The sequence below is a fragment of the Sandaracinobacteroides hominis genome (assembly GCF_016464365.1).
Lineage (GTDB): Bacteria > Pseudomonadota > Alphaproteobacteria > Sphingomonadales > Sphingomonadaceae > Sandaracinobacteroides > Sandaracinobacteroides hominis.
Genome location: NZ_JADCUC010000006.1, coordinates 168,535 through 223,388, shown reverse-complemented (window position 1 = coordinate 223,388; position 54,854 = coordinate 168,535). Strand labels below are relative to the sequence as shown.

General features: G+C 65.7%; 57 protein-coding genes and 1 tRNA gene (2 of these 58 only partly in view). 34 read left to right on the top strand and 24 right to left on the bottom strand.

Features of this window, described 5'->3' with window-relative positions:
• The 3 genes in view from IM784_RS13795 to IM784_RS17475 are tightly spaced (at most 2 nt apart) and all read left to right on the top strand, a layout consistent with a single transcriptional unit that may run on beyond the window.
• Window positions 1-486, top strand: the 3' portion of a protein-coding gene (locus IM784_RS13795; RefSeq protein WP_199555916.1) for a RidA family protein. Its footprint begins 21 nt before the window's first position; 486 of the gene's 507 nt are visible here — the last part of the coding sequence; its start codon lies beyond the left edge, outside the window; it ends in the stop codon at window positions 484-486.
• 2 nt (window positions 487-488) lie between these two features.
• Window positions 489-1,322 (top strand): MBL fold metallo-hydrolase, encoded by an 834-nt coding sequence (locus tag IM784_RS17480; protein WP_268920858.1) that lies wholly within the window; start codon window positions 489-491, stop codon window positions 1,320-1,322.
• Complete coding sequence (locus tag IM784_RS17475; RefSeq protein ID WP_268920857.1) at window positions 1,282-1,551, top strand: MBL fold metallo-hydrolase; 270 nt, start codon at window positions 1,282-1,284, stop codon at window positions 1,549-1,551. The genes IM784_RS17480 and IM784_RS17475 overlap by 41 nt, the downstream gene beginning before the upstream one ends.
• 172 nt (window positions 1,552-1,723) lie before the next feature.
• On the opposite strand, the gene IM784_RS13785 is transcribed toward IM784_RS17475, so the two are convergent.
• Window positions 1,724-3,061 carry a serine hydrolase domain-containing protein gene (locus IM784_RS13785; RefSeq protein ID WP_199555915.1) on the bottom strand — a complete coding sequence of 446 codons (1,338 nt, stop codon included), beginning with the start codon at window positions 3,059-3,061 and terminating at the stop codon, window positions 1,724-1,726.
• Between the two features lie 67 nt (window positions 3,062-3,128).
• Window positions 3,129-3,350, bottom strand: a complete 222-nt coding sequence (locus IM784_RS13780) for a hypothetical protein (protein WP_199555914.1) — start codon at window positions 3,348-3,350, stop codon at window positions 3,129-3,131.
• Between the two features lie 131 nt (window positions 3,351-3,481).
• On the opposite strand from IM784_RS13780, the gene IM784_RS13775 reads away from it, so the two are divergent.
• The gene (locus tag IM784_RS13775; protein ID WP_199555913.1) at window positions 3,482-4,114 is read left to right on the top strand and encodes a glutathione S-transferase family protein; all 633 of its coding nucleotides are present in this window, start codon (window positions 3,482-3,484) and stop codon (window positions 4,112-4,114) included.
• Between the two features lie 135 nt (window positions 4,115-4,249).
• Here the strand turns inward: IM784_RS13775 and IM784_RS13770 are convergent, their stop codons facing one another.
• From IM784_RS13770 to IM784_RS13755, 4 genes are all read right to left on the bottom strand, one after another.
• Entirely contained in the window at window positions 4,250-4,495 is a 246-nt protein-coding gene (locus IM784_RS13770; protein ID WP_199555912.1) for a hypothetical protein, read from the bottom strand.
• A 9-nt stretch (window positions 4,496-4,504) separates the two neighbouring features.
• The gene (locus IM784_RS13765; protein WP_199555911.1) at window positions 4,505-4,699 is read right to left on the bottom strand and encodes a toxin-antitoxin system HicB family antitoxin; all 195 of its coding nucleotides are present in this window, start codon (window positions 4,697-4,699) and stop codon (window positions 4,505-4,507) included.
• 11 nt (window positions 4,700-4,710) lie between these two features.
• Window positions 4,711-5,595, bottom strand: coding sequence for an SPFH domain-containing protein (locus IM784_RS13760; RefSeq protein ID WP_199555910.1), 885 nt, complete (start codon window positions 5,593-5,595; stop codon window positions 4,711-4,713).
• An 85-nt stretch (window positions 5,596-5,680) separates the two neighbouring features.
• A complete protein-coding gene (locus tag IM784_RS13755; RefSeq protein WP_199555909.1) occupies window positions 5,681-6,943 on the bottom strand; it encodes an amino acid permease in 1,263 nt (420 codons plus the stop codon).
• Window positions 6,944-7,058: 115 nt separating this feature from the next.
• On the opposite strand from IM784_RS13755, the gene IM784_RS13750 reads away from it, so the two are divergent.
• Genes IM784_RS13750 through IM784_RS13740 form a run of 3 tightly spaced genes read left to right on the top strand, consistent with a single transcriptional unit; the run spans window position 7,059 to window position 9,786 of the window.
• On the top strand, window positions 7,059-7,673 hold the full coding sequence (locus IM784_RS13750) for an OB-fold-containig protein (RefSeq protein WP_199555908.1): 615 nt from the start codon (window positions 7,059-7,061) through the stop codon (window positions 7,671-7,673).
• Window positions 7,670-9,325 carry a flotillin family protein gene (locus IM784_RS13745; protein WP_199555907.1) on the top strand — a complete coding sequence of 552 codons (1,656 nt, stop codon included), beginning with the start codon at window positions 7,670-7,672 and terminating at the stop codon, window positions 9,323-9,325. Before IM784_RS13750 ends, IM784_RS13745 begins: the two co-directional genes overlap by 4 nt.
• Before the next feature lie 59 nt (window positions 9,326-9,384).
• Window positions 9,385-9,786 carry a disulfide bond formation protein B gene (locus tag IM784_RS13740; protein ID WP_199555906.1) on the top strand — a complete coding sequence of 134 codons (402 nt, stop codon included), beginning with the start codon at window positions 9,385-9,387 and terminating at the stop codon, window positions 9,784-9,786.
• On the opposite strand, the gene IM784_RS13735 is transcribed toward IM784_RS13740, so the two are convergent.
• Together IM784_RS13735 and fsa are read right to left on the bottom strand one after the other, a co-directional pair.
• The gene (locus IM784_RS13735) at window positions 9,783-10,688 is read right to left on the bottom strand and encodes a tyrosine recombinase XerC (protein ID WP_199555905.1); all 906 of its coding nucleotides are present in this window, start codon (window positions 10,686-10,688) and stop codon (window positions 9,783-9,785) included. The genes IM784_RS13740 and IM784_RS13735 overlap by 4 nt on opposite strands.
• 138 nt (window positions 10,689-10,826) lie before the next feature.
• Entirely contained in the window at window positions 10,827-11,480 is a 654-nt protein-coding gene (gene fsa / locus IM784_RS13730; protein WP_199555904.1) for a fructose-6-phosphate aldolase, read from the bottom strand.
• A gap of 65 nt (window positions 11,481-11,545) precedes the next feature.
• Here fsa and IM784_RS13725 point away from each other — a divergent pair, with 65 nt between their 5' ends.
• The gene (locus tag IM784_RS13725; RefSeq protein WP_199555903.1) at window positions 11,546-13,705 is read left to right on the top strand and encodes a primosomal protein N'; all 2,160 of its coding nucleotides are present in this window, start codon (window positions 11,546-11,548) and stop codon (window positions 13,703-13,705) included.
• Here the strand turns inward: IM784_RS13725 and thpR are convergent.
• Together thpR and IM784_RS13715 are read right to left on the bottom strand one after the other, a co-directional pair.
• Window positions 13,702-14,256 (bottom strand): RNA 2',3'-cyclic phosphodiesterase, encoded by a 555-nt coding sequence (thpR, locus tag IM784_RS13720; RefSeq protein WP_199555902.1) that lies wholly within the window; start codon window positions 14,254-14,256, stop codon window positions 13,702-13,704. The genes IM784_RS13725 and thpR overlap by 4 nt on opposite strands.
• Window positions 14,253-14,864 (bottom strand): arylesterase, encoded by a 612-nt coding sequence (locus IM784_RS13715; RefSeq protein ID WP_235977277.1) that lies wholly within the window; start codon window positions 14,862-14,864, stop codon window positions 14,253-14,255. The genes thpR and IM784_RS13715 overlap by 4 nt, the downstream gene beginning before the upstream one ends.
• A gap of 88 nt (window positions 14,865-14,952) precedes the next feature.
• On the opposite strand from IM784_RS13715, the gene IM784_RS13710 reads away from it, so the two are divergent.
• From IM784_RS13710 to IM784_RS13675, 8 genes are all read left to right on the top strand, one after another.
• Window positions 14,953-15,648: an ABC transporter ATP-binding protein gene (locus IM784_RS13710; protein ID WP_199555963.1), complete on the top strand. Its 696-nt coding sequence runs from the start codon at window positions 14,953-14,955 to the stop codon at window positions 15,646-15,648.
• Window positions 15,645-18,209 (top strand): ABC transporter permease, encoded by a 2,565-nt coding sequence (locus IM784_RS17470; RefSeq protein ID WP_328799539.1) that lies wholly within the window; start codon window positions 15,645-15,647, stop codon window positions 18,207-18,209. Before IM784_RS13710 ends, IM784_RS17470 begins: the two co-directional genes overlap by 4 nt.
• A gap of 230 nt (window positions 18,210-18,439) precedes the next feature.
• Entirely contained in the window at window positions 18,440-19,192 is a 753-nt protein-coding gene (locus IM784_RS13700) for a Bax inhibitor-1/YccA family protein (RefSeq protein WP_199555900.1), read from the top strand.
• Window positions 19,193-19,562: 370 nt separating this feature from the next.
• Window positions 19,563-20,048, top strand: a complete 486-nt coding sequence (locus IM784_RS13695; RefSeq protein WP_199555899.1) for a glutathione peroxidase — start codon at window positions 19,563-19,565, stop codon at window positions 20,046-20,048.
• 127 nt (window positions 20,049-20,175) lie between these two features.
• The gene (cmk, locus tag IM784_RS13690) at window positions 20,176-20,811 is read left to right on the top strand and encodes a (d)CMP kinase (RefSeq protein WP_199555898.1); all 636 of its coding nucleotides are present in this window, start codon (window positions 20,176-20,178) and stop codon (window positions 20,809-20,811) included.
• Window positions 20,812-20,974: 163 nt separating this feature from the next.
• A complete protein-coding gene (gene rpsA, locus IM784_RS13685; RefSeq protein ID WP_199555897.1) occupies window positions 20,975-22,702 on the top strand; it encodes a 30S ribosomal protein S1 in 1,728 nt (575 codons plus the stop codon).
• A gap of 137 nt (window positions 22,703-22,839) precedes the next feature.
• Window positions 22,840-23,121 (top strand): integration host factor subunit beta, encoded by a 282-nt coding sequence (locus tag IM784_RS13680; RefSeq protein ID WP_199555896.1) that lies wholly within the window; start codon window positions 22,840-22,842, stop codon window positions 23,119-23,121.
• Window positions 23,122-23,204: 83 nt separating this feature from the next.
• Window positions 23,205-23,293 (top strand) — tRNA-Leu (locus IM784_RS13675).
• On the opposite strand, the gene IM784_RS13670 is transcribed toward IM784_RS13675, so the two are convergent.
• Window positions 23,250-23,540, bottom strand: coding sequence for a hypothetical protein (locus IM784_RS13670; RefSeq protein WP_199555895.1), 291 nt, complete (start codon window positions 23,538-23,540; stop codon window positions 23,250-23,252). The two genes, IM784_RS13675 and IM784_RS13670, sit on opposite strands and share 44 nt — an antisense overlap.
• A gap of 55 nt (window positions 23,541-23,595) precedes the next feature.
• On the opposite strand from IM784_RS13670, the gene IM784_RS13665 reads away from it, so the two are divergent.
• Both IM784_RS13665 and IM784_RS13660 read left to right on the top strand, forming a co-directional pair.
• Window positions 23,596-24,270, top strand: coding sequence for an OmpW/AlkL family protein (locus IM784_RS13665; RefSeq protein WP_199555894.1), 675 nt, complete (start codon window positions 23,596-23,598; stop codon window positions 24,268-24,270).
• Window positions 24,271-24,348: 78 nt separating this feature from the next.
• Window positions 24,349-25,011, top strand: coding sequence for a TerC family protein (locus IM784_RS13660; RefSeq protein ID WP_199555893.1), 663 nt, complete (start codon window positions 24,349-24,351; stop codon window positions 25,009-25,011).
• Window positions 25,012-25,261: 250 nt separating this feature from the next.
• Here the strand turns inward: IM784_RS13660 and IM784_RS13655 are convergent, their stop codons facing one another.
• Both IM784_RS13655 and IM784_RS13650 read right to left on the bottom strand, forming a co-directional pair.
• Entirely contained in the window at window positions 25,262-26,242 is a 981-nt protein-coding gene (locus IM784_RS13655; RefSeq protein WP_199555892.1) for a quinone oxidoreductase family protein, read from the bottom strand.
• A complete protein-coding gene (locus tag IM784_RS13650; RefSeq protein WP_199555891.1) occupies window positions 26,239-27,177 on the bottom strand; it encodes a glycerophosphodiester phosphodiesterase family protein in 939 nt (312 codons plus the stop codon). The genes IM784_RS13655 and IM784_RS13650 overlap by 4 nt, the downstream gene beginning before the upstream one ends.
• 157 nt (window positions 27,178-27,334) lie before the next feature.
• On the opposite strand from IM784_RS13650, the gene IM784_RS13645 reads away from it, so the two are divergent.
• The 5 genes from IM784_RS13645 (at window position 27,335) to IM784_RS13625 (ending at window position 33,543) form a co-directional block, all read left to right on the top strand.
• The gene (locus IM784_RS13645; RefSeq protein ID WP_328799538.1) at window positions 27,335-28,948 is read left to right on the top strand and encodes a GMC family oxidoreductase; all 1,614 of its coding nucleotides are present in this window, start codon (window positions 27,335-27,337) and stop codon (window positions 28,946-28,948) included.
• Complete coding sequence (locus IM784_RS13640; RefSeq protein ID WP_199555889.1) at window positions 28,945-30,078, top strand: epoxide hydrolase family protein; 1,134 nt, start codon at window positions 28,945-28,947, stop codon at window positions 30,076-30,078. The genes IM784_RS13645 and IM784_RS13640 overlap by 4 nt, the downstream gene beginning before the upstream one ends.
• A 28-nt stretch (window positions 30,079-30,106) precedes the next feature.
• Window positions 30,107-30,979 carry a DMT family transporter gene (locus tag IM784_RS13635; RefSeq protein ID WP_199555888.1) on the top strand — a complete coding sequence of 291 codons (873 nt, stop codon included), beginning with the start codon at window positions 30,107-30,109 and terminating at the stop codon, window positions 30,977-30,979.
• A gap of 123 nt (window positions 30,980-31,102) precedes the next feature.
• Window positions 31,103-33,151: a S9 family peptidase gene (locus IM784_RS13630; protein ID WP_199555887.1), complete on the top strand. Its 2,049-nt coding sequence runs from the start codon at window positions 31,103-31,105 to the stop codon at window positions 33,149-33,151.
• Window positions 33,148-33,543, top strand: a complete 396-nt coding sequence (locus tag IM784_RS13625; protein WP_199555886.1) for an acyl-CoA thioesterase — start codon at window positions 33,148-33,150, stop codon at window positions 33,541-33,543. Before IM784_RS13630 ends, IM784_RS13625 begins: the two co-directional genes overlap by 4 nt.
• Here the strand turns inward: IM784_RS13625 and IM784_RS13620 are convergent.
• From IM784_RS13620 to IM784_RS13610, 3 genes are read right to left on the bottom strand one after another with little or no spacing between them, the layout of a single operon-like run.
• Window positions 33,540-33,995 carry a hypothetical protein gene (locus IM784_RS13620; protein ID WP_199555885.1) on the bottom strand — a complete coding sequence of 152 codons (456 nt, stop codon included), beginning with the start codon at window positions 33,993-33,995 and terminating at the stop codon, window positions 33,540-33,542. The two genes, IM784_RS13625 and IM784_RS13620, sit on opposite strands and share 4 nt — an antisense overlap.
• On the bottom strand, window positions 33,992-34,756 hold the full coding sequence (locus IM784_RS13615) for a tetratricopeptide repeat protein (protein ID WP_199555884.1): 765 nt from the start codon (window positions 34,754-34,756) through the stop codon (window positions 33,992-33,994). Before IM784_RS13615 ends, IM784_RS13620 begins: the two co-directional genes overlap by 4 nt.
• Window positions 34,753-35,493, bottom strand: coding sequence for an alpha/beta fold hydrolase (locus IM784_RS13610; RefSeq protein WP_199555883.1), 741 nt, complete (start codon window positions 35,491-35,493; stop codon window positions 34,753-34,755). Before IM784_RS13610 ends, IM784_RS13615 begins: the two co-directional genes overlap by 4 nt.
• 63 nt (window positions 35,494-35,556) lie before the next feature.
• Between IM784_RS13610 and IM784_RS13605 the strand changes: the two genes are divergently transcribed.
• From IM784_RS13605 to IM784_RS13575, 7 genes are all read left to right on the top strand, one after another.
• On the top strand, window positions 35,557-35,979 hold the full coding sequence (locus tag IM784_RS13605; protein WP_199555882.1) for a hypothetical protein: 423 nt from the start codon (window positions 35,557-35,559) through the stop codon (window positions 35,977-35,979).
• 50 nt (window positions 35,980-36,029) lie between these two features.
• Entirely contained in the window at window positions 36,030-36,656 is a 627-nt protein-coding gene (locus IM784_RS13600) for a hypothetical protein (protein WP_199555881.1), read from the top strand.
• A 14-nt stretch (window positions 36,657-36,670) separates the two neighbouring features.
• Complete coding sequence (locus tag IM784_RS13595; protein ID WP_199555880.1) at window positions 36,671-36,994, top strand: heavy-metal-associated domain-containing protein; 324 nt, start codon at window positions 36,671-36,673, stop codon at window positions 36,992-36,994.
• A gap of 11 nt (window positions 36,995-37,005) precedes the next feature.
• Window positions 37,006-37,374: a hypothetical protein gene (locus IM784_RS13590; RefSeq protein WP_199555879.1), complete on the top strand. Its 369-nt coding sequence runs from the start codon at window positions 37,006-37,008 to the stop codon at window positions 37,372-37,374.
• Window positions 37,375-37,381: 7 nt separating this feature from the next.
• Window positions 37,382-39,184: a DNA helicase RecQ gene (recQ, locus tag IM784_RS13585; protein WP_199555878.1), complete on the top strand. Its 1,803-nt coding sequence runs from the start codon at window positions 37,382-37,384 to the stop codon at window positions 39,182-39,184.
• 51 nt (window positions 39,185-39,235) lie between these two features.
• Complete coding sequence (locus IM784_RS13580; protein WP_199555877.1) at window positions 39,236-39,532, top strand: hypothetical protein; 297 nt, start codon at window positions 39,236-39,238, stop codon at window positions 39,530-39,532.
• Between the two features lie 234 nt (window positions 39,533-39,766).
• Entirely contained in the window at window positions 39,767-40,825 is a 1,059-nt protein-coding gene (locus tag IM784_RS13575; protein ID WP_199555876.1) for an alpha/beta fold hydrolase, read from the top strand.
• Here IM784_RS13575 and cobT read toward each other — a convergent pair.
• From cobT to IM784_RS13560, 3 genes are read right to left on the bottom strand one after another with little or no spacing between them, the layout of a single operon-like run.
• Window positions 40,822-42,666, bottom strand: coding sequence for a cobaltochelatase subunit CobT (gene cobT, locus IM784_RS13570; protein ID WP_199555875.1), 1,845 nt, complete (start codon window positions 42,664-42,666; stop codon window positions 40,822-40,824). The two genes, IM784_RS13575 and cobT, sit on opposite strands and share 4 nt — an antisense overlap.
• Before the next feature lie 58 nt (window positions 42,667-42,724).
• Window positions 42,725-42,925: a hypothetical protein gene (locus IM784_RS13565; RefSeq protein ID WP_199555874.1), complete on the bottom strand. Its 201-nt coding sequence runs from the start codon at window positions 42,923-42,925 to the stop codon at window positions 42,725-42,727.
• A gap of 34 nt (window positions 42,926-42,959) precedes the next feature.
• A complete protein-coding gene (locus tag IM784_RS13560; RefSeq protein ID WP_199555873.1) occupies window positions 42,960-43,220 on the bottom strand; it encodes a BolA family protein in 261 nt (86 codons plus the stop codon).
• A gap of 149 nt (window positions 43,221-43,369) precedes the next feature.
• On the opposite strand from IM784_RS13560, the gene IM784_RS13555 reads away from it, so the two are divergent.
• Complete coding sequence (locus IM784_RS13555; protein ID WP_235977275.1) at window positions 43,370-43,843, top strand: J domain-containing protein; 474 nt, start codon at window positions 43,370-43,372, stop codon at window positions 43,841-43,843.
• A gap of 59 nt (window positions 43,844-43,902) precedes the next feature.
• On the opposite strand, the gene IM784_RS13550 is transcribed toward IM784_RS13555, so the two are convergent.
• Genes IM784_RS13550 through IM784_RS13535 form a run of 4 tightly spaced genes read right to left on the bottom strand, consistent with a single transcriptional unit; the run spans window position 43,903 to window position 46,983 of the window.
• Window positions 43,903-45,069, bottom strand: a complete 1,167-nt coding sequence (locus IM784_RS13550) for a dipeptidase (protein ID WP_199555871.1) — start codon at window positions 45,067-45,069, stop codon at window positions 43,903-43,905.
• A gap of 53 nt (window positions 45,070-45,122) precedes the next feature.
• Window positions 45,123-45,338 (bottom strand): helix-turn-helix transcriptional regulator, encoded by a 216-nt coding sequence (locus IM784_RS13545; RefSeq protein WP_199555870.1) that lies wholly within the window; start codon window positions 45,336-45,338, stop codon window positions 45,123-45,125.
• Entirely contained in the window at window positions 45,335-45,790 is a 456-nt protein-coding gene (locus tag IM784_RS13540) for a hypothetical protein (RefSeq protein WP_235977266.1), read from the bottom strand. The genes IM784_RS13545 and IM784_RS13540 overlap by 4 nt, the downstream gene beginning before the upstream one ends.
• A 41-nt stretch (window positions 45,791-45,831) precedes the next feature.
• Complete coding sequence (locus tag IM784_RS13535; RefSeq protein ID WP_199555869.1) at window positions 45,832-46,983, bottom strand: alpha-hydroxy acid oxidase; 1,152 nt, start codon at window positions 46,981-46,983, stop codon at window positions 45,832-45,834.
• Between the two features lie 101 nt (window positions 46,984-47,084).
• Between IM784_RS13535 and IM784_RS13530 the strand changes: the two genes are divergently transcribed.
• Complete coding sequence (locus IM784_RS13530) at window positions 47,085-49,109, top strand: energy transducer TonB (RefSeq protein WP_199555868.1); 2,025 nt, start codon at window positions 47,085-47,087, stop codon at window positions 49,107-49,109.
• A 55-nt stretch (window positions 49,110-49,164) separates the two neighbouring features.
• Here IM784_RS13530 and IM784_RS13525 read toward each other — a convergent pair whose 3' ends face one another.
• The gene (locus IM784_RS13525) at window positions 49,165-52,590 is read right to left on the bottom strand and encodes an autotransporter domain-containing protein (protein ID WP_199555867.1); all 3,426 of its coding nucleotides are present in this window, start codon (window positions 52,588-52,590) and stop codon (window positions 49,165-49,167) included.
• A gap of 358 nt (window positions 52,591-52,948) precedes the next feature.
• Here IM784_RS13525 and cobS point away from each other — a divergent pair, with 358 nt between their 5' ends.
• A complete protein-coding gene (cobS, locus tag IM784_RS13520) occupies window positions 52,949-53,950 on the top strand; it encodes a cobaltochelatase subunit CobS (RefSeq protein WP_235977264.1) in 1,002 nt (333 codons plus the stop codon).
• Window positions 53,951-53,987: 37 nt separating this feature from the next.
• On the top strand, window positions 53,988-54,854 hold the 5' portion of the coding sequence (locus IM784_RS13515; protein WP_199555866.1) for a replication-associated recombination protein A. The gene runs 420 nt beyond the window's last position; only the first 867 of its 1,287 coding nucleotides appear in the window; it begins with the start codon at window positions 53,988-53,990; its stop codon lies off the right edge, out of view.

The window sequence follows — 54,854 nt, the reverse complement described above, 5'->3', positions numbered from 1 at the left end:
CTGGCGGCAGTTCTGGCTTCGCCGGTTATGGCGGAGACGCCGGAGCAGCGGCTGGCGGCGAAGGGCTATGTGCTGCCGGAGCCGGTGAAGCCGGTGGCGACCTATGTGACGTCGGCGCAGAGCGGCAATCTGCTGTTTCTGTCGGGGCATGGCCAGTGCGGGACGCAGGCGAACGGCAAGGTGGGGCGGGACCTGACCGTGGAGCAAGGAAGGGCCTCTGCCGAAAAGGTGGGGCTGTGCATGCTGTCCACCATCAAGGCGAGCGTCGGCGAGCTTTCGAAGGTGAGGCGGTTCGTTCGGATTCTGGGGTTCGTGAACTCCACAGACAGTTTCACCCAGCATCCGCAGGTGGTGAACGGCTTTTCCGACCTGATGGTGGTGGCCTTTGGCGAGGGTGGCAAGGCGCCGCGCAGTGCAGTGGGAGCGCCCAGCCTGCCGATGAACATTCCGGTGGAAGTGGAAGCCGTGGTGGAGCTGGCTGACTGAGGATGGCCTGGCCCTGGTGGATCCTGATCGGCTTCGGCTCGCTTGCGGGCGTGGTGCTGCTGCTGGTGTGGCTGGCGGACCCGGGGCCGATGAAATATCCGGTTTCCGACCATTTTGACGGCGAGCGCTTTTTCATGCCGGAAGGTCGGCCGGTGGGGAACACGTCCCTGGGCGCGGTGCTGAAATGGCAATGGGAGCGCGAGCCGGCGAAATGGCCGGAGACGGTGCACGTGCACCCTGCCCTGCCCGAAGCGCGGGTGGCGGGCCGGCGGATCGTTGCGACGATGGTGGGCCATGCCTCTGTGCTGGTGCAGACCGAGGGGCTGAACATCCTGACCGATCCGCTGTGGAGCGAGCGCGCGGGCCCCTTCAGCTTTGCCGGGCCGAAGCGGGTGACGGAGCCGGGAATCCGGTTCGAGGATCTGCCGAAGATCGACATCGTGCTGGTGAGCCATGGCCATTGGGACCATCTGGATGTGCCGACCCTGAAGCGGCTGCGGGAGCGGGATCGGCCGAATATTTTCGTGCCGCTGGGGCATGGCGAACTGCTGGCGAAGAACGGAATCGAGGCGACGGAGCTGGACTGGGGACAGCCGGTTGACGCCGGGCCGGCGAAGCTGGAGGCGGTGCCGGTGCGGCACTGGACGTCGCGCTGGGGGGCCGATCGCAACCGGGCGCTGTGGGCGGGCTGGCAGGTGACGCTGCCGGATGGGATCGTCTATTTTGCCGGCGACACCGGCTATGGCGACGGCGGTTTTTTTCCGGAAGGTGGGGGAACGGGCGCGGGCGGCTGGCTTGCCGATCCGTTTGGCGCTGCTGCCAGTCGGGGCCTATGAGCCGCGCTGGTTCATGGCCGAGCAGCATATGAACCCTGAGGAAGCCGTGAAGGCCTTTGCCGACCTGGGCGCCGAGCAGGCGGTGGGCATCCATTGGGGCACGTTTCAGCTGACCGACGAGGGACGCGATGCGCCGGTGGTGGCCCTGGGGCAGGCACTGGATGCGGCGGGCATCGCGCATCATCGCTTTCCGGCACTGGAGCCGGGCGAGCGGGTGGAACTGCATTAGACGACCGGCGCTGCAGCCGGTTGGAGCCAAGTCCGTAGCGGCTTTCGCAAAACAGCTGGGCTTGAATTTTGTGCTGCGTCGGCGGCAGTGCCAGCCTTCCCCAAGAGCAAGTTCAATCCCATGCCAGGCCTTTTCATCCTCCGCCCCGGTCGGTGCGCTTGCCCGTTGGCAATCAGCGGGACGTCGTCAGATGCTGTGCGACGGCGTCGTAGGCGGGAAGGGTTGTTGCATTGATGGCGCGGTTGCTGGCGACCGGGTGGCTGGCAAAGCGGGCGATGACCAGATCGTGTTTGGGATCGATGTAGATGCCCTGCCCGTGCACGCCGACCGCCATCGTCTGCCCGCCGGCGCGGTGCCACCACTGGCTGCGGTAGCTGCCGCCATCGAGGCCGGGATATTTGGTGGCAGCGAAGGCAGCTGCGTCTCCGGGGGTGAGGATCGCCTTCGCGACGGCAGCCGGCAGGATCTGCCTGCCGTTCCAGCGGCCACCCAGCCGGATCATTTCACCGAAGCGGGCCATGTCGCGGAGCGCGACGTTCATGCCGCCGCCGCCGAAGGCCGTGCCGATACGATCGATGTTGAGCGTTGCGTCCTGCTCCATGCCCATAGGTTGCCAGAAGCGGCTGGAGATCTGCATGGCGAGCGGGGCGCCGCCAACGCGCTCCACCACCCATTGCAGGGCCATGGTGTTGGGCGTGCGATAGACGAAGTTGCCGCCGTGCCGGCCGTTGGCGCCGAGGCTGGCCGCGAAGGCAAAATTGCCGTCCGGACCAGAGAAGCCGGGCGGATTGGGGGCCATCCCGACGGCGAACGCCATGCGGTTGACATCGGATAGGCCGCCGCCGGCATAGTCTTCGTTGAAGGCGATGGCTGTGCGCATATCCAGCAGCTGGCGCAGCGTGGCGCTCCCGAAGCCGGATTGGGCGAGCTCGGGGACGTAGCTGGCAACGGTGCGGCTGTCGTCGAGCTTGCCTTCGTGGATCAGCAGCTCGGCCAGGGTTCCGACGAAGCTCTTGGTGACGGACATGGCGATGTGGCGGCCTTCGGGCCGGAGGGCGCCGGCATAGCGTTCGTAGACGACGCGGCCCTTGTGCAGCACGATGATGCCGTCGGTGTAGTTGGTGTCGAAGGCCTGGCCCCAGGTCATGGGTTTGCCCTCGAACGTGGTGAAGGCGACGGTATCGAGCGGCTTTTCCGCGCGCGGAAGTGCGGAGGGCACGCCGGCGCGGTGGATGGTGGCGGTGGGGACGAGCGCCTGCTGGTTGGAGAAGGCCCAGCGGGTGTTGGGGAAGGCCCACATCGAGCCATTGTCCCAGCGGACCTGCTTGTCGGCGGGGACCGGGCTTCCCTGCATCAGGCCGGCTTTCACAGGGTCGGACAATTTCGCCGGATCGGACGATTTCACCGGATCTGACGATTTCGCCGGATCGGGCTGGGCGGCGGCAAGCGGTGGCGTCTGGGCGGCGGCGGTTGTGGCCAGCAGTGCGGCGGCTGCGACGATCCTGAGCATGGTTTCCCCCCGTTTTTCGGTTTGTTGCGGGGGAGGCTAGGAGCCTGTCAGGAGGGGTTCAACCCCTTCAATCGTCCTGGATTGCGCGGCGGGCCACTTCGGTGGCGCGGGTCTGTTCGGCGCCGAACGCACCGGTCTGGGCGGTGGGCGGCGTGTAGTTTATCATCCGCGCGGAGCCTTCCTCGATCACCGCTTCGTTGGGGGCTGCGCCGGCAAAGGCGACGCCGGCGACGACTACACCCAGGAGGATGAATCCGAATATCGGGCGGCCTTGCCTTTCGCTGATCATCTCGTCCTCCTTTCGTCTGCATGAACGGGTTCATCCCGGAAACGAGGCAGGGGCGCAGCTGTTCCCGAGGTGGTTTGCGAATCGCGATTGTTCTTGTTATGTTCTGAAACTTGGCGGCAGGGAGCAGCGGCATGGGCGAGATAATCTTCTATACGAATCCGCAGTCGCGCGGGCAGACGATGCGCTGGATGCTGGAGGAGCTGGGGCAGCCCTATGAGACGGTGATCCTGCAATATGGGACGACGATGAAGTCGGCCGATTATCTGGCGATCAATCCGATGGGCAAGGTGCCTGCGATCCGGCATGGCGGGCAGGTGGTGACGGAGTGCGGGGCGATCTGCGCCTATCTGGCGGATGCCTTTCCGCAAGCCGGGCTGGCGCCGCCGGCCGGTGCGCGCGGGGCCTATTATCGCTGGATGTTCTTTGGCGCGGGGCCGGTGGAGAGCGCCATCATGGACCGCTATCGGAAGATCGAGATCCCGGACGAGCAGAAGGTGATGGTCGGCTATGGAAGCTGGCAGGATGTGGTTGGCGCGCTGGAAAAGGCGGTAAGCGCAAGCGAGTGGATTGCCGGCGACAGCTTTTCGGCGGCGGATGTCTATGCCGGGGCGCAGATCGACTGGCCGTTGCAGTTCGGGATGATCGAGCCGACGCCGGCACTGACGGCCTATGTCGAACGGCTGCGGGCGCGGGACGCCTACAAGCGGGCCAAGGCAATCGACGCGGCGCTGGTGGAGGAAGCCAAGGCTGCTGCCGGGGACTGAATCCGTTTCATTTTCGTTTGAAAGCGCCTGCCCGCCTTTGGGTCAGGCGCGTGCCGAGGGTGGGCGGGAATCCCCTCTCCTCCTGCCTCCCTCGGCGCGTTTCCATTGGAGGTTCACGCCTCAGTCTGGCTTGCCCTAGTCTGGCTTGCCGTTGCGGCGGAAGCGCCAGCCGCCCCTGGTGGTGCGGGCTGCCATGAGCAGGAAGCTGGCGGTGGCGGCGATGAAGAGCAGGATGGCGCCCTCCGGGGTTTGGCGGGCGATCCACGGCGCGGTGGCGATGGCGGCAATGTAGGCGATGGTGAGCGCCCAGCCCTGCCAGCTGATGGGCGGGCCGCTGCCATAGCCGTTGCGCTTGGCTTTGAACCAGCCGTCTTCTGACATCGATGCTCCTCAGCCTTTGATTGGGCGGCCGCGTCTTGGCGGTTCGGCGGGGGTCAGTTTTACGCCGCGACGGGCGAGGGCTTCGCGCAGGAGCGTTTCGATCTGGGCGTTGGTGCTGCGGAGATCGGCCGCGGCGCTGCGCTCGATCGCGGCATGGAGAGCCGGATCGAGGCGCAGCGGATAGGCCTTTCTGGAATCCGGCACCTGTCCCCGCCCTACTGGTAGAGGGTGCCGGCGTTGAGGATCGGCTGGGCGTTCTGTTCGCCGCAGAGCACGACCATCAGGTTGGTGACCATGGCCGCGCGGCGTTCGTCGTCGAGATTGACCACGTCCTTTTCGCTGAGCTGGGCAAGCGCCATTTCGACCATGCCGACTGCCCCTTCGACGAGCGTCTTGCGGGCGGCCACGACAGCTTCGGCCTGCTGGCGGCGGAGCATGGCGCCGGCGATTTCCGGGGCATAGGCGAGATGGGTGAAGCCGCATTCGTCCACCGTGATTCCGGCGACCGAGAGCCGCGACTGCAGCGCCTGCTTCAGCTCGTGGCCGACTTCCTCGTGGTGGCCGCGCAGGGTGATGTCGTGATGTTCGAAATCGTCGTAGGGATAGCGGGCGCCGATGGCGCGGATCGCCGCCTCTATCTGGGCGAGGACGAACTCGCGATAATCATCGACATCGAACAGGGCCTGCGCCGTGTCGCGGACGCGCCAGACCACCTGGGCTGCCATCTCGATCGGGTTGCCGCGCAGGTCGTTCACCTTGATCTGCTGGGAGATCAGGTTGTTGGCACGGACGCTGATCTTCTTGCGGGTCATCCACGGCCAGGTCCAGCGCAGACCCTCGGTGCGGTCGGTGCCGCTGTAGGCGCCGAAGAGCAGGATGGCGACGGCCTGGTTGGGCTGCACCATGTAGAAACCGGGGAGGATGAAGAAGGCGGCGAGCAGCAGCGGAATGGCAAGCGGCATGGCGCCGGTGCGGAACGTGAGGATGCCGGCGACGATGGCGCCGAGCAGGACGGCCAGCAGCAGCAGGCCGTTCATGGTGGTGGCCGGACGCTCGCGGCTGGCGGACAGGCTGGGTATGGCGGGCAGATTGTCTGGCATGTCGCTCCCCTGAAATTTGATATTAAAATGATATCATATTTTCTGATTGCGACAAGCGGATTCGGGAGGCCTCGGCTTGAACTCCTCAGCTGAAGGCGTGGGCGCGCAGGCGGGCGACGGCAAAGGCGGAGAATGCGAAGGTGGAGAGCAGCGCCACCGCGGACAGCAGCAGTGTGTCGACAGGCTGGCCCGCAAGCAGGATCGCGAACAGGGCGGCCGTGGCGAGGCCGGCGGCGCGGCGGAGGCCTCTGGTCGCCCGCGCGAGAGCCAGGCCGGCGAGCAGGAAGACGAAGATACAGAGCACGGTGGCCGCGGTGGCGATGATGCCGAACTGCTGGGCGACGGTGGGAGATTCCGTGAGCAGCAGGATGATCGTGCTGATGATGGCGATGCCGAAGTTTATGATGGCGCGGGGCGGGATGCGGACGCCGGCCTGCCGCATGGTGGCGATGTAGCTTTCGATGGTGCCGAGCTGCAGGCTGCCAAGCGTGCCGGCGGCCTTGGTCGCGGCGGCGACGGCGATCAGCATGCCGGCGATCGGCCCGATGATGAGGGCGGTGGCGGCGGCGAAGGGGGCGGTGGATTTCGCCAGCTGGGCGGCCGGGATCATGCCGGAAATGACGGTGGAGGAAGCGATATAGACGGTGGCGGCGATCAGCACGCCGACGATGGTGGCGATGGGGATGTTGCGATCCGGATCGCGCATCTGGTTGCTGACGAGGGACGCCATCTCGAAGCCGATGAAAGCCATAAAGACGAGCAGCGTTGCCTGAAACAGCGCCGAGACATTGCTGTGGCCGGAGATGTTCCAGCTGTCACGGAAGATCTGCGGATCGAAATAGTCCCAGCCGAGGAAGCCGACCAGCAGGATGGGGACCAGGCCCAGGATCAGCGTTGCCGAGCCGGCGAAGGCGACGGTGCGGGGGCCGAGCTGGTTGAGGAGTGCGAACAGCCAGAGAATGGCGCAGGCGGTCCAGAAATTGGCCGGTTGCGGCAGGACGGCGGGAAACAGGAATCCGAGATAGCCGGTGACGGCGACGGCGACGGCCGGCAGGGTGAGGATGATGCTGACGAAATAGAAGATCGCCGAAGACAGGCCGACGACGGGGCCAAGGTGGCGGCCGATGTGGTCGATGAAGGTGGCCGGCGGCCCGATGCGTGACAGGAAGGCGATGCTGAGACCGGCGAGCATGGCGCCCAGGGTGGCGATGATCCAGCCCAAGAGCGAGATGCTGCCGATGGCGCCGACCGTGGCCGGGATCATGTAGATGCCGGAGCCGATCATGGTGGTGGCGACGAGCAAGGTGCCCATCACCGGGCCGATTCCGCGCGGATTGCCTGCAGCCACTATTGCCCCCTGCGTGCCTGTTGCGGAAACCTAGGCGGAATCTGCGGGCACGCAAGGCGAGATTTCGGCTCGGCAGTGCTTGCGTGGAGAACGGTATCGGACAATTGTGTCCCTGATGTTGTCGATTGCGTTCGAACCCTCCGCGATTCCCTTTTCCGTTGCGCTTGGCGTGATGCTGTTGCTGGGCTTGCTGCAGGCGTTTGCGCTGGGTGTGATAGAGCTTCCCGACGATCCCGTGGATACGCCGCTGGACTGGCTGAATAGCGGCCGCGTGCCCTTGATGGTGCTGTTGATCCTGTTTCTGACCTTTTTCGGGCTGCTGGGGCTTGCGTTGCAGGCATTGGCAGCGAGATTTGCCGGCGGGTTGCTGTCGTTCTGGGTGGCGGGGCCGCTGGCCGGGCTGGCGGCGCTTCCGGTGACGCGCTGGAGCAGCGGGCTGGTCGGCCGCATCCTGCCCAATGTGGAGACGACGGCGATGCCGCGCGAAGCGCTGGTGGGGCTGCGGGCGACGATAACCACCGGTACGGCGCGGCCGGGCTTCCCGGCGCCGGCGCGGGTGCGCGACCAGCTGGGCGGGGTGCATCAGGTGCTGGTAGAGCCTGAGGCGGACGGCGAACCGCTGGTCGAGCGATCCGAAGTGCTGCTGGTGCATCGCATCGGCGAGATATTCCGGGCGATCCCGGTGACGCCCCATCCATTCCTTGGTTCCGACGGAGACTTTCGCAGATGAACCCGCTGTTGAGCAGCCTTGTTGTTGCAGGTGTCGCTATCCTGGCCCTGGTGGCGATCGGTATCCTGATCGCCCGCCTGTATCGCCGGGCGACGAAGGAAATCGCCTTTGTGCGGACGGGTCTTGGCGGCGAGGCGGTGGTGATGAACGACGGGGCGCTGGTGCTGCCGATATTTCATGAGACAATGCCGGTGAACATGAACACCGTGCGCCTCGCCGTGGAGCGCAAGAATGCCGACGCGCTCATCACCTCTGACCGGATGCGGATCGATGTGAAGGCGGAATTCTATGTGCGGGTGCGGCCCGACCGGGAATCCATCGGCATCGCAGCGCAGACGCTGGGACAGCGAACGATGAACCCCGAGCAGCTGAAGGAACTGGTGGAAGGGAAGTTCGTCGACGCGCTGCGTTCGGTGGCGGCGGGCATGACGATGAACCAGTTGCACGAGCAGCGCTCCGACTTTGTGCAGAAGGTGCAGCAGGTGAGCTCGGCCGATCTGGCGATGAACGGGCTGGAGCTGGAAAGCGTGAGCCTCACCGGGCTGGACCAGACTTCCATCGAGCATTTCAACGCCAACAATGCCTTTGACGCCGAAGGATTGACCAAGCTGACCGAGCAGATCGAGCTTCGGCGCAAGGCGCGCAACGCGATCGAGCAGGAAACGCGGGTGGAGATCGAAACCAAGAACCTGGAAGCCGAGCGAAAGAGCCTGGATATTTCGCGCGAGAGCGAGTTTGCGCGGCTGGCGCAGGAGCGCGAAGTGAAGGTGGCGAGCGCGACGCAGGAGGCCGAAGTGGCGCGGCTGCAGGCGGAGCGCGGGCAGGAAGCCGAGCAGGCGCGAATTCTGGCCAAGCAGCAGGTGGATTCGAGCCAGATCGAAGCCGACCGGAAGCTGGCGGAAGCGAAGATCGCGCAGGAGCAGACGCTGGCTCTGAAGCGGCAGGAACAGCAGATCGCCATTGCCAACAAGAGCCGGGACGAGAGCCAGGCGAAGGCGGAGGCCGACCTTGCGCGGGCCGAAGCCGTTGCCGCCGAGGAGCGCGTGACAACGTCGCGCGAAAGCGAGATCGCCGAGCGGGTGAAGCGTATCGAGTTGATCGAGGCGGCGAAGGAGGCCGAGCGCGCCGCCATCGGCCTGAAGCTTGCAGCCGAGGCGGAACGGTCCGCTGCGGCCGACCGGGCGGAAGCGACGCGGCTGGAAGCCGAAGGACAGGCCGAGGCTGAGAAGCTGCGCGCGGAAGCAACGCGGGTGCGGCTGGAAGTGGAAGCAGCCGGCCAGCGGGCGATCAACGAAGCGGCGAACCTGCTGGGATCCGACCAGATTTCGCTGCAGACGAAGCTGGCGCTGCTGAAAGTGCTGCCGGAGGTGATCCGCGAGGCAGCGAAGCCGATGGAGGCAATCGATTCCATACGCATCGTGCAAGTGGACGGCATTGGTGGTGGGGGTTCGGCTGGTGTTGGTTCCGAGGGCGGCGGCAATGGCAATCTGGCCGATGCTGCCGTGCAGGCGGCGCTGCGCTATCGGGCGCAGGCACCGGTAGTGGACGGGTTGCTCAAGGAGCTGGGCTTTGATGGCACCTCGCTGGATCGGCTTGGGTCTGGCGTGCTGGCCGCTGCATCGACCCGGCCTGGAGCGGGGACGGCCGATTGAACGTGGGAGCTGCCAAAAAGGGGCGGGGCGGTTAGGCTGACGCTTGCGAACGGGGGGACATGATGAAAACTTTGACGGGGCTGATGCTGAACCGGCGGATCGTGGCGGCGTTTGTGCTGCTGGTGGTGCTGGGGACGTTGGGGCTGGATGTTGCCGGGATGGTGCATCCCTGCCCCTATTGCCGGGTGCAGCGGTTTGCGCTGGGGGTGCTTGCGATCATTCTGCTGTTGAAGGGCTATGATCGGCTGCTGCCGCGCTACGTTGCCGCCGTGGTGGGATTGATGGGGCTGGTGGTGGGGATGACCCAGCATTTCAACCATATCAAGAAGATGAACGCCGGCGCGTTTGACTGGGCGGCGGTGACTATCGGCCATCCGTGGGTGCTGTCCGGGCTGGCGGTGCTGACGCTGGTCTGGCAGCTGTTCCTGATCTTCAATGTGGACCGCAAATCGGCGGCTTAGCCGCGCGGATGGGCGCTTTTGTAGACGTCCAGCAGGCGGGCGGTATCCACGCTCGTGTAGATCTGCGTGCTGCTGAGGCTGGCGTGGCCCAGCAGCTCCTGAATGGTGCGCAGGTCTGCGCCGCGGGCTAGCAGGTGGGTGGCGAAGCTGTGGCGCAGCGCGTGCGGGGTGGCGGTTTCGGGGAGGCCGAGCGCCGTGCGGGCCTTGCGCAGCGTGGCGCGCAGCACGCCGTCTGAGAGAGCGCCGCCCTTTGCGCCGCGGAACAGCGGGGTGTTTCGGGTGACCGGCCATGGGCTGAGTTTCAGATATTGCTCGATGGCGTCGCGGACGAGAGGCAGCATGACCACCGTGCGCTGCTTGCGGCCCTTGCCGGTGATGGTGAGGCTTTCGGCCAGCGGCAGGATTTCGCCGGTCAGCGACAGGGCTTCGCCGATGCGGAGGCCTGCGCCGTAGAGGAGGAGCAGGACGGCGGTGTCGCGGGCCTGCAGCCAGGGTTCATCGTGCATTTCGCCCGTGGTGTCGGCGAGCGCGCGGGCGTCTGTGGGGGAGATCGGGCGCGGAAGGCCCTTTTTCACCTTTGGGCTGGCGACGCCGTCCAGACCGGGGAAAGGCGTATCGTGGCGATCGCGGCTGTGGGCGGCAAGGCTGCGGAGCGCCGAGAGTTCGCGGGCGGCGGAGACGTTGGCGAGGCCTTCCGTGCGGCGGGCGGACAGGAAGCCCCGGAAATCTGCTGCGGTGAGGGTCGCCAGGAGCTGGAGGTCTGCCGGGCGGCCTTGGGCTTCGGCGATGTGGGCGAGGAAGCGGTGGCCGGTGGCGGTGTAGGCGCGGAGGGTGTGGGGGGACAGGCGGCGTTCGTTTTGCAGGCTGGCGAGCCAGCTTGCTACGAGTTGCTCGCCTGTCATGCTCGGCGTCAGGCTTTGTGGGTCCCAGCTTTCGCTGGGACGACGGAGAGGGTTGGGCCTTCAAGATACAGCCGGCGCGCAGCGCCGCTAGCGCGACTGCGCGCCCGCGCCAGTGCGCGGAACCGGATGAAGGCCGGCTTAGGCAATAGTCTGCCCCGTTTTTGCCCAGTCGGCGAGGAAGAGTTCGAGGCCCTTGTCGGTCAGCGGGTGTTTGGCGAGGCCCTTCAGGACTGCCGGCGGCGCGGTGATGACGTCGGCGCCGATGCGGGCGGATTGCAGGATGTGGATCGGGTGGCGGATGCTGGCGACCAGGATCTGCGTCGTGAAATCATAATTGTCGTAGATGAGGCGGATGTCCTCGATGAGGTCCATGCCGTCCTGGCCGGTGTCGTCGTGGCGGCCGACGAAGGGCGAGATGAAGGTGGCGCCGGCCTTGGCGGCGAGCAGCGCCTGGTTGGCCGAGAAGCAGAGGGTGACGTTCACCATCGTGCCTTCGTTGGTGAGGCGCTTGCAAGCCTTCAGCCCGTCCATGGTGAGCGGCAGCTTCACGCAGACATTGGGGGCGAGCTTGCGAACGATTTCCGCTTCGCGGAGCATGCCGTCGAAATCGGGGGCGACGACTTCGGCCGAGACCGGGCCGTCGGTGAGGGCGCAGATTTCCTTCACGACCTCGAGGAAGTTGCGGCCGGATTTCGCGATCAGGCTGGGATTGGTGGTGACACCGTCGAGCAGGCCGGTGTCGGCGAGATCGGCGATTTCCTTCGTGTCGGCGGTATCGACGAAGAATTTCATGGGAAGTGCTCCGGGAATGCGGGGATGCGTTGCGGCCCCTGAACCCAAAGGCTAGCTGCCTGTCAATGCGCGCGACCGTTCTTCTGCTGCAACATGGGCTGGGACCACTCGATTACCGGGTGCCGGACGGAACCTTGCCCGGCGCGATCGTGGAAGCGCCGCTGGGGCCGCGACGGGTGGTGGGCGTGGTTTGGGATGCGGGGGTTTTCACCACGCGGCCGGTGGACGAGGCGAAGCTGCGCGAGGTGCGGGTGCTGGACATGCCGCCGGTGCCGGAGGCGTCGCGGAAACTGCTGGGGTGGGTGGCGGATTATTATCTGGCCCCGCCGGCGGCGGTATTGCGGATGGCCTTGCCGCAGGCAGCGTTTCTGGCGGCGCCAAAGGGGGTGGCGCATTTTGTTCTGGGGGAGGTGCCGGAGACGAAATCGGCCGTGCGCCGGGCCTTGCTGCAGCGGTTGGAGACGGTGCGGGGGATCGGGCCTGCGCCCTTGGCGGTGTGGGCGGCGGCGGCAGAGGCGCGGGTGGAGACTTTGCGCGGGTTGGCGAAGGCGGGCGTGCTGCTGCCGGCGGATGGGGTGGAGGATCTGGCGGTGGCGCGCCCTCCCCTGCCGGCGGGTCCGGTGCTGGGGGCGGCGCAGGCTGCGGCTGCCGGGGAGCTGGTGGCGGCGGTAGAGCGCCACGCGTTCCAGCCGTTTTTGCTGGATGGGGTGACGGGGGCCGGGAAGACCGAGGTTTATCTGGAGGCCGTGGTGGCCGCCATTCGGGATGGCGGACAGGCTTTGGTGTTGTTGCCGGAGATCGGCTTGACCGAGGGGTGGCTGGCGCGGTTTCGGCGGCGGTTCGGCTTTTCGCCGGCTGTCTGGCATTCGGGGATGACGCCTGCGGCGCGGCGGGCGGCCTATCGGGACATAACCTCGGGGGTGGCGCCTGTGGTGGTGGGGGCGCGGTCTGCCTTGTTTCTGGGGATGCCGCATCTGCGCCTGATCGTGGTGGACGAGGCGCATGATCAGGCGTTCAAGCAGGAGGAGAGCGTGCCCTATCATGGGCGCGACGTGGCGGTGATGCGCGGACATTTCGAGCAGGTGCCGGTGGTGCTGGCCACCGCCACGCCTTCGCTGGAGACGATGGAGCAGGTTTCGCGCGGCACCTATAAACTGCTGCATCTGCCGGATCGGCATGGCGGAGCCTTGCTGCCGGATATCCATCTGATCGATCTGACGAAGGACGCGCCGGTGCGCGGGCGCTGGATTGCGCCGCCTCTTGTGCAGGCGGTGGAGGAGCGGCTGGAGCGGGGTGAGCAGAGCCTGCTGTTCCTGAACCGGCGGGGCTATGCGCCGCTGACCCTTTGCCGGGCCTGCGGGGAGCGAATCCAGTGCCCGAACTGTACCGCCTGGCTGGTGGAGCATCGGCTGGCGCGGCGGCTGCAGTGCCATCATTGCGGGCATTCGATGCCGACGCCGAAGCATTGCCCCAGCTGTCAGGCGGAGGACAGCCTGGCGCCTTGCGGGCCGGGGGTAGAGCGGCTGGCGGAGGAAGTGGCGGCGCTGTGGCCGGAAGCGAAGGTGCTGGTGGCAACTTCGGATACCATCCACACGTCAGCGGATATGGCGGCGCTGGTGGATGCCGTGGCGACCGGGGATGTCGATATTTTGATCGGCACGCAGATGCTGGCGAAGGGGCATGATTTTCCGAATTTGACGCTGGTGGGCGTGGTCGATGCCGATCTGGGTTTGGATGGCGGGGATCTCAGGGCAGCCGAGCGATGTTTTCAGCAGATCCGGCAGGTTTCGGGGCGGGCCGGGCGGGCGGACAAGCCGGGCGAGGTGTATCTGCAGACGCACCAGCCGCGGGCGCGGGTGATGCAGGCCTTGTTGAAGGGAGATACGAGCGAGTTTTACGCCGCCGAGCGGGAGAGCAGACAAGCCGCGCATATGCCGCCATTCGGGCGATTGGCGGCCGTGGTGGTTTCATCGCTGGATGCGGCGGCGGCGCTGGATGCGGCGCGGCGGATCGGGATGGCGGCGCCTGCAGCCGACGGAATCGAGGTGTTCGGGCCGGCGCCTGCGCCGCTGGCGATGCTGCGGGGGCGGCACCGGCATCGGTTGCTGGTGCATGCGCGGCGGACGGCTCCGCTGCAGCATTATGTGCGGGAGTGGCTGGCGCGGGTGGACATTAGCTCGAAGGTGCGGGTTGCCGTGGACGTAGACCCGCAGAGTTTTCTCTAGTCTTCAACCAGTTCGTAGCTGGCGAGTGGTTCGTAGTGCGGGCCGCTTTGGCCCAGGATGCTTTCGACGAGGTGGAAGTTGCTGGCGCGCCATTGGAGTGGGGGCGGAGTTGCCGTTTCGAGCCAGGGGCGGAGCGTTTCGCGGCTGGCGCCTGCGCCGCTGAAGCGGGCGAGCGTGATGTGCGGGACGAAGCGGCGCGCGTCCGGGGCGAGGCCGGCGCGGCGGCAGGCGGTGCGGACGCTGGTGGCGAGATCGGTGAGGGCGTCTGCCGGCTCTACGCCTACCCAGAGGGCCGAGGTGCGGCCGGGGCCTGTGCTGTCGAAGCTGCCGAGTTGGCCGAGCTTCAGATCGAGCGGGGCGAAGGGGACGGATTCCAGCGCCTCCAGCGTCGCTTCGGCGCCGTGGCGGTCCACTTCGCCGAGGAAGGCAAGGGTCAGGTGCAGCTGGTTGTCGTTCAGCCAGCGGGCGCCTTCGATTCCGGACTGGATTGGCAGCAGCGCGGCGCGGATTTCCGGCGGCGGGCGGAGCGCGACGAAGAGGCGGTGGCTCATTTCAGCTGCTTGCGGACAGTGGGGAGGATGTTCTTCACCATGACGGCTACTCCGGCGGCGTTGGGGTGCATCTGGTCTGCGAGTTGCAGCCTGGGGTTGGTGGTCACGCCGTTCAGGAAGAAGGGGTATAGCGTGTCGCCGTGCTTCTTGGCGAGCGTGGGGAAGACGGCGTTATATTCCTTGCCATAGGCCGGGCCCATGTTGGGGGCGGCGAGCATTCCGGCGACGATGACCGGGATGCCGCGCTTGTCGAATTCGGTGAGGATGGCGTCGAGATTGGTGCGGGTGACGGTGACCGGTTGGCCGCGCAGCATGTCGTTGGCGCCCAGCGCGACGATGGCGAGATCGGGCTTTTGCTTCAGGCTGTTCAGCACCCATGGGAGGCGGGCCTTGCCCTGGGCGGTGGTGTCTCCGGAAACGCCGGCGTTATGCACGCGGACCTGGCGGCCCTCCTTGCGCAGCGCCGCTTCGAGCTGGGCCGGGAAGCTTTCGCCCGGTTTCAGCTGGTAGCCTGCCGTGAGGCTGTCGCCGAAGGCGAGGATCAGCTTTTCCTTTGGCGCTTGCGCAAACAGCGGTGCCGCGACGAGCAGAACGATGGCAAACTTCAAAAATGTTGCGATGATGCCATATGAACGTGGCTGTGTGCTGATCGCGACCAACGGAGACTCCATGACGCCTGATGTTTCTGCCCCGGATATGGTGATCGATGCGCGCGATGTCACGCTGGCTCTTGGCGAAGGCGCGGCGCGGGTGGAAATCCTGAAGGGCGTGAACCTGGCCGTGCCGGCCGGCGAGCGGCTGGCGATCCTGGGGCCTTCGGGAAGCGGCAAGTCCAGCTTGATGGCGGTGCTTTCCGGGCTGGAGTCTGCAACATCCGGGTCTATCCATATTGCCGGGCTGAACATCGTGGGGCTTTCCGAGGATGGGCTGGCGGAAGCGCGGCGCGGGCGCATCGGCATCGTGCTGCAGGCGTTTCACCTGATCCCGACGATGACGGCGCTGGAGAATGTGGCGGTACCGCTGGAGCTGGCAGGCCATGCCGATCCCTTTGGCGAGGCGTTGCGGGAGCTGCAGGCGGTCGGGCTGGGCGAGCGGGTCTCGCACTATCCGACTCAGCTTTCCGGTGGGGAGCAGCAGCGGGTGGCCCTGGCGCGGGCTTTGGCGGTGCGCCCTGCCCTGCTGTTTGCCGATGAGCCGACCGGCAATCTGGATGCTGCCACCGGCGAGACCATCGTGGAGCTGCTGTTCCGGCGGCTGGACGAGACCGGGGCGACATTGGTGCTGATTACCCATGATGCGGAGCTGGCGACGAAATGTTCGCGGGTGATCCGGATGCGGGATGGGAAGATCGTTTCCGACACGCTGACGGGCGCCGAAGTGGTGGGCGCGTGAACATTGCCATTCCCATTCCGGCGCCGACACCGGCACGGGTGCAGCCAGAGCTGTGGCCTTTGGCGGCGAAATTTGCCTGGCGGGAGGCGCGCGGGGGGCTGGGCGCCTTGCGCTTGCTGTTCGTGTGCCTGTTGCTGGGCGTGCTGGCGATGGCGGGCGTTGGCAGTTTGGCAAGCGCGATCGAGCGGGGGCTCGCCGATCAGGGGCAGGTGATCCTGGGCGGCGATGTGGAGGTCCGGCTGACGCAGCGAGGCCCGACGCCCGAGGAGATGGCGGCGCTGCGCGGGTTTGGCTGGGAGATTTCGCAGAGTCTGCGGATGCGGGCGATGGTGCGCGGCGAAAGCGGGGCTGCGGCGAACCGGGAGTTGCTGGGCGAGCTGAAGGCGGTGGACGGGCTGTGGCCGCTGTATGGCGAGGCCGATGTCCGCGGCGGCGGGGGCAATGCTGCCGTGCAGGCGGCGCTGGGGCGCGGGGCCGTGGTGGCGGATGGGCTGGCAGATCAGCTGGGGCTGAAGATTGGCGACACGATCAGCCTGGGTGAAGGGCGCTTTCCGGTTGCCGCCATCCTGACGGTGGAGCCGGACAAGGCGGCCGAGGGGTTTGCGCTGGGGCCGAGCGTGCTGATCTCTCGTGAGGGGCTGGAGCGAACGGGCCTGGTGCAGCCGGGTACGGTGTATCGGCATTATGTGCGGTTGAAATTGCCGCAATCCGTGGATCCGGCTGCTGTGAGCGAGCAGCTTAAGGAGCAGTTTCCCGAGGCCGGGTGGCGCGTGGCCGATCGACGCGATGGCGCGCCGGGGGTGCGGCGCTTTGTCGAGCGGCTGGCCCAGTTCCTGACGCTGGTCAGCCTGACCTCTCTGGCGGTGGCCGGCGTTGGTGTTGGCAATGGCGTTGCGAGCTATCTGGACCGCAAGGGCGGGACCATTGCGACGCTTAAGGCCGTGGGGGCTTCGTCGGGGCTAGTGTGGCGGACGTATCTGCTGCTGATCGGCGGGGTGGCGCTGGTGGCCGCCGTGGCGGGGGCGCTGATCGGGGCGACGGTGCCCTGGATTGTGGTGGCGTTGGCGGGGGATGTGCTGCCCGTGGCGCCTTCCCTGGGGTTGCAGTTTGCGCCCCTGTTTACGGCGATTGCCTTCGGCTTGCTGGTGGCCTTGGCCTTTGCCGTGCCGCCGCTGGCGCGGGCGGGAGCCTTGCCGGCGCAGCGGATGTTTCGTGGCAGCGTGGAGAGCTGGCCCTGGCCTTCGGCACGGGCGATGGCGGCGGCGCTGGGTGCCGGGGCCGTGGTGGTGGCGATGGCGGTGTGGCAGGCGGCCGAGCCGATCTTTGCGCTGGGCTTTGTCGGCGGGGCAGCCGTGGTGCTGCTTCTGCTGTTCGGGCTGGGGTCCGCGGTGAAATGGGCCGCACGGCGGGTGGCGCGGCCGAAGCGGGTGCTGCCGCGGCTGGCGCTGGCGAATGTGCATCGGCCCGGCGCCATGACACGTCAGCTGGTGGTGGCGCTGGGGCTGGGGCTGAGCCTGTTTGCGACGCTCGCCTTCATCGAGACGAGCTTCAATGCGGAGCTGCAGAAGACGGTGCCGGCGAAGGCGCCGGCCTTCTTCCTGCTGGACCTGCCGAAGGAGGACTATGCGCGCTTCCGCGAGACGCTGCCCAAGGGGAGCGAGGTGCGGATGGTGCCGAGCCTGCGCGGCCCGGTGGTGGCGGTGAACGGCGTGCCGGCTTCCGAGCTGAAGAATGTGCCGGAGGAAAGCTATCTGCTGCGCGGCGATCGCGGGCTGACCTGGGCCGACGAGCTGCCGGCGGGCAATCGTCTGGTGGCGGGGAAATGGTGGCCGAAGGATTATGCCGGGCCGCCGCTGGTGTCGATGGACGCCGAGCAAGCCGCGCTGCTGGGGCTGAAGGTGGGCGACACCATCGCCGTTTCGGTGCTGGGGGTGGAGATTACCGCGACCATCGCTTCGCTGCGGGAGGTGGACTGGGACTCGCTGGGGTTCAATTTCGTGCTGATCTATGATCCGAACAGCTTACGCGACGCGCCCTATAGCTGGATGGCGACGATCACCCCGCCGGAAGCGGCCGAGGAAGGCTTTACCGGCACCATCAGCCGGGCCTTTCCAACGGTGTCGGTGGTGAAGGTGAAGGATGTGCTGGGCGAAGTGGGGACGCTGGTGCGGCAGATGGGGATGGCCGTGCGGGTGGCGGCGAGCGTTGCCATTCTGGCCGGGATTGCCGTGCTGGTGGGGGCTTTGGCGGCACAGGCGCGGGCGCGGATTTATGACAATGTGATCCTGAAGACCCTGGGGGCGACGCGGCGGCAGCTGATGGCGGCGGCGGCGATGGAATATGCCGGACTGGGGCTGGTGGTGGCACTGATCGCCCTGCTGCTGGGCGGGATTTCCGGCTGGGTGGTGGTGACGCAGGTATTGAAGTTCAGCTGGGCGCCGGATTGGGGCGTGGCGCTGCTGACCGCGCTGCTGGGGGCGGCGGTGACGCTGGCGCTGGGGCTGGTGGGCGCCTGGCGGACGCTGGGGGTGAAGGTGGCGCGGGTGCTGCGGGAAAGTTGATTTGTTTGGCGCTCCGCGCCCGTGTTCCGCGCATTGGCGCGGACGCGCAGTCGCGCTTGCGGGCTGCGCCCGGTCTTGCCGGTGAGGATTTCTGGTTGATAACCCCAAAATGTTTCATGCATGAAAGATTTCACTGGCGACTCTTGAAACCCGTTGTTACATAGGCGATATTATCGCTGCATCCGGTGTCGCGTTTCAGCGACGTTACCCCCGGACTAGGGAGAGTTTCGATGGTCAATCAGGTGGATCCCAGGCTGAGTCGCTCTGCGGCAATGGCTTCGGCGCGCCTCGGCACCACGGCAGCGGAATATGACGCCGGCCTGCGCTCGCACATGCTGAGCGTGTACAACTATATGATGTCGGGCGTGCTGCTGACGGGCGTGGTCGCCCTTGGCATGGCCTACACCGGCGCTGTGAACGCGCTGTTCAACCCGATGACGGGCTCGCCTTCGATCCTTGGCTGGATCGTGATGCTGGCGCCGCTGGGCTTTGTGTTTGCGCTGGGCTTCCGCTTCCAGAAGATGTCGGAATCGGCGGTTCAGGCCTGCTTCTGGGCCTTTGCGGCGATCATGGGCGCTTCGATGTCCACGATCTTCCTGCGCTATACCGGCACGTCGATCGCGACGACCTTCTTCGCGACGGCGGCGGCTTTTGCGGGCCTCAGCCTCTATGGTTACACCACCAAGCGCGACCTTTCGCGTCTGGGCACCTTCCTGGTGATGGGCCTGATCGGCATCCTGGTGGCGATGGTGGCCAACATCTTCATGCAGTCGGGCACGCTGTCGCTGGTGATCTCCATCCTTGGCGTGCTGATCTTTGCCGGGCTGACCGCCGCTGACACGCAGAAGATCAAGGAAACCTATGACTATGTGGCCGGCACCGACATGCAGGGCAAGGCCGCGATCATGGGTGCGCTGACGCTGTACCTCGACTTTATCAACCTGTTCCAGTTCCTGCTGAGCTTCCTGGGTTCGCGCGAATAGCGCGCTGACGGAGCCAGCTTGCCAAGTTGCAAGAAGAGAGCGACCCCGACCCCTGGCAGGGAAACCTGCCGGGGGTCTTTTTTGCCGAAGGCGGCAGCGATTTGCGCAAAGCGCAAACTCGCTGACTCGCCGAAGGCACGGCCGGCGGGGCGTGGGCCATCCGGCCCACGAACCCGTCCGACGAGCGGGCTATGCCCGCAAACTTCCTCTTTCTGCCTCTCCCAGCCGGACTCGGCGGCTTGGCCGCCGGCCGGCGTTCGCCGCCACGCACGCGGGGAAGGCTCTTTAGCGCCACCCGCGACTTACTTCCCCCTTCCCTTCCCCCGCCCACCCCGTCATTAGGTAAGACAAATGAGGGAGAAGGACCCAGATGCCAGACGATATCTATCACCAGCATGCCAAGTCGCTGGACGGACGCGATGTTTCCATGGCCGACTACCGCGGCAAGGTGCTGCTGATCGTGAACGTTGCCTCTAAATGCGGGTTCACGCCGCAATATACGGGGCTGGAAGAGATTTATCAGCGCTTCAAGGACAAGGGCTTTGAAGTGCTGGGTTTTCCATGCAACCAGTTCAATAAGCAGGAACCCGGGAACGACGCGGAGATCGCAACCTTTTGCTCGCTGACCTATCCGGTGAGCTTCCCAATGTTTTCGAAGATCGAGGTGAACGGCGAGCACACGCACCCGCTGTATCAGCAGCTGAAGACCGGGGCGCCCGGGCTGCTGGGCTCCACGGGCGTGAAGTGGAACTTTACCAAGTTCCTGGTGAACCGCGAGGGCGAGGTGGTGGAGCGTTTCGCGCCGCAGGTGAAGCCCGAGGATATCGCACCGAAGATTGCAAAGCTGCTGGCTTGAGTGCGCCGTTTGCACCCTTAGGGCGCTGCGCACCTCTGACCGCCCCGCACCCCCGCCCGGGCGCCCATCGAAGATACCTTGGGGGCGGCCGGGCGGGGGTGCGGGGCGGTGGCGGACGGAGCACAGCATGCCGCTGATTGCCGTGGACGGCCCGGCTGCTTCGGGCAAGGGCACGATTGCCCGGGCGCTGGGGCGGCATTTCGGCGTGCCGCATCTGGATACCGGGGCGCTCTATCGCGTGGTGGCGCTGTCGGCGAACCGCGCCGGGGTGGCGCTGGACGATGGCGCGGCGGTGGGGCGGCGGGCGGCGGCTATAGACCTGTCGCTGCTGGAGGATCATGATCTGCGGGCGGCGCATACCGGAGAGGCGGCCTCGAGGGTTTCGGCGCATCCGGAGGTGCGCGCCGCGCTGATGGGGTTCCAGCGGGCCTTTGCGGCGCAGGCGGGCGGCGCGGTGCTGGATGGGCGGGATATCGGCACGGTGATCGCCCCCGATGCGCACGCCAAGCTGTATGTGACGGCGGCGCCTGAAGTGCGGGCGCGGCGGCGCTTTCTGGAGCTGACCTCGGCAGGGCGGGACGTGACCGAGGCCGGGATACTGGCCGATATCGTGGCGCGCGATGCGCGTGACATGGGGCGGACCGATGCACCGCTGCGGCAGGCAGACGACGCCGACTTGCTTGATACGAGCAATTTGGATATAGCCGCGGCCGTCCGGGCAGCGATCGACCTTGTGTCGAAGCGCCTGGAAAGGGTCCCCTGATCGACGGCGCCGAAGACCTGTCTTCGCGCGCCCGTTTCGCTTTCAGGGGAGTCTAAAGGTTAACGCGTTCTGCCTGAAGGGTTTTCAGGCGAATATTTGACAGCCACCCCCGCAAGACCGCCGGAGACAACCGGCTGGCCTGCCCGATGATGATAGGATCTACATGGCTTCGACTGCAATGCCCACCCGCGACGATTTCGCCGCGCTTCTCGACAAGTCGCTGGGCGAGTCCCAGAGCTTCGAAGGCAAGGTGGTGAAGGGGCGGGTCACCGCCATTGAGAACGATCTGGTGGTGATCGACGTGGGCCTGAAGTCTGAAGGCCGTGTTTCGATCCGTGAATTCACCCCGCCCGGACAGGCTCCGCAAGTGTCCGTGGGCGATGATGTCGACGTCTATGTCGACCGCGTGGAAAACGCATTCGGTGAGGCGATGCTGAGCCGTGACCGCGCCCGTCGCGAAGCGGCCTGGGACAAGCTGGAAACCCAGTTCAACGCCGGCGAGCGCGTGGACGGCACGATCTTTGGCCGCGTGAAGGGCGGCTTCACGGTCGACCTTGGCGGCGCTGTCGCCTTCCTGCCCGGTTCGCAGGTGGATATCCGCCCGGTGCGCGACGTTACCCCGCTGATGGGCATTGCCCAGCCGTTCCAGCTGCTGAAGATGGACCGCAAGCGCGGCAACATCGTGGTTTCGCGCCGCAGCATCCTGGAAGAAACCCGCGCGGAAGCCCGCACCGGCCTGATCCAGAGCCTGGCCGAAGGTCAGGTGATCGACGGCGTGGTGAAGAACATCACCGATTACGGTGCGTTCGTGGATCTGGGCGGCATCGACGGCCTGCTGCACGTGACCGACATGAGCTACAAGCGCGTTGGCCACCCGAACGAGGTGATCAACATCGGCGACACGGTGAAGGTGCAGATCATCCGCATCAACCGCGACACGCAGCGCATCAGCCTGGGCATGAAGCAGCTGGAAAGCGATCCGTGGGAAGGTGCCGAAGCCAAGTATCCGGTTGGCGCCAAGCTGAAGGGCCGCGTGACCAACATCACCGAATACGGCGCGTTCATCGAGCTGGAGCCGGGCATCGAAGGCCTGGTGCATGTTTCGGAAATGAGCTGGGTGAAGAAGAACGTCCACCCGGGCAAGATCGTTTCGACGAGCCAGGAAGTGGATGTCATCGTCCTGGAAGTCGACGCCGAGAAGCGCCGCATCTCGCTGGGCCTGAAGCAGGCGCAGCGCAACCCGTGGGAAGTGTTCGCCGAAGAGCATCCCGTTGGCACCATCGTCGAAGGCGAAGTGAAGAACTCGACCGAATTCGGTCTCTTCATCGGCCTGCCCGGCGAAGTGGACGGCATGGTGCACATGTCGGACATCGCCTGGGGCGTTTCGGGCGAAGCCGCGCTGCAGCTGCACCACAAGGGTGAGATGGTGAAGGCGCAGGTTCTGGAAGTCGATGTCGAGCGCGAGCGCATCTCGCTGGGCATCAAGCAGGTTTCGGGCGAAGGCGCCGGGACTGCGGCTGTTGCCGGCGAAGAAGGCCCGAGCGATGGCTTCAACCTGAAGAAGAACGAAGTCGTGACCGTGATCGTTCGCGAATCCCGCGACGGCGGCATCGAAGTGCAGATCGGTGAAGACGGCCCGACCGCCTTCATCAAGCGCTCCGACCTTAGCCGCGACCGGGACGAGCAGCGCCCGGAACGCTTCCAGGTTGGCCAGAAGGTCGATGCGCTGGTGATCGGTTTCGAGCGTGGCAAGAAGCCGATGCTTTCGATCAAGGCTCGCCAGATTTCGGAAGAAAAGCAGGCAGTTGCACAATATGGTTCGTCGGACTCCGGCGCTTCGCTGGGCGACATCCTGGGTGCGGCCCTGAACAAGGCCAAGCAGGACGGCTGAGGCCGGACGGCTTTTCCGTTCAACGGTTCAGAAGGGGCGGTGCTGCGAGGCACCGCCCCTTTTGCGTTGTTGATGAAAGGGTTGACCGACTCATTGTTGGCAGCACATAGTGCGAGACCACCGGGGGGCTTGCTGTCATGATCCGTTCCGAACTTGTTCAGAAGATTTCCGACGCCAATCCCCATCTGGGTACGCGCGAGGCCGAGCGCGTGGTTTCCACCATTCTGGACGCCATCGCCGATCGACTGGCGGAAGGCGGCCGGGTTGAGCTGCGGGGCTTTGGTGCGTTTTCCACGCGCGGCCGCAATGCCCGCACCGGGCGCAATCCGCGAACGGGGGACTCGGTGGACGTGGACGCCAAGCGCGTGCCGCACTTCAAACCCGGAAAGGAATTGCGGGAACGCCTGAACGTCGGCTGACGCCGACGGTTAAGGCGGTTCCGAAGCGCTGGCCTCGCACCTGCTGAGGTGGGATAGGGTGCCCACAGACACCCATTTGGCGCGCGGACGTGGCGAAACTGGTAGACGCACCGGACTTAAAATCCGTTTCACCGACAGGAGAGTGCGGGTTCGAGCCCCGCCGTCCGCACCATTTCAATTTGCTTATGCAAATTGAAATGGTTGCTTTTCTGAAGCCCGCGGGCGGTCGCATCCGCTCCCTTGCGTTCCGCGCTGCGCCCCGGTTCTTTGGTGGGCGTTCCACGCAGCTCTGCGCGCGGGCGCGGGGGCGTGGTCGTGGTTCTGCCGGAGGCTGACCCTCGGTTCGCGGGCTGCGCCCGTTCAGGGATTTCTCCTAAAAAACGTTGATATATATCAATTACTTCTTTGCTCTCGATCAAGGACGGCTCCTGTCGACAGGTGCAGGGAACGCCTTAGATCTGAAGGAGCCTTGACATGAGATTTGCGACCTGCCGCAACACCGCTACCGCTGTTGCCGCCATTTTGCTGGCTGGCTCGCCGGCGTTTGCGGAAGGCGGGGACTGGATCGTGCGGGGGCGCGGGATTGCGGTGGACCCTTCTGGCGGAGGGGACAGCATCCAGCCGACCTTCCCCACCGAAGGCGTTTCGGTGACCACAGGCTATGCGCCCGAGCTGGATGTGACCTATATGGTCACGAACAACATCGGGCTGGAGCTGATTGCGGCGACTACCAAGCATGCCGCTACCGGACAAACGGGCACCACCGGCAGCATCGGTCGCTTGCTGAGCACCTGGGCGCTTCCGCCGACCTTGACGCTGCAGTATCATTTTGCGCCCGATGCCGTGGTTCGCCCCTATGTCGGTGTCGGCTTGAACTACACGATCTTCTACAACAGCCGTCCTTCCAGCCAGCTGGAGGCTGCTGTGGGCGATACCCGTGTCAGCCTTTCGGACAGCTTCGGCTATGCGTTGCAGGGCGGGCTGGACATTCCATTTGGCCAGAACAGCAACTGGCTGTTCAACCTGGACTTCAAATACATCGACATGGATACCACAGCCCGCCTGCGTCCTTTGGCGATCCCGAGCCAGAGCGTCCGGGTGAACATCGATCCGTTGGTGATTGGCGTTGGGATCGGCTACCGCTTCTGACGATCGCTTTGTCGCCTGGCCTGCGCGCCGTGCGCAAGACTGTTTGCAGCCGGGTAATATTCCGCTAGCAGGCCGCGCATGGAACTATTCGGACTTTCGCTGCACTTCATGAACGAGCCGGGCGCCTGGCGGGCGCTGGGCACGGTGATCATGATCGATCTGGTGCTGGCCGGCGACAACGCCATCGTGATCGGCGCCCTGGCCGCCGGTTTGCCCGCGGCCGATCGCAAGAAGGTGATCGCACTGGGCATGGTGGCCGCGCTGGTCATGCGGATCGCCTTTGCGCTGGTGGTGACGCAGCTGCTGGACATCGTCGGCATCCGGCTGGCCGGCGGCCTGCTGTTGCTGTGGGTGTGCTGGAAAATGTATCGCGAGCTGCGCCCGCACAAGGTTATGCTGGCAGACGGGACGGTCGCGCATGATGCGCCCAAGCCCGCGAAGACTTTCTGGGGCGCGGCGTGGGCGGTGGCAATCGCCGATCTTTCGATGAGCCTGGACAATGTGCTGGCAGTCGCCGGCGCATCGAAGCACCACACCGAGGTAATGATCTTCGGGCTGGTGCTGTCGGTGGCGCTGATGGGAATTGCCGCCAACTATATCGCCCGGCTGATCGAGAAGTATCACTGGATCGGCTGGATCGGCCTGGCGCTGATCTTCTATGTGGCGATGGACATGATCATCAACGGCGGGCGCGACGTGGTGCCGCTCCTGCCCCAGATCAACGCACTGTTCGGCAACTAGGACGTGAACCCATAAACGGAAGGCATTTTGACGCGGTTTTCAGCCCCGAGACGAGTGAGCAAGCGCAGACCGGCTACCTGAAGGTAGCTGGCAAGCGCAGCGAGCGCTGGATCGGGTCTGAAAACCGCGCCTTCGGTGGGTCAGGCAGGCGAAATCAACGCCGTCGCCGTCCTCACCGGGGGGCAAAGCCCCGCTTTCGGCCGCCGCCAACGCCGATTTCGCCTGCCTGACCCATCAAAACGCCTCCCGTTTATGGGTTCACGTCCTGGGGAATCAGCAGCGTGGAGCCCGTGGTTGCGCGGGCTTCCAGCGCCTTGTGGGCGGCGACTGCATCGGCGAGGGCGAAGCGCTGGCCGATGTGGGCGTTGAGCACGCCGGCGCGGAGCTTTTCGAAGACGGCGCCGGTGCCGGCGGCGAAATCCGCGGGCGTTGCGTAATAATGGAACAGCGTCGGGCGGGTGACGAACAGCGAGCCCTTGCCGGCGAGGATGCCGAGGTTGAAGGCGCTGACCGGGCCTGAGGCGTTGCCGAAGCTGATATGGAGGCCGCGCATCTTCAGGGAGTCCAGCGAGCTTTCGAACGTGTCCTGGCCGACGCCGTCAATGCTGCAGTCGACGCCCTTGCCGCCGGTTAGATCGCGGACTGCCTTTGGCGCATCGGCATAGTTCAGCACATGATCGCAGCCGGCGGCCCTGGCGATTTCAGCCTTTTCCGGCGTCGAGGTGGTGCCGATGACAGTGGCGCCTGCCGATTTCAGCCATTGGGTGAGAAGGATGCCGACGCCACCGGCTGCTGCCGGAACCAGCACGGTGTCGCCGGGCTGCACCCGGGCGCAGCGCTCGACGAGGAACTCGACGGTGCAGGCCTTCAGCCACATGGCGGCGGCGATCTCGTCGGACAGGTCGTCGGGGAGTTTCACCAGCCATTTTGCATCGAGGACGCGGTGGGTGGCGTAGGAGCCGGGGGTGGCGGCGAAATAGACCACGCGGTCGCCGGGGGCGACGTGGGTGACGCCCTCCCCCACTGCTTCGACGACGCCGGCTGCCTCGACGCCGATGCCGGAGGGGAGCTGCATGGGATAGAGGCCGCTTCGGTGGTAGGTGTCGATGAAGTTCACGCCGATCACATGGTGGCGGACCAGGGCTTCGCCGGCGCCCGGCTGGGGGGTCGCGACATCGACAAGGCGCATCTCCCCGGGGCCTCCGGTCTTCTCGATGCGGATTGCCTTCATCTACTGTCTCCTGTGAGGCACCATGTGCCGTCTCGCTTGTGTTCCTTCAGCGCCTTCCACGCCGATACCGGCTGGTCGCTGCTGATGAGGGTGACGCCGCGCTCTGCCAGGCGGGCGTAGCCGAGGCCGTCGTCGTCGGCAGCCTGATATTTGTCGTCCAGCCGCTCGCCGGGTTTGCCGAGCGTACCGGTGATCGCCTCGACCCGCGAGGCATCGAGGGTGGCGATGAGGGCGGGATCGGGCTCTGTCGTGCCGGTGAAGCGCAGCATCATCGGGTTGGCAAGACGCATCAGCGCCTGCGCCTCGCGGCCTTCGCGGGCGTAGGTAGAGACCATCATTTCCGGCGCGACGCCCATGGCAAGCCGGCTTTCGGCGAGGCTGTTGGCAATGAGAATCACCTGCCCCTCCATGCGGGCGCTGCGGACGTGCTGCACCAGATCCTCCATTGGCATCGAGCGCTTGGGATCGAGCATCAGGATGGCGCCGCCGCGCCGCGCCATGACCAGTGCTTCGTCGAGCGTTGGGATGCGCTGCTCGGTGATGTCGCCGTTGGGCTTGCGGAGCTGGAGCTGGCGCAGTTCCTTGTAGCTTTTCTGCGATGCAACGCCGGTGCCGGTGGTGGTGCGATCGAGGGTATCGTCGTGCAGCAGCATCGGGACGCCATCGGAGCTGACGAAGACGTCGATTTCCAGCACGGTGATGCCCTTGCGGAAGGTTTCCGTCCCGCTTTCGACGCTGTTCTCGGTGGCTTCCGGGTTGGGCTGGGCGCGGTGGGCTGCCACGAGCGCGAAGCGGTTCGTTCGCAGGCAATCGAACAGCCAGTGCAGTTGCGGCATCGGCCTGGCCGTGGGGCGCTGCGTCTGCACGGCGCCGACCGCGCAGCCGCCGAGGAGGAAAAGCGGAACAAGCGGGGCCATCGGCACGAAACGCAGCATCGCCTGACCCTAACGACCAGTTCTGCATGGTGGAAGTGGGATGCGACCAGCGGAGTTTTTGCGTATGACTTTCACGCATAATGCGGAGGGTGGCGGGAGGCGGCCGCTTGGCTAGGTTCCGTGGCATATGCCCGGCAAACGGGCGGGAGGATTTTGCGTGGAAGAGACGTTCGATTTCGTGATCGTGGGCGCTGGAAGCGCCGGTTGCGCCATGGCCGGCCGGCTGTCGGAAGACCCCGGCACGCGCGTGGCGCTGCTGGAGGCGGGTGGCGACGACAAGGCGATGATGATCAACATGCCGGCGGGGCTTGGCGAGATCATCCCGCCGGAAAAGGAGAGTGCGTTCAACTGGGGTTTCTGGACGGAGCCGCAGGCGCATCTGAACGGGCGAAAGCTCTATTGGCCGCGCGGCAAGGCGCTGGGCGGGTCTTCGTCGATCAACGGCATGGTCTATATCCGGGGGCATTCGAGCGACTATGACCGCTGGGCGCAGGCGGGCTGCACGGGCTGGGGCTGGGCGGATGTGCTGCCATGGTTCAAGAAGGCCGAGAGCAGCGATCGGGGTGCCTGCGACTATCATGGCGCGGACGGGCCGCTGAGCGTGAGCCGGCGGATGCTGCCGCATGTGCTGAACAATGCCTTCATCGATGCTGCGGTGGAGAATGGCTGGCCGCGCACCGATGATTTCAACGGCGCACAGTTCGAGGGCGCGGGCAGCTATGATTCGACGATCAAGGGCGGGCAGCGCTGGTCTGCGGCGCGCGCTTATCTGACGGCGGAGGTGCGGCGGCGGCCGAATTTGAAGATCATCACCGGGGCGCTGGCGGAGAAGGTGGAGTTCGAGGGGAAGCGCGCGGTTGGCGTGCGCTATTCCGGCGGCCAGCTGGTGCGGGCGCGGAAGGTGGTGCTGTGCGGCGGGGCAATCAATTCGCCGCAGTTGCTGCTGTTGTCTGGCGTGGGGCCTGCGGCGCAGCTGAAGGCGCTGGGGATCGATGTGGTGGCGGATCGCGCGCAGGTGGGGCAGAATTTGCAGGACCATCTGGATGTGCTGGTGCAGTGGAAGTGCAGCCAGCCGATCACCTTGAATGCGAACACCAGGCCGTTGGTGAAGCTGATGGCGGGGCTGAACTGGATTTTCCGCAAGTCTGGCAACGCCAGCTATATGCCGACGGCGGCGGGGGCCTTTGTCTCGACGCGCGAGGGGCTGGCGGCGCCGGATATCCAGATGCACTTCATGCCGGTGATGGGGCTGGCGCATGGCGTTGGCGGCTTGCAGCCGGAGCATGGCTATCAGGTGCATGTGTGCCAGGTGCGGCCGGAGAGCCGGGGCTCGCTGTGGCTGAAATCTCCCGATCCGAAGGCACATCCGGCGATCGACCCCAATTATCTGTCGGCTCCGGAGGATGTGGATACGCTGGTGAAGGGCGTGGAGATTGCGCGGGCGATCGGGCGGCAGTCGGCGCTGAAGCCGTATAACGGGGGCGAGAGTTGGCCGGGCGAGGAGGTGCAGGGCGCCGCCGTGCTGGAGAAGATGCGCGGCTGGGCGGAGACCATCTATCACCCGGTCGGCACCTGCCGGATGGGGGCGGATGCCGGGGCCGTGACCGATATCGCCTTGAACGTGAACGGGGTGGAAGGGCTGATGGTGGTGGACGCCTCGGTGATGCCGTGGCTGGTTTCGGGCAACACCAATGCCCCGACCATCATGATCGCGGAGAAGGCAGCGGCGGACTTGCGCGGGCAGCAGATGCAGGGGCTGAAGGCGGCATGAGCGTGGTTCAGTTCGAGATCCCCGTCGAGCGCGAGGAGGTGCAATGGATCCGCCGGCGGGTGGAGGAATTCCGCTTCTTCGAGGAGCCGGAGGGGCATCAGTGGGAGCATGGCGCGAACCGGGCCTATATGGAGCGGCTGCGCGAGCATTGGCTTACCGGATACGACTGGGAAGCGACGGTTGCGCGGCTGAACGCCTTTGCGAATTTCCGGGTGGAGGTGGAGCCGGGGTTTCACCTGCACTGCATCCATATCCGTTCCAGCCGGGCCGATGCGCAGCCGCTGCTGATCGCGCACGGCTGGCCGGGTTCGGTTCTGGAGTTCGAGACGATCCTGCGGCGGCTGGCGGAGCCGGAAGATGCCAGCCAGCCCGCCTTTCACGTGGTGGCGCCCTCGCTGCCCGGATATGCCTGGAGCGACCGGCCGAAGGCGCCCATCGGGCCGCGCGCGGTGGCGGGGCTGTATGACCGGCTGATGGGCGAACTGGGCTATGACCGCTTCATCTATCAGGGCGGTGACTGGGGCAGCGTGATCGGCGGCTGGATCGGGCTGGACAGCGCGCGGGTGCAGGCGATCCACCTGAACGGATACGGGCTGCGGTCGGCCGACATGTCGGCGCATACCCCGGAAGAGAAGCAGTGGCTGAACTGGGCGCGGATGATCCGCGCTACCGAGACGGGCTATCTGGTGCTGCAAGGGACGAAGCCACAGTCGCTGGGCTTTGCGATGATGGATTCGCCGATGGGCGTAGCGGCCTGGCTGAGCGAGAAATATTGCGGCTGGTCCGACACCAACGCCAGCATGGTGGAGCCGCCGTTTAGCCTGGACACCATGCTGGACACCATCCTGATCTACCTGACGACGCGGAGCTTCCTGACGGCGACCTGGATCTATCGCGGGATGTTTCTGGAAGGTGGCTTTGCCATTCCGGCCGGGCGGCGGATCGAGGTGCCGGTGGGGGTTGCCGCCTTCCCGCGCGACCTGCTGGCCTTTCCGCCGCGCAGCATGGTGGAGCGGGGATACAATGTGGTGCGCTATACGCAGATGCCGCACGGCGGGCACTTCGCCGGGCTGGAGGAGCCGGAGGCGCTGCTGGGGGATTTGCGGGCGTTTGTTTCCGGGGTTGGCTGATATCCGCGCCGCCTGCTAGGCGGCGCCCATGGCTTCCGTTTCGGACATGCAGCCGGCTTCGCGCTGGCCCCTTGCCGCTTTGCTGCTGGGATCGGCGCTGCTGGCCTTCGGACCCTTGCTGGTGAGGTTGGCGGATGTTTCGCCGGCGTCTTCGGCATTCTGGCGGATGGCGCTGGCGGCGCCTGTGCTGATCCTGATTGCGGTGTGGCAGCGGCGGGATGGTGGGGGCGTGCCGTTGCGGGCCTTGCCCTGGGCTGCGGGGCTTGCGGCGGGGTTCTTCTTTGCGGCGGATCTTGTCTCGTGGCACTTTGGCATCGTGCGGACGACGAGTGCGAATGCGACGCTGTTTGGCAATTCGACGGCGTTCATGCTGGCGGGCTGGGCGATCCTGGTGCGGGGCGACACGCCGAAGCGCTCGACCTTGCAGGCGCTGGCGCTGGCCGGCGCGGGAACGGCGCTGCTGCTCGGGAATTCGGCGCAGGTTTCTTCGCAGCATCTGGCGGGCGACCTGCTGAGCCTGCTGGCGGCGGCATTCTATACCGGATATATTTTCACGATCATCCGGATGCGCGACCGGCTGCCGACGGTGACGGTGTTGGGGATGACGACGCTGGTTTCGGCCGTGATGCTGCTGCCTGTGGCGCTGCTGGCGCCGGGGAGCTTCTGGCCGGGCAACTGGACCCCGGTGCTGGCGCTGGCACTGACCAGCCAGTTATTGGGGCAAGGGCTGATGACCTATGCGAGCGGCAAGCTGCCGGCGCCGGTGATCGGCATCGGACTGCTGGTGCAGCCGATGGTGTCGGCCGCCGCCGGCTGGGTGGTCCTGAACGAGGCGCTGGGGCCGGTGGAGCTGCTGGGGGCGGCGATGGTGGCGGCGGCGCTGGTTCTGGTGCGTCGCTAGGCGTCTTGCGGGAGCGCATGGCCCTCGCCTAAGACCTTGTGGATGGATCGCCGCACATTTGTCGCCGGCAGCCTTGCTGCTGCCCTGCCCGCCCCTGTTCTTGCTCAAGCCGGAAAGTCCCCGATGAAGCCACCTGTTGCGCGTGTCGACAATTTCGAGTTCACGCGCTTCGGAGTGACGGTGAAGGACCCCTATCGCTGGCTGCGCGACAAGGATTACCCGAAGGTCGATGACCCGGAGATCCTTGGCTATCTGAAGGCGGAGAATGCCTATTTCGAGGATCGGATGCGCGAGCATTCGATGCTGGTGGAAGCACTGTTCGAGCAGCTGAAAGGGCGGATCAAGGAGGACGATGCCTCGGTTCCCTATCCGGACGGCGACTGGCTCTACTGGTGGGCGTTCGAGACGGGCGGGCAGTATCGCAACTGGTATCGCAAGCCACGCGACGGGTCGGGCGATGCGCAGCTGATCCTGTCGGAGCCGAAGCTGGCGGAGGGCAAGGACTATTTCCGCCTGGGATCGTTTGATGTCTCGCCGGATGGAAAGCTGCTCGCCTATTCGACCGACACCAGCGGATCGGAGCGGTTCACGCTGGTGATCCGCGATCTGGCGACTGGCCGCGACCTGGAAACCGTTTCGACGGAATCGCTTGGCGATACGGCGTGGGCTGCCGATTCCCGCAGCCTCGTGTGGACCGAGGCCAATGCCGAGTGGCGCCCGAACAAGGCCTTTCTGCACAGGCTGGGCGAAAAGAAGGACAAGCTCCTCTATGAGGAGAAGGGCGACGGCTGGCGGGTTGGCGTTGGCCGCAGCCAGGACGGGAAGCATATCCTGCTGGGCACCGGGGTGCAGGTGACGACGGAATATTGGCTGCTCGACGCTGCCAACCCGGCGGCGCCGATGCGGCTGGTAAAGAAGCGCAAGGACGGCGTTCGCTATGCCTGCGATGTTTCGGGCGACACGCTCTATGTGCTGGCGAACGACGACCATGTGAATTTCCGCGTGGCGACGGCACCCGTTGCCGATCCCGGAAACTGGAAGACGCTGATCGCCGGGTCCGACGAAGTCTATCTGACCGATATCAAGCCGTTCACCTCCTATCTGGCGGTGGAGGAGCGGGTGGCCGGGCTGGATCAGATCCGCCTGCGCTTTGCCGATGGCAGCGAGCGGCGGGTGCAGTTCCCCGAAGCCAGCTATGCCGCGAGCCTTGGCACCAATGCCGAGCCGGACGCGTCGGAGCTGCGGCTGGCCTATTCGTCGATGGTGACGCCCAATACGGTATTCGACTATCGTGTGGCGAATTCCGAGCTGGTGACACGCAAGGTGCAGCAGATCCCATCGGGCTATGACGCCAGCCAATATGCGACCGAGCGGCTGATGGCGACGGCGCGGGACGGGACAAAGGTGCCGGTCTCCGTCCTCTACAAGAAGGGCTATAAGCGCGACGGCTCGATGCCGCTGCATGTGTATGGCTATGGCGCCTATGGGATTGCCATTCCGCCCAGCTTTTCCTCGGCGCGGCTTTCCATGGTGGACAGGGGCTTTGCCTATGCCATCGCGCATGTGCGCGGCGGCGATGACCTGGGGTATCAATGGTATCTGGATGGCAAGCTGGCGAAGCGCGAGAATGCTTTCCACGACTTCATCGACGTGACGAAGTTCCTGCACACGCAAGGGTTTGGGCGGGCAGGCTTTACCTCGGCGAGCGGCGGGTCGGCCGGGGGCTGGCTGATGGGCGTGGTGGTAAACCAGGCGCCGGAGCTGTGGCGGGCGGTGGTGGCGCATGTGCCGTTCGTGGATATCGTGAACACGATGCTGGACGAGACGCTGCCGCTGACGCCCGGCGAATGGCCGGAATGGGGCGACCCGCGCACCGACGAGGTGGTGTTCAAACGGTTGCTGCATCTGTCGCCCTATGACCAGACTGTCGCGCGCAGCTATCCGGCGATGCTGATCACCGGGGGGCTTTCCGATCCGCGGGTGACCTATTGGGAGCCGGCGAAATGGGCGGCCCGGCTGCGGGCGGTGAAGACCGACGACAATCTGCTGCTGTTGAAGATCAACATGGGTGCCGGGCACGGGGGCAAATCCGGTCGCTTCGACAGCTTGCGCGAAGTGGCTGAGGAATATGCCTTCATCTTCGCGGCTTTCGATGGACTGTTGAAGGCATGAGCGGGAGCTTCCGGATGGCGTTCCGTCCGGAAGCCGCCGACATCGACGAAAACGGGCATGTGAACAACATCGTCTATGTGCGGTGGCTGCAGGTTGTGGCGACGAGCCATTGGTATGCAGTGGCGCCGCCGGAGGATGTGGCGCGCTATTTCTGGGTGATTTCGCGGCACGAGATCGACTATCTGCGCGCCACCCTGCCCGGTGAGGTGGTGGAGGCGGAAACCTGGGGCGAGAATCCGCGCGGGGCGCGCTTTGATCGCTGCACGGTGCTGCGCGGGCCCGACGGGCTGGAGCGGGTGAAGGCGCGGACGACCTGGGTGCTGATGGACCGCGAGCTGGAACGGCCGGCGCGGGTCCCGAAGGCGATGATGGGATTGTTCGAGCGAGGCTAGGCGAGGCTGAGCGTGAGATTTCCGTGCAGTGGCACGGCGTTCCAGCGGGTGGCGAGATCGGCCATCACGGCACGGATCTGCAGGATGTCTGCAGCTTCGACCGGGGCGGCGGGGTGGCCGCGCTCCTCGCAGGCGAGTTGGTAGAGCGCGCGCATTTCGGCGATATTGCCGGTGCCGCCGCTTGACCAGACGTCGGCCTGCATCACGTCTACGAGGCGCTCCACCGGCTCGGCCTCGAGGCTGGCGCCTTCGGTGAAGCCGAGGCCCTCTCCGGCGGCGACACGCCGCAGGAAGCCGGGGGCGTGGAGGACGGATTCGACAGCATGGTGCACCATATCGTGCGGGATCATCCCCTGCCTGGGGCAATCGACCTCAGCGGTACTGCCGTCTGCGCGGGTGATTTGCAGCCGGTCCATCTTGCCGGGTAGTCTGGTGAAGACGAGATGAATCACGGCTTGTTTTCGGCGAGCGCCTTGGCTGCCAGTTCCGCTGCCGGGCTGCCGGGGGCGGATTTCACCGTCATCTCCCACAGTTTGCGGGCGTTGGCTTCGTCCTTGTTGGCGGCGGCGACATTGCCCTGCTCGAAGAGGATGTCCGGATTGGCGGAATCGAGCGTGGAGGCGCGGGCGATGTCGGTGCTGGCGCGGCCGATGTCGCCCTGCCGGCGGGCGAGTGCTGCCGAGAGCATCCAGGCTACGGGATCGAACTTGTTCAGCTGCAGCGCCTTGTCGAGGTCGGCGCGGGCGGCGACGAAATCGCGCATGTCGGTGTAGGTACGGGCGCGGTCGAGAAGGATATTGGCGGTTCGTTGCGGGGCGAATTCGCCGGCGGATTTCAGCGCCGTGGTGAAATAGCCGACCGCCCCCATGTTGTCGCCGGCGAGGAAGGCGGCGTTGCCGGCCTGGCTCCAGAAATCGGCGGCGAGGGGGGATTTTTCCACCTCTGCCTGCTGCGCTGCCTTCGATAGCGTGCTGGCGGCCGCAGTGAACTGTTGCTGCTGCATCAGCGCGAGCGCCTGGCAGTGGCGCGCAGGGAGGCCGCCGCCCATGCCCTGCCATTCAATCGCGAACTGCTCGGCCTTTTTTGCGTCCGTCGGGATGGCGCGGACGCAGCCGTCGTAGCGCTTGCGATCGAGCGACGGGTCGTAGGTGCCTGCCGTCTGGGCGAGGGCCGGGGCCGCAAGGAGGGCGAGGAGGAGGATGGCGCGCTTCATGGGAGGAGGCTCTCGATGCTGCGCTGGAGGAGCGCGAGGTCTGCGGGGGAAGACAGGCGATGATCGCCGCCTTTTACGAGGGTGAGTTGAACGTCGGCTGACGTCAGGCTCTTCATCAGCTGGATGGAAATATCCCAGGGGACGGCGTCATCCTCGTCTCCGTGCAGGAGGCGGACCGGGCAGTCCAACGGGATCGGGCGGCCCAGCAGGCAGGCTTCGGCGGCATCTTCTATGAGGGTGCGGCTGTAGCGGTAGCCTTCGTCGGAATAGGCCGAGGGGCGGAGCGTGAAGCCCTGGTGGGCGAGGCGCTCGACATCGTCGGCGCTGAGCGCGAGGCCCCAGCGGGTGAAATCGGGCGCAGGGGCAATGCCGACGAGGGCGTGGATGCGCGACGGCTCCGCGAGCGCGAGGTGCAGCATGATCCAGCCGCCCATGGAGGAACCGACGGGCAGAAGCGGGCCGGGAGCGAGGGCGTCGGCTACGGCCTTTGCATCGGCTGCCCAGCGGCGGATGGAGCCGTTGTCGAACTCGCCTTCGGAGGCGCCGCAGCCGCTGTAATCGAGGAGCAGGCATGGGCGGCCGGTGTCTGCCGCCCATTGCAGCAGGTGTTGCGCCTTGGTGCCCGACATGTCCGACATGTAGCCGGGGAGGAAGAGGATGGTGGGGCCGCTGCCGGGCTGGAAACGGGCGGCGAGCCTTATGCCGTCCCCGCGATCGATCATCTGCACGTCTGCCATGCGGATGGTTTAGGCGGTCGGCGCGAATTGCGCGAGGGTTGCAATTGCAGTAGTGGCGGCAGCATGTGGCGGCGCGCGTTTCTTTCCCTGTTGGCGGTGCTGGGTGTCCTTGCTTCGAGCCTGCATGCGCCTGCGATGGCGGTGACGACGATGCCCGTGCGGGTGCAATCGGCGCCGGTTTCGGCGATTCCTTCCGAACACGCCTGCCCCGAGATGGCTGCAAAGGCGGCGGCGGCGAAGCAGGTGAAGCCGACCTCGCCTGCCAGGCCGGAAAAGCTGGGGCTGGCGGCTGCCAAGGCGCCGCAGAAATCGGATTGCTGTGGCGATGGCTGTGACAACGCCTGTTCGCCCGTGGCTGCTTTCTTCGCGGCCGCTCCCCAGCGTGTGCTGAGCTTCCTGCGCTCTGTGGTTGAGGCGGAAGCTGTTGCGAAAGCGCCAGCACGCCGGATTGACGGTAGCGAGCGACCTCCAAGACCCGACGCCTGAACTGAAGCCCGGCGCTGGCCGGGATTGTTCAAGCTGTTGAGGATTTTCCGATGCGATTTTTAACGGCGGCGCTGTGCGCCGTCCTTGCTGCCGCACCTGCGGTGGCGCGTCCCGTTTCCTATCCGGGGGGCGTGACGCTGATGCAGGAGCTGGACCCGATGATGGGCTCCGCGCTGCTGCACTATACCCCCGATCGCCACTATTCGGTGGGAGGGCGATACCTGCGATTGCGGGAGGCGGAGGCCAATCTCGCGGGGGGGCAAGTCACCTGGCTGGCCCGGCGCTGGAACATGCCTTCCGCGCAGGCGAACGTCTATGTGACAGGGATGGCCGGCGGTGCCTGGCGTGACGGCGAGACTGCCCGACCGGGTGGGTTCGTGGAAGCGCAGGCGGATTGGGAAAACCGGCGCGTGATGCTGATGGGCATGGCGCGGCTGACCCATGCCGACAATCTGGGCACTTCGGACATGCAGATGGCCCGCATCGGCTGGGCGCCCTACGCGGGCGACTATGGCGATGCGCACCTGTGGCTGTTTGCGCAAGTGATGCGCGACAGCGCGATGCAGGACGAGGTGCAGCCGGCGATCGTGGGGCGCATCCTTTACCGCACCATTCTTGTCGAGGCCGGCGTCACCGACCGTGGCGGGCTGATCCTCAATTCCGTGTTCCGATTTTGAAAGGGCGTATTCCCATGAAAACAATGTTTATTGCGCTGCTGCTGGTTGCTGCCCCCTTGGCGGCAGCCCCCACCCCGGAAGCCGTGACCGTGAAGGTGAACGGGCTGGTCTGCGATTTCTGTGCGCGCTCCATCGAGGCGATGATGAAGAAACGTCCGGATGTGTCGGGGGTGCATGTCGATCTGGACAAGGGCGAGGTGCATCTGGCGCTGAAGGCCAATGCGACGCTGGATGATCCGACGTTGAAGAAGCTGATTACCGATAGCGGTTATGCCGTGACGGGCATCGAGAGGAGGGCTTCCCCTGCAGGCCGCGAATTCCAGGCGCGGCCACAATGAGGGCGTTGGGGATGCGCGACACGCTCGCGCCAACGCTCAGCCTGTTCGCCTCTGCCTCGACGCTGCTGTGTTGCGCCTTGCCGGCGTTGCTGGTGACGTTGGGGCTGGGGGCGAGCCTTGCCGGGCTTGTGTCTGCGGCGCCATGGCTGGTGGCGCTGAGCAAGTACAAGATCTGGCTGTTTGCCGGATCGGGGCTGATGCTGCTGTTTGCCGGGTGGATGACCTGGAAGGCGCGGTCGCTGCCCTGCCCTGTCGATCCGGCGGCGGCGCGGGCCTGCAGGCGGCTGAGGGCGTTTTCGGCGGGGGTGATCGGGATTTCTGCCGCAATCTGGGCGGTGGGCTTCTTCTTTGCCTTTCTGGCCGCCGATCTGTTGCTATGACCCACCGATGATTCGGGAACCCCTTGAAGCCCTGCACTCCATTTTCGGCTTCGAGGGGTTTCGCGGGCCCCAGGAGCAAGTGATCGGTGATGTGATGGCGGCCCGCGATGTGGCGCTGGTCATGCCGACCGGAGCGGGGAAATCGCTCTGCTATCAGATACCGGCGATCTGCCGGCCGGGTTGCGGAATCGTGGTATCGCCGCTGATCGCGCTGATGGCGGATCAGGTGCGGGCGCTGACGCTGGCGGGCGTGAAGGCGGCGGCGCTGAACAGCCAGTCCGAGGATGCCGGCGAGACCATGCGGGCCTTCCGGGCGGGGGAACTGGATCTGCTGTATGTGGCGCCGGAACGAGCGGCGATGCCGGGGTTTCGCGATCTGGTGCAGCAGGCGCGGGTGAGCCTGGTCGCCATCGACGAAGCGCATTGCGTGAGCCAGTGGGGGCATGACTTCCGCCCGGACTATCGACGGCTGAAGGCGCTGGCGGACCTGTTGCCGGGGGTCCCGCGGCTGGCGCTGACGGCGACGGCGGACGCGATGACGCGCGCCGATCTCTGCGAGCAGCTGGGGATTTCGCCCGAGCGGCTGGTGGTGGCGGGCTTTGACCGGCCGAACATCCAGTATCGCGCCGAGGCGAAGAACCGGCCTTCGGAGCAGCTGGCGGCGTTTGTGCGGGCGCAGGGGGACGTGCCGGGAATCGTCTATTGCCAGACGCGCAACGGGGCCGAGCAGGCGGCAGCGACCTTGAAGGCTGCCGGCGTTAAAAGCTGGGTTTATCATGCGGGATTGTCGCCCGAGGAGCGGCAATCCGGGCAGAAGGCCTTCCAGCGGGCCGAAGCGGGGACGATGTGCGCGACGGTTGCCTTCGGGATGGGGATCGACAAGCCGGACATCCGCTTCGTGGTGCACATGGGGCTGCCGAAGTCGATCGAGGCCTATTATCAGGAGACGGGACGGGCCGGGCGCGACGGCGGGCCGAGCGTGGCGATGCTGTTCTGGGGGCCGCAGGATGTGACGCTGGCGCGGCAACGGATCGTTGACGGCGAGGCGGATGAGGCAAGGAAGAGCCATGAGCTGGCGCAGCTGAAGAAGCTTTCGGGATGGGCGGAGACGCTGGGCTGCCGGCGGGTGCCGTTGCTGACGCACTTTGGCGAAGAAGATCCAAAGCCTTGCGGAAATTGTGACAATTGCCTGGAAGCGCCGCTGACGGTCGATGTGACGGAGGCGGCGCGCAAGCTGCTGTCTGCCGTCTATCGGACCGGGCAGATGTTTGGTTTGCAGCATGTGGCGAAGGTGCTGCGCGGCGAGCCGGACGATAAGGTGGCGCGGTTCGGGCATGACAAGCTGAGCGTTTTCGGCATCGGCAAGGAGCTGGTGGAGGCGCAGTGGCTGCGGCTGGGGCGGACGCTGGAGGCGTCGCACGGGCTGGAGCGCGATGCGGATCATGGTCCAGGCAGGATGGGGGGCGTGAAGCTGGGGCCGGAAGCGCGGGCGATCCTGAAGGGCGAAGTGACGGTGGCGGTGCGCGAGAGCGACTGGAAGCCGAAGCCGCGCAGCCGGGGCAAGGGCGCGGCGCCAGTGGAGCTGCCGGGCGAGGACGCCGGGCTGTTCGAGCTGCTGCGGGCGTGGCGGCGGCGGCAGGCGGAAGCCGAGGATGTGCCAGCGTTTGTGGTGCTGCACGACAGCGCGCTGAGGTCTATCGCGGCGCGGCGGCCGGAAACCCGGGCGGAGCTGCGGGCGGTGCCGGGGATAGGAGAGGCAAAGATGGAGCGGTTTGGCGATGCCATCCTGGAGGTGGTGCGGACAGCCTGAGGGAACCTGAGGGTGAATTTCTGGTTTGGAATGGCGAAAGGAATGTTTCTCATGCGTATTGCTGCAGTGCTGGCCGTTGTTTCGATGGCGATTGTCGCGCCTACCGTTCCGGCGGTGGCGAAGAAGAAGGACCAGACCCAGTGGGTCTATGACGGCCATGCCTATGACAGCTATGAGCAGTGCAAGAAGGCCAAGGACAAGTCCAAGGCGCGCGGTGCGGTCGTTGGGGCTGCAAGCGCCGGCACTGTTGCGGCGATCGCTGGCGGGAGTTTGGGTGAGACGGCGCTGGTAGCTGGTGCCGGGGCGCTGACTGGGGCGGTGATCGGGAAGAATGCGAAGAAGTGCTGAAGCCAAAGGCGGCTGCGATTAGCGCGAAGCGCTAACTCGCAGACTCGCCGCAGGCGCGGCCGGCTGAGCGGGCGATCTCTATTGCCCGCCAGTCCGACGGCGCAGGCTTTGCCTGCGCTTTTTTCTTTTGCTTTTAACCTCCCCTGCCCCCCGGCTTTTCCTTATCTCTCCCTTCCCCAAACCTGACGGACTCGCGGGCTTTGCCCGCGGCCACCGCACGCGCACATTCCGTGCATGATCCACCACCGCCAGATCCCGAACATCAACGGCCTCGACATGCATGTCCTGGAGGCCGGCGACCCTGCCAACCCGGCGGTTCTGCTGCTGCACGGCTTCCCGGAACTGGCCTATAGCTGGCGCAAGATCATCCCCCGGCTGGCGAATGCCGGATACCATGTGATCGCGCCGGACCAGCGCGGTTACGGCCGGACCACCGGCGAGGATCGGAGCAGGCTGGAGCAGTTCCGCATCCTGAACATCGTGCGCGATGCCATGGGGCTGGTTTCGGCTCTGGGGCGCGATCATGTGGCCGCCGTGGTGGGGCATGATTTCGGCTCTCCGGTGGCAGGCTGGGCGGCGATGGCGCGGCCGGATATCTTCCGATCTTGCGTGTTGATGAGCGCGCCGTTTCCGGGTGCGCCTCCCTTCCCTTTTCCGCCTGTGCGCGGCGGCGGTGATTTTCATGCCGGGCTGGAGGCGTTGGGGCGCAAACATTATCAGTGGTATTATTCGACCGATGCGGCGGCTGCGGAAATGGATGCGCCGAAGCAGGGCATGGCGGCGTTCCTGAGGGCCTATTATCATGTGAAGAGCGCCGACTGGGCGGAGAACCGGCCCTATCCGTTGGCGGGATGGTCAGCCGACGAACTGGCGAAGCTGCCGGACTATTATGTGATGCCGCGGGAGTTGGGGATGACGGAGACGGTGGCGCCGTTTCTGCCTGAAACTGTGCCGGGCTGGCTGAGCGAGGCCGAGCTCGAATACTATACGGGCGCCTATATGCGCACCGGCTTTGGCGGCGGGCTGCTCTGGTATCGGGCGATTACATCGGGGCGGTTTGCGGCGGATTTCGAGCTGTTTGCCGGGCGGCGGATCGAGGTGCCGACGATGTTCCTGGCTGGCGCGAGCGACTGGGGGATCCATCAGAATCCAGGTGCCTATGAGGCTATGGCGGTGCGGGCGTCAGCCGATTGGCGCGGCAGCCATCTGCTGCCGGGGGCCGGGCATTGGGTGCAGCAGGAGCAGCCCGAGGCTGTGGCCGCGCTGTTGCTGGAGTTTTTGAAGGGGCTTTAGCGGCCGCCCTTCTTGTCCTCGTCGAACAGCGCGGCGAGCTGGTCGACGATAGCTCCGCCGAGCTGCTCGGCATCCATGATGGTGACAGCGCGCTGGTAGTAGCGGGTGACATCGTGGCCGATGCCGATGGCGATGAGTTCGACCGGGCTTTTGGTTTCGATCCAGCTGATGACCTGCCGCAGGTGGCGCTCCAGATAATTGCCGCTGTTGACCGAAAGCGTGCTGTCGTCGACCGGGGCGCCGTCGGAGATGACCATCAGGATGCGGCGGTCTTCGGGACGGGCGATCAGGCGGTTGTGCGCCCAGAGCAGGGCTTCGCCATCGATATTTTCCTTCAGCAGCCCCTCGCGCATCATCAGGCCCAGATTGCGGCGGGCGCGGCGCCAGGGGGCGTCGGCCTGCTTGTAGATGATGTGGCGCAGATCGTTGAGGCGTCCGGGCTTGGCGGGACGGCCCTGCGCCAGCCATTTTTCACGGCTCTGGCCACCCTTCCAGGCTCGGGTGGTGAAGCCGAGGATTTCAGTCTTCACGGCGCAGCGCTCCAGCGTGCGGGCGAGGATGTCGGCGGAGATTGCGGCGATGGAGATCGGGCGGCCGCGCATGGAGCCCGAGTTGTCGATCAGCAGCGTGACGACGGTGTCGCGGAAATCGGTGTCGCGCTCGATCTTGTAGGAAAGCGCATGGTCGGGCTGCACGACGACGCGGGTGAGGCGGGCGGGATCGAGGATGCCCTCCTCCTGGTCGAAATCCCAGCTGCGGTTCTGCTGCGCCATCAACCGCCGTTGCAGGCGGTTGGCGAGCTTGGTGACTGCTCCTTGCAGGGTGACGAGCTGCTGATCGAGATAGCCGCGCAGCCGCGTGAGTTCCTCGGCTTCGCAGAGATCTTCTGCGGTGACGACTTCGTCGAATTCGGTCGTCCACGGCTTGTAGGAGAAGTCGGGCGGCAGCTTGCTGTCGGGCAGGTTCGGGCGCCACGGCATCATGCCGTCTTCGCCTTCGTCGCCAAGTTCCGCGTCGGAGGTGGTTTCCCCCTCCATCTCCATTTCCTGTGCCTCGCCTTCGGACTCGCCGCCTTCCTGTTCCTCGGAGCGGGTTTCGACCGACTGCTGCGCCTGGGCGGATTGGGCGTCGTCGTCGCCTTCCTCGTCGCCCTGGGATTCGTCTTCGTTTTCCTCGGCCTCGTCGGATTGTTCGTCTTCGGAGGGGGAGTCCGGATCGTCGGCGAGGCCGAGATCGTGGAGGACGCGGACGAAGGCTTCGGCGAAGGCGGCCTGATCGTCCTGCGCATTGGCCAGCGCGTCGAGGTGGCCGGCGGCTGCTTCCTCCATGCGTTCGCGGACCATGGAGACGCCGCCCGCCGCGCTGTCGGGGATGGGCTGGCCGGTGAGGCGCTGGCGGACGATAAGGCCCATGGCGGTTGCCAGCGGCACTTCATCCGGGGTGCGGGCACGGGCGATGGCATCCGATTTCATGCGCGTGTCGAGCATGCGCTGCAGGTTGAGGGCGACGCCGGCCATGTCGCGGCCGCCGATCGCCTCCACGCGGGCCTGTTCGGCGGCGTTCAGCATTTCGCGCGGCAGTCCGGGGCCGACATGGACGGCGGCGTGGGCGCGCGGATCGTGCAGACGGCGGCGCAGCGCGAAACTGTCTGCCCAGCCGCGGGCTTCGGCCGCCTGTTCGGGGGTGAGGCTGCGCGAGGGCTGGGGAACGCGGGCCTGATCGCCGTGGCAGGCCGGGCGGTCTGCGGTGTAGCTGAGCTCGAATTCCGGGCGCCTGCCGAGCGCGCGCATGCCGGCGACAAGGGCCTGGCGGAAATCCTCGAGACGATCAGGTTCGGGCATGGCAAGGCTTTAGCCGGGAAACATGCCCGCTTGGAAGCCTCCCAAAATCACCCCGGCGCTATCTGTAGGGCAGATATCCCAGCAGATAGGCGGCGGCGAATGCCAGAACCGCAAGCGCGATGCCGATGCCAAGTACCCATCGCATCGCGCCGATCTCCACGGCGCCGCGAACCTTCACGGCCTGGGTGGTGTTTTCCAGCGCCTCTTGCGGAGTTTCCACATCTGGAGCCAGCGGATGGATATCTGATGCCTTGCTCATATGTCAGCAACGGGGACCAGGGGAAATTGTTCCGTCAGGCGCCCGCCTTGATCGCGAGCGCGTGGATACGGTTTTCCAGAAGGTCGGCGAGTGCCCGGTTTACGGCTCGCTGGCGTTCCACGCGGTTCATGGTGGCAAACAGGGCGCACTCGATCTCGACGGTGAAGTGGCTTTCGCCGCTGCCATCATCGCCCATATGGCCGGCGTGTTTGGCGCTGTCGTTGGTGACGACCAGCTTTGTCGGGCTGAAATTCTCGCGCAGCCTCAGTTCGATTTCGTCCTGCACTTCGCCCATCTTCGGCTCCCAATCCTGTGTTGGCCCCCTATATGCGGTGTTTTGCGGGCGATGAAAGGGAAGCGGTGAAGGCGAAGGGGGGTGCTTATCCGGGAAATCGGGCCTGTGCGCACCCGGGTTGCACCGAGCCGGGGGATTATCGTGCACCATTGAACCGGCCGGGCCGTTCGGCAGGGGAGCCGCCGGAGTGGCAATATTTCTGCCTGGAGCATGTGCGCGCCTTCAATGCCGGCTGGAACTGGTTTGACGGCATGAGCGAGGACGAGATCTGGCAGGCGCAGTCGCCCTTCCCCACCTGGGACCGGGAGACGCGCGCCTTTGCGCACAATGCGATGGCCGGTGACGAACGGGTGGAGGACACGCTGGGGGTGTTGCGCTGGAAGACGGCGAATGCCGCGCGGCCGGCCAGCCGGCTGTCGCGCGAGGACCGGCAGGCGCTGGCGAAGCTGGGGCTTCCGGAAACCGCGACCTTGAAGGAGATAAAGTCCAAGTTCCGCCAGCTTGCCCGCCGCTATCACCCGGATGCGAACGAGGGCAGCCGGGAGCATGAGGCCCGCTTCCAGGCGCTGGCCGAAGCGCTTGCGCATCTGGAAACGAGCCCCGCCTTCAAGCCGTCTGCCTAGGCCGTGAACCCGGGTTACCTGGCGCGGGCGGTGCGGCGGGGAGCCGAGGCAAAGGGGGGCTATAGCGGCTGGATACCGGCGCGCAGCACGCGCAGCGCATTTTCGCCCATGACGGCGTGGATTTCTTGCTGGGTGAAGCCTTCGTCCAGCAGGGCCTGGGTGATCTGTTCGAGGTGGCTGGTGTCGAAGCGCACGGTGGTGGCGCCGTCGTAATCGCTGCCCAGTGCGACGTGCTGGATGCCGACGAGGTCGCGGACGTGCTTCATCGATCTGGCGGCGATGCGCGGGTCTGTGCCGCACAGGGCGCCGTCCCAATAGCCGATGCCGATCAAGCCTCCTGTGCGGGCTACGCCGCGGATTTCGTCGTCGGAGAGGTTGCGGTTGGTCTTGCAGATGGCCTGCACGCCGCCATGGCTGGAGACGACGGGACGGCGGGCGATGGCGATGACTTCGGCGAGTGCCTTGTGCGAGATGTGGGCGACGTCGACGAGCATGCCCTTGTCTTCCATGCGGCGGATGACCTGCCGACCCAGCGGAGTGAGGCCGCCCTTGTCGACGCCGTGCATGGAGCCGGAGAGCTCGTTGTCGAAGAAGTGGGTGAGGCCGGCCATGCGGAAGCCGGCGTCGTAGAGCTTGTCGAGATTCTCGATGCGGCCTTCGAGGTTTTGCAGGCCTTCGATGGTGAGCATCGCGCCCACGGGAAGGCTGTTGCCATTGCGTCTGGCGAGAAGTGAATCGAGGGAGGTTGCATCCTGCACCTTCAGCAGGCGGTCGTTGGAGTTCGCGACGGCGCGATCGAGCTTTTCGGCGTGGTAGAGCGAGCGTTCGGTGAGGGAGAACCAGGTGCGCGGCGGTTGCAGCTGGGCGATGACGAGCGGGGTGATGTTGTCGGTTTCGCCGGTGTTGCCGTCATAGTTCTGGCCGCGCGGGGATTTGGTGACGCTGGAGAGCAGCTGCAGGGTGACGTTGCCCTGCTGCAGGCGCGGCAGGTCCTCGTGGCCGCGGTCGGCGCGCTTCAGGATGTCGCGCTTCCACATGAGGGTGTCTGAGTGGAGATCGACGATGCGCAGCGTCTTGTGCAGCGCCTTTGCCTCGGCGGAGACGGGGAGGAGCGGCTTTCCGTCGATCTTATTGGTGCGGGATTCGAGGATGCCGGGCGCAAAGGCGAAAAAGGCGACGATGGCGAGGCCGATCAGGCCGAGTATTGCCCAGAGCCATTTGCGCATTCTTCTCTCCCCGGTTCGTTTTGCCGGAGGTTAGAGTGCGCCCCTGCCCTCGCCTAGCCCTCCCAGCCGAAGATGTCCTCGACTCCGACGCCGAACAGGCGAGCGATGCGGAAGGCGGTTTCGAGGCTGGGGGAATAGGCGCCCTGCTCTATTGCGATGATGGTGTGGCGGGTGACGCCGACTTTCTCACCGAGTTCGGCCTGCGTCATGCCATCCGCGAGCAGGCGATAGAAGCGGACGCGGTTGCTGATGGGGGGGCGCCTGGTCATCCGTGGCCGCGGCGGAAGTAGACGATCTGCAGCGCATATTCGGCGACGGTGGAGATGAGCAGGCTGAGCAGGATGATGTGGAACAGCGTGTCACCGCTGCGGTGGACGAGATAATGGAACAGGGCCGAGATGCAGCCGGCGCCGAGGACGAGGCCGGACAGGTGGCTGGCGCGGGTGAGGAGCTGCCGCTCGCGCTCGTCGGCGGGGGCGTTGGCCTCCCGGGGGCTGGAGCCGGCGAGGATCGACTGGATGACGATGGAGCCGATGATGCTGAACAATGTGACCGCCATCAGCGGGCCGGCTGGCGGCGGCGCGACGCCGGAGCGCCAGTTGAGCGGCTGGGTGGCGCCGATGAACCAGATGGTGATGGCAAGGAAGAGCAGGCCCATTCCCCAGGCGGATTTTTCGCGGAACGGCATGGCGAGACTCCAGATGTCGAATATCTTCGACATCTGGTAAACTGAATTCTACATGATGTCAAATATCTTCGACATCATCGATACCGTAGCTTGCTCCGGTCCAGCTGGTCGACGCGCGTCACCCCCATCAGTTTCATGTCGCGCTCGATCTCTGCCTGTAGGCGGGTGAGGATGCGGCGGACCCCGGGTTCGCCGGCTGCTGCCAGCGCATAGAGGTAGAGGCGGCCCCCGGAGCAGGCTGTGGCGCCGGCGGCGAGTGCCTTCAGGACGTGGGTGCCGCGCTGGATGCCGCCGTCGCAGATGATCTCGATCCGGCCGCCCACCGCATCGGCGAGTTCGGCGATCTGGTCGAAGGGGGCGCGGCTGCCGTCCAGCTGGCGGCCGCCGTGGTTGGAGACCATGATGGCGGTGGCGCCGATGTCTATCGCGCGCCTGGCGTCCTCCACGCTCATCACGCCCTTCAGGCAGAAGGGCTTGTCGCCCCAGTTCTTGCGGATGGCGTCGGCGCGCTTCCAATCCAGCGTCTGATCGAGCATCTGGGTGAAATAGTCCGCCACCGACATGGATTTGCTGCTGCCTTCGGCCAGATATCCTTCGAGATTGGGGAGGCTGAAGCGTTCGCGGAACAGGTAGTTCAGCGCCCAGCCGGGCTTGGTCGCATATTCCCAGACGCTGGACGCAGTGAAGCGCGGCGGGCTGGTGAAACCGGTGTTCAGGCAGCGCTCGCGGTTGCCGCCGACGATGGTATCGACGGTGAGGGTCAGGCAATCGAAGCCGGAGGCTTTCGCACGTTCCACGAGGCTGGTGTTGAGCCCCTCGTCCTTGTGGACATAGAGCTGCAGCATCTTGGGGCCGTTCACCGTGGCGCCGATATCCTCGAGGCTGACGGTGGAGAGGCTGGAGACGCCGAAATAGGTGCCGAAGGCGGAGGCGGCGCGGCCGACGGCGCGCTCGCCCTGCCAGTGGAACAGACGCTGCAGCGCCGTGGGGCTGAGGAACAGCGGCATGGCGAGTTTCCGGCCGAGCACGGTGACCGACATGTCGATTTCCGAGACGCCGGCGAGCACGTTGGGGACGAGATCCACATCATCGAAGGCGCTGGTGTTGCGGCCCTTGGTCAGTTCGTCGTCGGCAGCGCCATCGATATAGTGGAAGACCGGACCGGGCAGCTTCTTGCGGGCAAGGCGGCGGAAATCCTGGACATTGTTGCAATCGGCTAGGCGCATGATCGCTGCTTAATGCGGCGTGGCAGAAAGCGGAACCCCGTCACTTGGCGGTGTTGCCGCGAATGGATAGTGTGCACGCGAGAGTTCGAGGGGGATATTGGTTGCGTACTCTATCGATTTGGGCGCCGCTGGCGCTGTTGTTGGCCGGGCCGGTTGCGGCGCAGACGGTTCAGCAGGATTTCGACGCGGCGCAGAAGGCTCTGGACGAGCAGGACGTCGTGGCAGCACGCGCGAAGTTCGAGGCGCTGCTGAAGCGGATGAAGGCCAGCAAGAGCCGATCGGTGGGGGTTGTGAAATCCCGGCTGGGTTCGACGCTGGTGATGGATGGCGAGCAGGAAGCTGCGATTCCGTTGCTGACCGAGGCGATTGCAATCTTTGATACCGGAACGCCGGCCGACGTAATCGAGCAGGCGGATGCGCTGAGCAACCGGGCCCGCGCGCATGAAGCGCTGGGGCAGTTCAAGGATGCCGCTGCCGACTATGGTGCGGCACTGAATCTGCTGAAGCCGGAGCATGGGAGCCGGCAGGACATCGTACTGCGTACCGGGATGGCGCGGGCGCTGATCTGGACCGATCCGGGCAAGGCCCGGCGCGAGCTGGATGGCTTGATTGCCTTGCCGGCAGATACATGGGGCAAGGACAGGAAGACGCTGGCGTTGCTGAATTCCCTGCGCGCCCGCGTGGACCTGAACGATGGCCGCCCTGCCGATGCGATGCCGTTTTTGCGCAAGGCCATGGAGCTGGCCGGCGGCAGCAAGACCCTGAAGGTCGATGTTACCGACATACGCGTCCGGGCGGATGCCGCCATCGCCGCCCATCTGCTGGGGTTGTCGGCCCTGCATCAGGAACTTGTTGCCTATTCGGGGGGTGGCAGCCTGGTGACGCAGGGCCTGTCGTCGGCGCGCTGGATGGAGCTGCCTTCGTGCGGGACGGGAACCGGCCTGGACCCGAACGATGTTGCAGTAGTGGAGTTCGCCATCAACAACGACGGTCGCGTTCGCGCCGCCACCCCGATCTATGTGAAGCGGGCCGATGGCAAGCGGCCGGACGGCCTGGGCGCCGGCCCGGAAACGCAGTTCGTGCAGGCCGCCCGCAGCTGGTACTGGCAGCCGGAAAATCTTGCCAAGGTGGAACCCTTCTGGAGGCAGTCGCTGCGCGTGGAGGTGCGCTGTTCCAACGCGCGGTCGAATTCGGATCCGATTCAGGACAGCCTGCAGACCGAACATGGCGAGGCATGGGCGCGGCTGCAGCTGCGGCCGATGCCGCCGGGTGCCCAGGCGGATACCAGCGCACTGCCGCAGGAAAAGGCCGAGCTGGCGGCACGCGAAAAGGCCGACGGGGTGGAAAGCCCGCAGCTGCTGGTGCCCTTGAGCCGGTTGGGCGCCAATCAGGCCGCGCCCCCTGCCGAGCGCGCAGGCTGGACGGAACGCGCCCTTGCCTTGCTGCACAAGGCCGGGGCGGATCCGTTTCTGATGGCAGTCATGAACTATCGGCTGGTGCGCATCCGGGCAGAGCAAGGGAAGGACAGCGACAAGGCGCTGCGGGAAGGGCTTGCCCGGCTGACGGCGCAGGAAGCGGCTGCGCGACCCGATGCCCGCATGACTCAATTCCTGCGTCTGGAGCTGGCGGAGGCCCTGCAGGAAGATCGAACGCCGCAGGAGGCGGAGAAGGTGCTCGACGCGATTGTGGCAACGCCGGAGGAGAAACTCGGGCGCGTGGATCCGATCCGCACGGCCGCGCTGTTGCGCCTGTCGAACATTGCCGCGGCACGAAAGGACCTGAATGCGGCGGCGGCCGCCCTTGCCGCGACCGGCCTCAGCCCCGAACAATGTGCGCTGGTGGACGTGCAGCCGACGATCCAGAACCGTCAGGTGAGCGCCAGCATCTTTCCGCAGGATGCCCGGCGCTGGGGGTCCGGCGGCTTGACCAAGGTGGAGTTTGACATCGGCACGGACGGCAAACCCAGAAACGCCCGGACAGTGATGGCTGCCCCGCCGTTCGTGTTTGGACCGGCAACGGAGAAAGGCGCGCTTCAGCTTCGCTATCAGCCCGTGTTCCGCCCCGGAAACGATGTGGGCTGCAGTGCCATGACGCAGAATTTCCGCTTCCAGGTGGCCCAGAACTGACGTGCGAAGGCCGGCGGGATTGCTCCCGCCGGCCCCCTTTAGCCCGGAGATCGAGCTAGAAGCGGAAAGCTACAGCCGCGCGGATGCCGTGATCCGAGGCGCCGTTGCCTGCCTGGCCGCTGTAGCCGACGTCGATGTCGATGTTGGTGCCGATCTTGCCTGTCAGCGCCAGGCTCATGGCGGCGACGTCCTTGGCGATCGGGGCGCCATAGATGTCGAACGCGGGGCCGGAGGCGAAGCCGAGCGAAACCGGGGTGCTCTTGTCTCCGCCGGCGAGGTGGCGCCAGCCGAGCGAACCGGAGAGGCCGAGGCCGCCGCTGCCGAAGCCGACGTTGAAGCGGCTGCCCAGCTGGGTGAGCCAATAGTTGGTGGAATTGGCGCCGAGACCCTGAAGAGCAGCGCTTCCGCCGCGCTCGCTGAAGTCGCCGCCCTCCAGCTTGATATAGGCGAGCTGGAAGAAGGGCTCCAGCCCGATGCCGCCGGCCTGAATCTTGTAGCCGGCATCACCGAACAGCTGGAACAGGTTGCTGTTGTACTTGGCGGTGAGGGTGTCCGAGAAGCCGGTGAAGCCCGGCGTGCGCACCGTCTTCACATCGCGCCACATATAGGCGAGGCCGCCGCGCATGGTGAACCCGAGCGCGTTGAAGCCGACATAGCCGCCGAGCTGGGTATCGGCGGTGTCGGCCTTGGAGTTGCGGTCCGACACCTTGATCTTGGCTTCGCCATAGCCCGCCAATGCGCCGAGGATGAGGCCGCTGTCGTTCACCATTTCGCCGCCGATGAAGAAGCCGCCGATATCGCGCTTTACATCCGCTGCGTTGCCGTCGCCGTCGAAGGTGCCCCAGCTTCCATAGGCGTGGAAGAACAGGCCCTTGCCCGGCGTCGGCGAGCCCACGGTACGGTTGATCATGGCTTCGCGGATGAAGCGGCTGTCTTCCAGCGTGGCACCGCGCAGCGACGCGTGGATTTCGCCGGAGACCTGATCGAACGCATATTGGGCGCTGGCGTTGTCGGGCAGATAGGCGATTGCCGTGTACATGGCGCCGTTGCCGGCGTTGTCGGCGCCGCTCGCCGCATGGATCTGGTTCACCGTGTTACCCGCCGATGCAAAGCTGCGGGTACGCGCAACGTTCAGATAGGCGTTGGTGGCGTCATAGGAGGCAGTCAGGCCGATGAAGGCCGAGACCCCGGTGGCGCCGGTGATCGTGGTATAGGTGCCGGTGAGCCCGCCATCTGCCGACAGGATCGTATAGCGGGTGCCGAGCACATAGCGGGGGCTATCCAGCTTCACGACGTTGACGCTGGAGCCGGCCGCCAGCGTGGCCGTTCCGGTGGCGTGGATGAGGTCGGACTGGCCGAGCGAGTTCAGTTCCACCTCATAGACCGAGCCGGCTGCCTGTTCGTAGTTGCCGGCGACTTCCAGCGTGCCGATGGAGGCGCCGGGAAGCACCATGCCGCCCGATTGCAGGACAACGCCGCCAACCGTGCCGGTGCCCGACAGGCGGGCGCCAGACGCGACGGTGACGATGGAGCTGGCAAGCGTGCCGGTGACGTGCAGGCCGCCTGCATTGACCCAGGTGCCTCCGGTGAGGCCGTTGGTGCCCTCGATCGTCAGCCGCCCCGCTCCTTGTTTCATCAGGACGCCGCTGCCGTTGATGCCGGCGCCGAAGCTGGCGTCGGTTGCCTGATCGAACACCAGCGTGGCGTTGTTGGCGATGGCGCCGGTGCCAAAGCTGGTGGTGTTGCCGACCAGCGTGCCGGCGGAAACCGTGGTGCCGCCGGAATAGGTGTTGACGCCGTTCAGATAGAGGGTGCCCTTGCCTGACTTAGTGAGGCCATCTTCACCGGTAAGGACGTTGTTGACGGTGGCGATGAAGCCGGCGGTCGCATCGTCGTCGGTGCCGACTTGCAGGGTGGGTGCATCGCCCACCATGGCGACGGAATCCCCGTTGATCACATAGCCGCTTACGAGGAAGCGGGCGCCGGCGGCCGAGATCGGGCCATCGACGTCGTCGATAGTGACCGTGCCGGGCGTGACCGAGAAGATCACGTTGGCCGGCTCCAGCGGCAGGCTGTTGTTGGTGACGCCGTTGTCGACGGTGAGGTTGGGGCTGTTCCTGGTGAGAATGCCGTCGCCGCCGTCGACCGTGCCATTGAAGGTGCGTCCGAGCCCGTCGCCATCCCAATAGACATCGGTGGTGGGGGAAGGCGGCGGTGGAGGCGGGGTTTCCGGATCGGGCGAGGCTCCCGGCGCGAAGGCGGCGCCACCGAAGGTGAAGTAGCTGTCATAGCTGTCGAAGCCCGAAAGCAGCAGCTGGAACTTGGTTTCTGCCGAAATCGTGAACGGGCCGGTCGTGCCTGACACGTCGATGTTGCCATAGCTGTAGATGGTGGAGCCGAGCGCGTTGAAGAGCGTGGCATCGGCGACCGTGCCGTCGATCGTCAGCGTTGGAAGCGAGGAGGTCTCGATGATGATGCTGACGAAGTCGGTCGGGAAATCGGCGACGCCCGAGGGCGTTGCGAAGACATAGCTGGAAAGCCACTGGTCGGCGCCGGGGACGATGGTCATCGCCGGGTCGGTGTTGGCATTGGCCTGGCCCTGGCCGATCAGATACTGGGCCACCAGCACCTTCTTAGAGGCATCGACCTGCAGCCCGCCGGAAACGCGACCTTCGTAGAATTCGCCGGCATTCAGCGTGGCAACGGTGGTGCCGTTCAGCTTCACGTCGGTTGCATCTTCGGTGGCGACGATGCGCATGACGTTGCCGAGCGTGCCTGTGCGGGGCGTCTGCGCGACAAGATAGGTGGTGGAGAGCTGATCGACCGACGGCATCTGCTCGACGATGTGATCGCAGGCGCCGACACCAGTGGGGACGTTCGTGCACTGGTTGCCCGAGAAGACCGCAATCGGCTTGTCTGAGTCGATCATGCTGCCGGTCAGCTGCAGCGAGGCATCATACATATAGGTCTGGCCGGCGTTCAGCGTGACGTTGAACTCGGCGCCGCCCTTTGGCTTGAAGGTGACGGTGGTGTTGTCCTGAGTCGCCTGCACCGACATCTGGTCGGGGTAGATATTCTGGTAGCCGGCGACGACATATTTGGTACCCAGGCGTTCACCGTCGATCAGGTAGGTCATGTCGGTGGTGGCGGTCTGGCGGCTGAGGAAATAGCCGCTGACCGCTGCGGAAGAGGTGACCTTGTAGCCGAGGTCTTGGACGGTATCGGGATCGAGTTCATCGGCGTTCGGCAGGGTTATGGTGGCGAAGCCTTCGGCGCCGAGATCGAACGCCTCGCTGAAGCCACCCGGATTGGTGACGGTACCGGTGGAATTGGCCGGGCCGAACACGAACAGCTGTCGTTGGCCGCCGCCCGAATAGTTCGGGTTCATCTGGAAATAGAGCGTGTTGGCGGAAGCCTGGCCGGCAAAAGCGAGTGCCGTAGCCATGGCGAGCGATGCCGCCGTGATGCGAAGCTTGTTCATGTTAACCCCTCTTGTCATTCTGAAAATGCACACGAGCGGACGGGCGCCCCCTGTGGACGACCGGCCGGATGCCCTTCACTCAACGCAAACCGATCAGCCTGAACGGGCGGCGCTGGCGCAGGGGTGCAACCCTCCCGCAGGCTCTTTTCGCCGACCGTTCGGCAAACGGGGCTCTCCCCCGTTCCCAACACCATACTGACGCAAGAACTGTGCCACAAACTGGCAACGCGCTCTTGGATATATACGACAGATTTCGCACTTGCGGAACAGAAAGCTGCGGCAAACCTGCCGCAACCGGGAGGCTGGCGGCGCATCAATCCACTTGCGATTTCGGCCCCCCGGGGGCAACGGACAAGGCATGAGCTCGCTGAACCTTGCCGCCGATACGGAACGCCACGCGCCCACGAAGATGGCTGCGCCCGATACCTTCGTCGATGCCCGCGAGGTGTTCGGCGTGGATATCGACATGCAGGTGCCGGCGTTCAGCGTCGCCGACGAGCGGGTGCCGGACCTTGATCCGACCTATGTGTTCGATCCAGACACGACGCTGGCGATCCTGGCCGGCTTTGCCTTCAACCGGCGGGTGATGATCCAGGGTTATCACGGCACTGGCAAATCGACCCACATCGAGCAGGTGGCGGCGCGGCTGAACTGGCCGTGCATCCGCATCAACCTGGACAGCCACATCAGCCGCATCGACCTGGTGGGCAAGGATGCGATCGTGCTGCGCGATGGCAAGCAGGTGACGGAGTTCCGCGAGGGGCTGCTGCCCTGGGCGCTGCAGACCCCCACCGCGCTCGTGTTCGACGAATATGACGCCGGCCGACCGGATGTGATGTTCGTGATCCAGCGCGTGCTGGAAGTGGAAGGCAAGCTGACGCTGCTGGACCAGAACCGGGTGATCCGGCCCAACCCCTGGTTCCGTCTGTTTGCGACCGCCAACACGGTCGGTCTGGGCGACACGTCGGGCCTGTATCACGGCACGCAGCAGATCAACCAGGGCCAGATGGACCGCTGGAACGTGGTGGTAACCCTGAACTATCTGCCGGCCGAGACGGAGACGAACATCGTTTCCGCCAAGGTGCCCGGAGCTGACCCGAAGACCGTCGCCAACATGGTGAAGGTGGCGGACATGACCCGGCAGGGCTTCATCGCCGGAGACATCTCTACGGTGATGAGCCCGCGGACGGTGATCACCTGGGCGCAGAATGCCGACATCTTCAAGAATGTCGGCTTTGCTTTCCGCGCGAGCTTCCTGAACCGCTGCGACGAAGCGGAGCGGGGGATCGTGGCGGAATATTACCAGCGGGTGTTTGGCGAGGATCTGCCGGAATCGGTGGTCAGCCGGGCGCGGAAGTAGCTTCCACCGCAAGCCCTGCCGGAGCATAGGCTGGGGCATGGCGGATCTGTTTGCAGGGGAAACGAATGAGCGGCGGGCGCCGTTGCCGGAACGGTTGCGTCCGGGTTCGCTGGCCGATGTCGTGGGGCAGGATCATCTGCTGGGGCCGGACGGGGCGCTGACGCGGATGGTGGCGGCCGGCAGGCTGCCGAACCTGATCCTGTGGGGCCCGCCGGGGACTGGCAAGACGACCATTGCGCGGCTGCTGGCGGAGGCCACCGGATACCGGTTCGTCGGCGTTTCGGCGGTGATGACGTCGACTGCCGACCTGAAGGCGATCTTTGCCGCGGCGCGGGTGGCGGGGACGCGGACCTTGCTGTTCGTGGATGAAATCCATCGCTTCAATCGCAGCCAGCAGGATGGGTTCCTGGGGCCGATAGAGGATGGGACGATCACGCTGGTGGGCGCGACGACCGAAAATCCCAGTTTCGAGCTGAACGCCGCCATTCTTTCGCGGGCGCAGGTTCTGGTGCTGAATCGGCTGGACGAGGCGGCGCTGGACGCGCTGCTGGTGCGGGCGGAGGCCGGCGAGGGGCGGGAATTGCCGCTGACGGCGGACGCGCGCGGGGCTTTGCTGGCGGGGGCGGACGGCGATGGGCGTTTCCTGCTGGGGCAGGCGGAGACTTTGCTTTCGTTGGACGTACCGGAGCCGCTGGACCGGGTGGCGATGGCGGCCGTGCTGCAGCGGCGGGTGCCGGTGTATGACAAGGATCGGGACGGGCATTACGATCTGATTTCTGCGCTGCATAAGTCGTTGCGCGGGTCGGACCCGGATGCAGCGCTCTATTGGTTGGCGCGGATGCTGGTGGCTGGTGAGCAGCCGCTTTACGTGCTGCGGCGGCTGGTGCGCTTTGCCTCTGAGGAT

Excerpts from the sequence above, each read along its gene's own strand:
- IM784_RS13525 (WP_199555867.1), bottom strand. The coding sequence starts at position 52,590 with ATGAACAAGCTTCGCATCACGGCGGCATCGCTCGCCATGGCTACGGCA.
- IM784_RS13635 (WP_199555888.1), top strand. The coding sequence starts at position 30,107 with ATGGCTTCCGTTTCGGACATGCAGCCGGCTTCGCGCTGGCCCCTTGCC.
- IM784_RS13680 (WP_199555896.1), top strand. The coding sequence starts at position 22,840 with ATGATCCGTTCCGAACTTGTTCAGAAGATTTCCGACGCCAATCCCCAT.
- IM784_RS13640 (WP_199555889.1), top strand. The coding sequence starts at position 28,945 with ATGAGCGTGGTTCAGTTCGAGATCCCCGTCGAGCGCGAGGAGGTGCAA.
- IM784_RS17480 (WP_268920858.1), top strand. The coding sequence starts at position 489 with ATGGCCTGGCCCTGGTGGATCCTGATCGGCTTCGGCTCGCTTGCGGGC.
- IM784_RS13540 (WP_235977266.1), bottom strand. The coding sequence starts at position 45,790 with ATGTCGAAGATATTCGACATCTGGAGTCTCGCCATGCCGTTCCGCGAA.
- IM784_RS13740 (WP_199555906.1), top strand. The coding sequence starts at position 9,385 with ATGATGAAAACTTTGACGGGGCTGATGCTGAACCGGCGGATCGTGGCG.
- IM784_RS13625 (WP_199555886.1), top strand. The coding sequence starts at position 33,148 with ATGAGCGGGAGCTTCCGGATGGCGTTCCGTCCGGAAGCCGCCGACATC.
- fsa (WP_199555904.1), bottom strand. The coding sequence starts at position 11,480 with ATGAAATTCTTCGTCGATACCGCCGACACGAAGGAAATCGCCGATCTC.
- IM784_RS13575 (WP_199555876.1), top strand. The coding sequence starts at position 39,767 with ATGATCCACCACCGCCAGATCCCGAACATCAACGGCCTCGACATGCAT.
- IM784_RS13770 (WP_199555912.1), bottom strand. The coding sequence starts at position 4,495 with ATGTCAGAAGACGGCTGGTTCAAAGCCAAGCGCAACGGCTATGGCAGC.
- IM784_RS13750 (WP_199555908.1), top strand. The coding sequence starts at position 7,059 with ATGTTGTCGATTGCGTTCGAACCCTCCGCGATTCCCTTTTCCGTTGCG.
- IM784_RS13780 (WP_199555914.1), bottom strand. The coding sequence starts at position 3,350 with ATGATCAGCGAAAGGCAAGGCCGCCCGATATTCGGATTCATCCTCCTG.
- IM784_RS13595 (WP_199555880.1), top strand. The coding sequence starts at position 36,671 with ATGAAAACAATGTTTATTGCGCTGCTGCTGGTTGCTGCCCCCTTGGCG.
- IM784_RS13760 (WP_199555910.1), bottom strand. The coding sequence starts at position 5,595 with ATGCCAGACAATCTGCCCGCCATACCCAGCCTGTCCGCCAGCCGCGAG.
- IM784_RS13535 (WP_199555869.1), bottom strand. The coding sequence starts at position 46,983 with ATGCGCCTAGCCGATTGCAACAATGTCCAGGATTTCCGCCGCCTTGCC.
- IM784_RS13565 (WP_199555874.1), bottom strand. The coding sequence starts at position 42,925 with ATGAGCAAGGCATCAGATATCCATCCGCTGGCTCCAGATGTGGAAACT.
- IM784_RS13745 (WP_199555907.1), top strand. The coding sequence starts at position 7,670 with ATGAACCCGCTGTTGAGCAGCCTTGTTGTTGCAGGTGTCGCTATCCTG.
- IM784_RS13700 (WP_199555900.1), top strand. The coding sequence starts at position 18,440 with ATGGTCAATCAGGTGGATCCCAGGCTGAGTCGCTCTGCGGCAATGGCT.
- IM784_RS13630 (WP_199555887.1), top strand. The coding sequence starts at position 31,103 with ATGAAGCCACCTGTTGCGCGTGTCGACAATTTCGAGTTCACGCGCTTC.
- IM784_RS13695 (WP_199555899.1), top strand. The coding sequence starts at position 19,563 with ATGCCAGACGATATCTATCACCAGCATGCCAAGTCGCTGGACGGACGC.
- IM784_RS13710 (WP_199555963.1), top strand. The coding sequence starts at position 14,953 with ATGGTGATCGATGCGCGCGATGTCACGCTGGCTCTTGGCGAAGGCGCG.
- thpR (WP_199555902.1), bottom strand. The coding sequence starts at position 14,256 with ATGAGCCACCGCCTCTTCGTCGCGCTCCGCCCGCCGCCGGAAATCCGC.
- IM784_RS13550 (WP_199555871.1), bottom strand. The coding sequence starts at position 45,069 with ATGCGCAAATGGCTCTGGGCAATACTCGGCCTGATCGGCCTCGCCATC.
- IM784_RS13725 (WP_199555903.1), top strand. The coding sequence starts at position 11,546 with ATGCGCGCGACCGTTCTTCTGCTGCAACATGGGCTGGGACCACTCGAT.
- IM784_RS13775 (WP_199555913.1), top strand. The coding sequence starts at position 3,482 with ATGGGCGAGATAATCTTCTATACGAATCCGCAGTCGCGCGGGCAGACG.
- cmk (WP_199555898.1), top strand. The coding sequence starts at position 20,176 with ATGCCGCTGATTGCCGTGGACGGCCCGGCTGCTTCGGGCAAGGGCACG.
- IM784_RS13605 (WP_199555882.1), top strand. The coding sequence starts at position 35,557 with ATGTGGCGGCGCGCGTTTCTTTCCCTGTTGGCGGTGCTGGGTGTCCTT.
- IM784_RS13615 (WP_199555884.1), bottom strand. The coding sequence starts at position 34,756 with ATGAAGCGCGCCATCCTCCTCCTCGCCCTCCTTGCGGCCCCGGCCCTC.
- IM784_RS13580 (WP_199555877.1), top strand. The coding sequence starts at position 39,236 with ATGCGTATTGCTGCAGTGCTGGCCGTTGTTTCGATGGCGATTGTCGCG.
- IM784_RS13655 (WP_199555892.1), bottom strand. The coding sequence starts at position 26,242 with ATGAAGGCAATCCGCATCGAGAAGACCGGAGGCCCCGGGGAGATGCGC.
- IM784_RS13650 (WP_199555891.1), bottom strand. The coding sequence starts at position 27,177 with ATGCTGCGTTTCGTGCCGATGGCCCCGCTTGTTCCGCTTTTCCTCCTC.
- IM784_RS13785 (WP_199555915.1), bottom strand. The coding sequence starts at position 3,061 with ATGCTCAGGATCGTCGCAGCCGCCGCACTGCTGGCCACAACCGCCGCC.
- recQ (WP_199555878.1), top strand. The coding sequence starts at position 37,382 with ATGATTCGGGAACCCCTTGAAGCCCTGCACTCCATTTTCGGCTTCGAG.
- IM784_RS13665 (WP_199555894.1), top strand. The coding sequence starts at position 23,596 with ATGAGATTTGCGACCTGCCGCAACACCGCTACCGCTGTTGCCGCCATT.
- IM784_RS13590 (WP_199555879.1), top strand. The coding sequence starts at position 37,006 with ATGCGCGACACGCTCGCGCCAACGCTCAGCCTGTTCGCCTCTGCCTCG.
- rpsA (WP_199555897.1), top strand. The coding sequence starts at position 20,975 with ATGGCTTCGACTGCAATGCCCACCCGCGACGATTTCGCCGCGCTTCTC.
- IM784_RS13610 (WP_199555883.1), bottom strand. The coding sequence starts at position 35,493 with ATGGCAGACGTGCAGATGATCGATCGCGGGGACGGCATAAGGCTCGCC.
- IM784_RS13545 (WP_199555870.1), bottom strand. The coding sequence starts at position 45,338 with ATGACCAGGCGCCCCCCCATCAGCAACCGCGTCCGCTTCTATCGCCTG.
- IM784_RS13600 (WP_199555881.1), top strand. The coding sequence starts at position 36,030 with ATGCGATTTTTAACGGCGGCGCTGTGCGCCGTCCTTGCTGCCGCACCT.
- cobT (WP_199555875.1), bottom strand. The coding sequence starts at position 42,666 with ATGCCCGAACCTGATCGTCTCGAGGATTTCCGCCAGGCCCTTGTCGCC.
- IM784_RS13560 (WP_199555873.1), bottom strand. The coding sequence starts at position 43,220 with ATGGGCGAAGTGCAGGACGAAATCGAACTGAGGCTGCGCGAGAATTTC.
- cobS (WP_235977264.1), top strand. The coding sequence starts at position 52,949 with ATGAGCTCGCTGAACCTTGCCGCCGATACGGAACGCCACGCGCCCACG.
- IM784_RS13660 (WP_199555893.1), top strand. The coding sequence starts at position 24,349 with ATGGAACTATTCGGACTTTCGCTGCACTTCATGAACGAGCCGGGCGCC.
- IM784_RS13735 (WP_199555905.1), bottom strand. The coding sequence starts at position 10,688 with ATGACAGGCGAGCAACTCGTAGCAAGCTGGCTCGCCAGCCTGCAAAAC.